This is a genomic window from Nocardioides plantarum, from assembly GCF_006346395.1.
In the GTDB taxonomy this organism is placed as follows: Bacteria; Actinomycetota; Actinomycetes; order Propionibacteriales; family Nocardioidaceae; genus Nocardioides; species Nocardioides plantarum.
Genome location: NZ_VDMS01000004.1, coordinates 278,559 through 335,583, shown reverse-complemented (window position 1 = coordinate 335,583; position 57,025 = coordinate 278,559). Strand labels below are relative to the sequence as shown.

The window sequence follows — 57,025 nt, the reverse complement described above, 5'->3', positions numbered from 1 at the left end:
GCGCAATCGAACGAGTCGGGTGCCGCGACCCGGCCCAACCCCTCCCGACTCGTTCGATCGAACGAGTCGGGTGCCGCGACCGGGCCCAACCCCGCCCCGACCCGTTCGATCGAACGAGTCGGGTGGTGCAGCGCCAGCACCCGGCCACCCCCCCCGGGAGTCAGCCGACGGTGAAGGTCTTGGTGTCCTCGAACGGGCCCGGGCCCTCGCCGTCCGACGGGTCGTCGGTCCGGGCCACGAACGTGTAGGTGCCGGCCTCGAGTCCGCTGATGTCGACCTCGGCCTCGAAGGGGTAGAGGCGGTCGCCGAACTGCTCGGCGGTCGTGAAGTCGGAGATCACCTCCTTGCCCGAGGAGTCGAGGACGGCGTACGGGACGGTGGCCTCGAACGAGCTGGCCACCCCCGACACGGCAAGCGTGCCGGACGCGGTGGCGCCCTCCTCGGGCGTCGTGACGCTGACCAGCGCGAGCACCTCGAGCTGGGCGGCGGCCTTGACGCCCTTGCCGGTCGGCTGGCCGTAGAGATCGGCGGAGCTGCCGTCGGACAGGACCGTCCGGACCGGGTCGCGGGTCTGTGCGGCGCCCTGCAGCGTGTAGACGAGCGACTGCACGGCCAGCCTGGCCTCCACGGACGACGTGCCCTTGCCGGCGGTGAGGGGGGAGTCGTCGCCCAGCGTGACGACGATCGCGCCGTCGCGCTGCTCGACCGACTCGACCGTCACCCCCTGCAGGAGCGTGCCGTAGTCGGGGTCGAGCGCGTCGCCGCCGACGAGAAGCGTGGCGGCCTCCTCGAGTGGGTCGTCGGACTCGACCCGGCGGAACTCGCGGTAGAGCCGCGGCCCCATCGGGGTGTCACCGGTGAAGTAGACCGGGACGACGACCGTGCCGGGCTCCGGCGCGTCGGTCTCGGTGGGGCTGGAGTCGGTCGAGGGCTCGGTCGGCGCGCTCGACGACCCGGTGCTCGCGGGGGTCGTGGGGCTCGGCGTGCTGCTCGAGGTGGCCGGGTCGGTCTGGGTCTCGCCCGACGTGGGGTCGGTGTCGTCGCCGCAGGCCGTCAGGCCGGCGAGGAGGGTTCCCGAGAGGGCGAGCACGGCGAGACCGTTCCTGGTGTTCATGGGTTCCATCCTGTCGGGGTGGTGCGGTCAGGTGACGGTGATCGAGCGCGTGTCGGTGGTGGGGCCCGCGCCCTCGCCGTCGGACGGGTCGGAGGTCGACGCCTCGAAGGTGTAGGTGCCGGGGGCCAGCGCGGAGACGTCGACGGTGGTCTCCCACGGGTGGAGCCGCCCGAAGCCCGACGCGGTCGCCGCTCCCGAGACGACGACCTCACCGCCACCGTCGACGACCCGCCACGGCACGGTGGCCTCGAAGGAGTCGGCGACCCCCCGCGCGGTGAAGGCCCCCGTCACCGCTCGGCCCTCGACCGGGTCGGAGATGTTGACGTCGGCCACGACGTCCGGGTCGCGGGTGAAGCCGTCGTCCGGCACCGGGACGCCGAGGACGGTCGGCCCGGTGAACCGGACACCGGCGTCGGTGCGCCCGGTCGCCTGGACGGTGTAGACGACCTGCTGGACCGCCAGCACCGCCTCCCGCTCCGACATCCCCTCCGGGCGCTCGGCCAGGCTCGCGGGGACCGTCACGGTCCACGAGCCGGCGAGACCGGTCCCCGTGAGGCTGACGTCGTCGAGGGCTCCCGGCCACAGGGTGCGGTAGTCGGGATCGTCGGCGCTCGCGGTGGTGGCCAGCGAGACGGTCTGCTCGGCGTCGGACCGACCGACCCGGTGGAACTCGCGGAACAACGCCGGCCCCTCGGGAGTGTCGCCCACGTAGTAGATCGCCCGCGGTCGCGACCCCGCCGGCGCCTCGGTCGGCGCGGTCGGCCCGGGGGACGGAGCCTCGAGTCGTGCGGGGTCGGACGACGTCTGGTCCGGCCTGGTCGTCGCAACGGCGGGGCCCACACCCCGGGTCGGCCCGTCACCGTCACCGGTCGCCACCACTGCGACCGCCACGACGACGGCCGCGGCGGCGAGCACGGCACCACCGGCGGCGTACCGGCCGCGCCGGGACGGCTCAGCCGTCCGGGCCTGGATCGCGGCGAGCCGGTCCACGGGCTCGACCCCGCAGACGGCGCCGTCGAGGACCGCTCGCACGAAGTCGCCGTCAGGGTCGCCGTCAGGGTCGCCACCGCGGTCCGGGGTGTTCACAGGTCGTCTCCTTCGAGCGGGGCGAGCAGCGTGCGGAGGGCGGCAGAGCCGCGGGAGGCGTGGGACTTGACCGCGCCACGGCTGATCCCGAGAGCGTCGGCGATGTCGGCCTCGGACAGGTCGAGGTAGTAGCGCAGGGCGAGCACCTCGCGCTGGCGCTGGGGGAGGGCGCGCATCGCGTCGAGGACCGTCTCGCGCCGGTCGCGGGCCAGGGCCGGCGCCTCGGCCGACGGCAGCGGCTCGGGGGCGCGGTCGCGGGCGGCGTGCCGGTCGACGACGCCACGGTGGCGCAGCACCGAGCGCGACCGGTTGACCACGGCCTGGCGCAGGTAGGCCAACGCCTTGTCAGGGTCGCGCAGCCGCCGCCAGCGTCCGTGCAGGGCGACGAACGCGTCCTGCACGACCTCCTCGGCAGTGCCGACGTCGCGCACCAGCAGGACCGAGAGCCGGACGAGCCGACGCCAGTGGGCGGCGTACAGGGCCTCGACGGCGGCGTCGGCGTCCCAGGACGACGGCTCGGTCACCGCGGTCCTCCGCTCGATCGCATGGGTGGTCACGCTAGTGGGACGCGCGGCGACGGCCCGGGGTTTACCGTGGCGGCGTGGCTGACTGTCTCTTCTGCGCGATCGTGTCCGGTGACGTCCCTGCGGAGGTCGTGCACACGACCGAGCGCACCCTCGCCTTCCGCGACCTCAACCCCCAGGCGCCGCTCCACGTGCTGGTCGTGCCTCGCGACCACCACGCCAACGCCGCCGACCTCGCCGCGGGCGACCCGGAGGCCTCGGCCGAGCTGGTCCGCACCGCGGCCGCGGTCGCCGCCGCCGAGGGGTACGCCGACGACTACCGCCTGGTGTTCAACACCGGGGCCGGCGCGGGCCAGACGGTGTTCCACACCCACCTGCACGTGCTCGCCGGTCGCGACCTGGGCTGGCCGCCCGGCTGAGCAGCTGGATCAGACGAAGGCGTACCAGAGCCGCATCAGGGCGAACACGACCGGTAGCCCGAAGACCACCAGCAGCACCCAGGCGGTGAGGCGGTGCAGGGGCTTGGCGCCGTCGAGGCTGCCGGCGAAGTCGAGCAGCGCACCGTCGGGCACGTGCTGGGTCAGGCCCATCGTGCGGGCCTCCTCGGGCAGGTGCTGACCGTTGAACCAGAAGGGCGGGCTGTCGTCGTCGGGGGCGTAGTCCTCGTCGAACTCGTCGACCGGCTCGTCCCGCATGGACCCACCGTACGTCCCACCGTGGTGCCCGTGGTGCGCCTTCACCCGTGCGGGGCCGGATCTCGCGGGCGCCGGGCCGGCCGGTCGACGTACGATGGTCTCTCCTGCATCCGACGAAAGGCAGCCCACCCCGGGCACCCATGACTGACTCGAACCCCACCGGTGACCTCCAGACGCGCCACACGGTCGTGGTCCCCAACAGCATCGACATGGTCAGCCTGCTCGGCCCGGGAGACGAGTACCTCGGCATCATCGAGGGTGGCTTCCAGGCCGAGATCCACGTGCGCGGCAACCGCATCACCATGCGGGGCAACCCGGGCGAGGTCGCCCTCGCCGAGCGGCTCCTCGACGAGCTGGTCACGATCATCCGCACCGGTCAGGGCGTCACGTCCGAGACCGTCGAGCGCGCGATCGAGATGCTGCGCCAGGAGACCACCGAGCGCCCGGCCGACGTGCTGTCGATGAACATCCTCAGCAACCGGGGCCGCTCCATCCGGCCCAAGACGCTCAACCAGAAGCGCTACGTCGACTCGATCGACAAGAACACCATCACCTTCGGCATCGGACCCGCCGGCACCGGCAAGACCTACCTGGCGATGGCCAAGGCGGTGCAGGCGCTGCAGGCCAAGCAGATCAACCGGATCATCCTCACCCGCCCGGCCGTCGAGGCCGGCGAGAGCCTGGGCTACCTCCCCGGCACGCTGAGCGAGAAGATCGACCCCTACCTGCGCCCCCTGTACGACGCCCTGCACGACATGATCGATCCCGAGACGATCCCCAAGCTGCTCGCCGCCGGCACCATCGAGGTCGCCCCCCTGGCCTACATGAGGGGCCGCACGCTCAACGACAGCTTCATCATCCTCGACGAGGCGCAGAACACGACGCCCGAGCAGATGAAGATGTTCCTGACCCGCCTGGGCTTCGGCTCCAAGATCGTCGTCACCGGCGACATCACCCAGGTCGACCTGCCCCACAGCGTCAAGTCGGGCCTGCGGATCATCGAGGGCATCCTCGACGACGTCGACGACATCTCCTTCCAGCGGCTGACCGCCCAGGACGTCGTCCGACACCGTCTGGTCGGCAAGATCGTGGCGGCCTACGACGAGTTCGACAACCGCGGCGGCCTGGCCACCGCGCCCGAGCAGCGACGGTAGCGCCGATGACCATCGAGATCCTCGACGAGTCCGGCACCGGCATCGACGTCAAGCACCTGGCTCAGCTGAGCCGCTTCGTCATGGACTCCATGCGCGTCCACCCGCTGGCCGAGCTCTGCATCAAGGCCGTCGACGAGGCCACCATCACCGAGCTCAACGAGAAGTGGATGGACAAGGAGGGCCCGACCGACGTGCTGGCCTTCCCGATGGACGAGCTGCGTCCCGGCCTGGTCGACGAGGAGCCCGAGGAGGGCGTGCTCGGCGACATCATGCTGTGCCCGCAGATCGCCGAGCAGCAGGGTGCGACCGCCGGCCACGGCACCCTGGCCGAGATCGAGCTGCTCACGACTCACGGCATCCTCCACCTGCTGGGCTACGACCACGCCGAGCCCGAGGAGCACGCCGAGATGTTCGGCCTGCAGGACCGGCTGCTGGGGGAGTGGCGCAGCCGGTGACGGGCACCGTCGTCCTGCTGGCAGCGGCCGTGCTGGTCGTGCTCGCGGGCGTGTTCTCCGCCGTCGACGCCGCTCTCGGATCGTTCTCCAAGGCCCGCGCCCACGAGCTCGTCCACGACGAGCGCGCCGGCGCCAAGAGCCTGGTCGTGCTGCTCGAGGACGCTCCTCGTCACCTCAACACCGTGCTGCTGCTGCGCCTGCTGTGCGAGGTGGCCGCGATCGTGCTGGTGACCCTCGAGCTCGACCGGGCCATCGACGGGCCGCGGTGGGTGAGCGTGCTGGTCTCGATCGGCACGATGCTCGTCGTGTCGTTCGTGGTCATCGGGGTAGGGCCCCGCACCCTCGGCCGGCAGCACTCCGAGCAGGTGGCGCTGGCCTCGGCCGGCGTCCTGGTGCGGCTGACCAGCGTCCTCGGACCGCTGTCCGGCCTGCTCATCCTGCTCGGCAACGCGCTGACCCCCGGCAAGGGATTCAGGGAGGGGCCGTTCTCGTCCGAGACCGAGCTGCGCGAGCTCGTCGACTTCGCCGAGGCCTCGGCCGTCATCGAGGCCGACGAGCGCAAGATGATCCACTCGGTCTTCGAGCTCGGCGACACGACGGTGCGCGAGGTGATGGTGCCGCGCGGCGACGTGGTCTACATCGAGCACTACAAGAACCTGCGCCAGACCATGTCGCTGTTCCTGCGCAGCGGCTACTCCCGACTCCCGGTCATCGGCGACAACCTCGACGACATCCGCGGCTTCGCCTACCTCAAGGACATCGTGCGCCGCGACTTCGAGGCCCCCGACGTCGAGCTGACCCAGCAGGTCGAGGAGGTCATGCGCCCGGTCGCCTGGGTGCCGGAGTCCAAGCCGGTCGACGACCAGCTGCGCGAGATGCAGGCCGGACGCACCCACATCGCCGTCGTCGTCGACGAGTACGGCGGCACCGCCGGCTTGATCACCATCGAGGACCTCCTGGAGGAGATCGTCGGCGAGATCACCGACGAGTACGACCAGGACGAGATCGAGGTCGAGGCGCTCGCCGCCGCCGACGGCTTCCGGGTGTCGTCGCGCTACCCGATCGACGACCTCGACGAGCTGTTCGGCTTCGACGTCGAGGAGGAGGACGTCGACAGCGTCGGCGGGCTGATGGCCAAGCACCTGGGCCGGGTCCCGATCCCGGGCTCCTACGTCGAGGCGCACGGCCTGCGCTTCGAGGCCGAGGACACCGCCGGGCGCCGCAACAAGATCGGCACCGTCCTGATCCGGCGCGTCGCCGCCGAGCGGGCCGACGACGACAGCCGTACGGCGGCCGTCGACGCGTGACGTCGCCGTCGGCTGAGGTGCGAGCGCAGCGAGCCTCGAAGCCACGGCACCGTGCGTGCCGTCCGTACGCCGGCGCGGTGGCTTCGAGGCTCGGCCGTGGCCGGCCTCGCACCTCAGCCGACGTGTGGTCGAGCCTCCTAGGCTCGCGGCATGGACCTGCGTGCACTCCCGATCCCCGGCCTCCGCTCGATCCCCGGCCTGGCCCCGCGCGGCCCGCGCGCCGTGCTCGAGCTCGACCTGGGCCACGGCCTGCGGACCGGCCCGCCGCGACACCCGCTCGAGGCGCTGCGCGCCCGCCACGCCCCCTCGCTGCGTGCGGTCGGTGACGGACTGCGCCGGGCCGCCGCCGACGACGACGTGCTGGGGCTGCTGGTCCACGTCGGCACCTGCCCGCTGCCCCTGAGCGTGGCCGACGAGGTCGGGGCCATGATCGCCGACTTCTCCCAGGACAAGCCGTCGATCGCCTGGACCGCGACGTTCGGTGAGCTCACCAGCGGCCTGAACGGCTACCGACTGGCGGTCAATGCGCGGGAGATCTGGGTGCAGCCGTCGGGTGCGCTCGGGCTGACCGGCGTGCACCTCGGCATCACGCTGCTGCGCGGCGGACTCGAGAAGCTCGGCATCGACCCCGAGTTCGGGCAGCGCCACGAGTACAAGTCGGCCGCCGACCAGCTCGCCGCCACCGAGGTCAGCCAGGCCAACCGCGAGATGGTGCAGCGGATGGCCGACGCGATCGTCGACGACACCGTCGCGCGCGTCGCCTCCCGACGATCGCTCGACGCCGCCGACGTCCGCGCCGCCATGGCGAGAGCGCCGCTCTCGGCTGCTGACGCGCTCGAGGCGGGTCTGGTCGACCGCGTCGGCTACCGCGACGAGGTCTACGCCCACGCCCGCCGGACGTGGACCCCGGCGTGGGAGCCCACCTACGTGCACCGATGGGCGCAGGCCCAGCAGGGCAGCGCGTCCAGCCGGCTGGGTGCGCTCCACCAGCGCCACCGGCCGACGGTCGCGGTCGTCGACGTGACCGGCCCGATCGTGCTCGGTGCCGGCTCCGGTTCCCAGGCCGGCGCCGACCGGATCGGCGCCCGCCTGCGCGAGGTCGGCCGCGACGACGAGGTCAAGGCGGTCGTCCTGCGGGTCGACAGCCCTGGTGGGTCCTACGTCGCCAGCGACGCCATCCGTCGCGAGGTGCTGCGACTGCGCGAGTCCGGACGCCCGGTCGTCGCGACGATGGGCACGGCGGCCGCGTCCGGCGGCTACTTCGTCGCGATGCCGTGCGACGAGATCGTCGCCCAGCCCACCACGCTCACCGGCTCGATCGGCGTGCTCGCCGGAAAGATGGTCGTCGCGCGGCTGCTCGACCGGGTCGGGATCGTGACCGAGGCGATCGACGCCGGCCCACGCGCCGGGTTCCTCGCCCCGGGCCGGCCGTTCACCGACGACGAGTGGCAGGTGCTCGACGCCTGGCTCGACGAGGTCTACGCCGACTTCACCACCAAGGCCGCCGCCGACCGGGGTCTCGACCTGGCCGTCCTCGAGCCGTTGGCCCGCGGCCGCGTGTGGGTCGGCGTCGACGCCCACGAGCGCGGGCTGGTGGACCACCTCGGCGGCACCCGCCTGGCCCTCGAGCGAGCCTGCGGCCTGGCGGGCCTGGATCCCGACGACGTCCGGCTTCCGTCGCCCTCGTCGCTCGAGTGGCTGCAGCGGCTCCGCCCGGCCGAGTCGAGCGAGTCGCCGGCGGCCGCCGCGGTGGTGGTGCCGACGGGTCCCGAGGCGGTGCTCGAGCGACTGGCCGCCTCCGTCGGCATCGCCGTGCCCCACGGGGTGCTGTCGATGCCGCTCGGCCTCACCTCCCTAGGCTGATGCCATGACCGACCTGAGCGCCGACCTGAGCAGCGAGGACGCCAAGCTGGTGACCCTGGCCCGCGCGACCCGCGCCCGCACCCAGGCCGCCGAGGGTGCCGCGGTGCGGGACCACGACGGCCGTACCTACGCCGCCGCGACCGTCGACCTCGCGTCCCTGCAGCTGACCGCGGTGCAGGCCTGCGTCGCGATGGCCGTCGCCTCCGGCGCCCGGGGGCTGGCCGCGGCCGTCGTGCTCGGCGACGCGACCGAGCTGACCGCACCGGACCACGCCGTCCTCGAGGAGTACGCCGGCCCCGACGTCGTCGTGCACCTCGCCGACGCGCGCGGCAACATCGTCGCGTCCTGACCGATTCCCGGTCGGGCCTGTGACGTAGCCCGCGCGCTGCCGGCCACACCCGCGGGCGCGTGCGGGAGTAAGTTGCGCAGAGTGAGTGGATCGGGGAGCACGCAGGCCTGGCGTCGACACGAGGCGGCGGTGGCCCGGCTCGCGGCGTCGTACGACGCGATCCCGGCGGGTCAGCCGGTGCGGCTGGCCAAGCGCACCACCAACCTCTTCCGGGTGCGCGCCGCCAGCTCGGCGCCCGGCCTCGACGTCTCGGGCCTGACCGGCGTCATCGAGGTCGACCCCGACGCGCGCACCGCCGACGTGCAGGGCATGTGCACCTACGAGGACCTCGTCGACGCGACGCTGGTGCACGGGCTGATCCCGCTCGTCGTCCCCCAGCTGCGCACCATCACCCTCGGCGGCGCCGTCACCGGTCTCGGCATCGAGTCGACGAGCTTCCGCAACGGGCTGCCGCACGAGTCGGTGCTCGAGATGGACGTGTTCACCGGCGCCGGCGAGGTCGTCACCACCCGCCCCGGCGACGAGCTCTTCGACGCCTTTCCCAACTCCTACGGCTCCCTCGGCTACGCGACGCGGCTGCGCATCGAGCTCGAGGCGGTCCCGCCGTACGTCGCCCTGCGCCACGTCCGGTTCGACGACGCGGCCCTGCTCACCAAGACCATCGAGGCGATCGTCGCCAGCGGCGAGCACGACGGCGAGCGGGTCGACGGCCTCGACGGCGTCGCGTTCAGCCCCGACGAGCTCTACCTGACGCTGGCCCGCTGGACCGACGAGGTCGGCCCGACCAGCGACTACGCCGGCAGCAAGGTGTTCTTCCGCTCCCTGCAGGAGCGTGAGACCGACCTGCTCACGACGTACGACTACCTGTGGCGCTGGGACACCGACTGGTTCTGGTGCTCCGGTGCGTTCGGCGCGCAGAACCCCCGCATCCGCCGCCTCTGGCCGCGCCGCCTGCGGCGCAGCGACGTCTACATGAGGCTGCTCGGTCTCGACCGCCGCTTCGACATCGCCGACCGGCTCGACCGCCGCGCCGGCCGACCGCAGCGCGAGCGCGTCGTGCAGGACATCGAGGTACCGACCGCCCGGCTGCCCGAGTTCCTCGAGTGGTTCGACGCCGAGATCGGCATGCGCCCGGTGTGGCTCTGCCCGCTCGTCGCGCGGCGTTCCTGGCCGGCCTACCCGCTCGAGGCGGGGGAGCCCTACGTCAACGTCGGTTTCTGGGGCACCGTGCACGTCGGGCCCGAGGCCGTCGACGCCCCGCGCAACCGCGCCATCGAGGCCGAGGTGCACCGCCTCGGGGGCCACAAGTCCCTCTACTCCGAGTCGTTCTACGACCGCGAGACCTTCGACGCGCTCTACAACGGACCGCACGTCGCCGCCGTCAAGGCGACCTACGACCCGGACCAGCGCCTCACCGACCTCTACGACAAGACCGTCCGCAGAAAGTGAGCTCCACCGTGGCATCCACCCCCTCCTTCAAGATCGCCGACGTCGTCGCCGACCTCACCCGTGGCGGCATGCCGCTGCGCTTCACCGCCTACGACGGCAGCGCGGCCGGCCCCGAGGACGCCGAGATCGGCCTCGAGCTCGTCAACCAGCGCGGCCTGCAGTACCTCGTGACCGCGCCCGGCGACCTCGGGCTCGCGCGCGCCTACGTCGCCGGCGACCTCCTGGTGCACGGCGAGCACCCGGGCAACCCCTACGAGGTCATGCAGAAGCTCAAGGACCACACGAAGTTCCGGGCGCCCACGCCCGGCGAGCTGGTCACCATCGTGCGCGGGCTGGGCCTGTCCAACCTCAAGCCGCCGCCGCCGCCGCCGCAGGAGCACCTGCCGCGCTGGCGCCGGATGATGGAGGGCGTGCGCCACTCGATGAGCCGTGACGCCGAGGCCATCGCGCACCACTACGACGTCTCCAACGCCTTCTACCGCCACGTGCTGGGACCCTCCATGGCCTACACCTGCGCGGTCTACCCGACCGCCGAGGCCACCCTCGAGGAGGCGCAGGCCGAGAAGTTCGACCTCGTCGCCCGCAAGCTCGACCTGCAGCCCGGCCAGCGGCTGCTCGACGTGGGCTGCGGCTGGGGCGGCATGGTCATCCACGCCGCCCGCGAGTACGGCGTCAAGGCGCTCGGCGTGACGCTCAGCCGCCAGCAGGCCGAGTGGGCCAAGCAGGCGATCGACGACGCCGGCCTCGGCGACCTCGCCGAGGTCCGCCACCTCGACTACCGCGAGGTCCTGGAGTCCGACTTCGACGCGGTGTCCTCCATCGGCCTGACCGAGCACATCGGGATCGCCAACTACCCGTCCTACTTCGCGTTCCTGCGCGACAAGCTCAAGCCCGAGGGACGTCTGCTCAACCACAGCATCACCCGGCACACCAACAAGCCCACCCGCACCGGCGCGGTCATCGACCGCTACGTCTTCCCCGACGGCGAGCTCACCGGCTCGGGCCGGATGATCACCGAGGCCCAGGACGCCGGCCTCGAGGTCATGCACAGCGAGAACCTGCGCCACCACTACGCGATGACCCTGCGCGACTGGAACCGCAACCTGGTCGACAACTGGGACGAGTGCGTGGCCGAGGTCGGGCTCGGCACCGCGCGGGTCTGGGGGCTCTACATGGCCGCCTGCCGGGTCGGGTTCGAGCGCAACGAGGTGCAGCTGCACCAGGTCCTCGCCGTCCGCACGGCCGCCGACGGGTCCGACGGGTTCGCGCTGCGCCCGACCTGGGGTTCCTGACCCCGGGGCCCGGGCCACTACGGTTGACCGATGAGCACCAAGGCGGCGACCTACGAGGCAGTGGTGCTCTCGCGCACCCCGCTGGCTGCCCACCTGGTCAGGCTCGTGCTCGGCGGCCCCGGTCTGGCCGGGTTCACCAGCACCGGGATCCCCGACGAGTGGGTCGGGCTCGTGGTGCCGGGCCAGTTCCAGAGCCGCTACTACACGGTGCGCTTCTGGGACGGCGAGCGGCTGACGCTCGACGTGGTCGTCCACGACGTCGGGCTGGTCACCGAGTGGGCCGCCGGCGACTGCGTTGGTGACCCGGTGACGGTCACCGAGCCCAAGGGCTCCTTCGACATGCCGCCCGGCGCCTCCTGGCTGATGCTGGTCGGCGACCTGACGGCGCTGCCCGCGATCGCCCGGATCGTGGAGTCGGTCGTCGTACCCACGCGGGTCTGGGCCGAGGTGCCCGACGACATGTCCGACTACCTGCCCGGGGTCGAGGTCGACTTCCTCGGCCAGCCCGGCGACGGGGTGAGCCGGCTCGCCGACGTCGTCAGCGACCTGGTGTGGCCCGAGGGCGACGGCTACTTCTGGATGGCGGGGGAGTCCGCGCAGATGCGGGCGATCCGCAAGCACCTGATGCGCGAGCGCTCACTCCCGAGCACGGCGTACGACGTGATGGGCTACTGGCGCGCGGTCGCCGGCCGGCAGCCCCGCGCGGTCGATCCGGTACGACGAGCAGAGACGAGCACATGACCGAGACACCCCCACCGCTGCCCGCCCACCGGAGCGGGTTCGCCTCGTTCGTCGGGCGCCCCAACGCCGGCAAGTCGACGCTGACCAACGCGCTCGTCGGCAGCAAGGTCGTCATCACCAGCTCCAAGCCGCAGACCACCCGCACCGTCGTACGCGGCATCGTCCACCGGCCCGACGCCCAGCTGATCCTGGTCGACACCCCCGGCCTGCACCGGCCGCGCACCCTGCTCGGCGAGCGGCTCAACGACCTGGTCAAGACCACGCTGGCCGAGGTCGACGTCGTCGCGGTGTGCTTCCCGGCCAACGAGAAGATCGGCCCCGGCGACCGCTTCATCGTGCGCGAGATGGGCAAGGTCAAGCGCACCATCAAGGTCGCCATCGCCACCAAGACCGACCTGGCCACGCCCGAGCAGCTCGGCCAGCACCTGCTCGACATCGCGACCCTCGGCACCGAGACCGGCACCGACTGGGCCGAGATCGTCCCGGTCTCCGCCCAGGGCGGCGACCAGGTCCAGCTCCTCGCCGACCTCCTCGTCGGGCTGCTGCCCGAGGGGCCGCAGCTCTACCCCGACGGCGAGCTCAGCGACGCCCCCGAGGAGATCATCGTCGCCGAGCTGATCCGCGAGGCGGCGCTGGAGGGCGTGCGCGACGAGCTGCCCCACTCGATCGCCGTGGTCGTCGAGGAGATGAACCTGCGGGCCGACCGCGACGCCGACAAGCCGTTGCTCGACATCTACGCCAACCTCTACGTCGAGCGCGACTCCCAGAAGGGCATCATGATCGGCCACAAGGGGGCCCGCCTCAAGGACGTCGGCAGCCGGGCCCGCCAGCAGATCGAGGCGCTCCTCGGCACGCCCGTCTACCTCGACCTGCACATCAAGATCGCCAAGGACTGGCAGCGCGACCCGCGCCAGCTGCGCAAGCTCGGCTTCTGAGCCGGGCCGCACGAGCCATCGGGTCACGTCGACCGGGTCGCGGTCGTCGCCGACGCGTGCGGTGGCGAGGTCGAGGAGCACTACGTGTCGGTGCTCTACGTCGCCACTCGCACCTGAGGTCCGGGCGTGCCGGTGGCCCCGCGGTCCTGGTGGATGGCGGGGTGTGGGGCGGTCAGGGTCGTCGGCGGCGGTCGACGGTGTAGGTCGCACCGGTGGGGCTGGTCCATTGGTAGAGCCCGGGTTCGAGCATCTGGTAGGACCATCGGCCGTGGGTCTTGGCGCGGTGGTGCCTGCGGCAGAGCATGGCGAGGTTGTGCGCTGACGTCGGTCCGCCCAGGTCGAAGGGAACGATGTGGTCGAGGTCGACCTTGCGTCTCCCGCAGTCGGGGAACACGCACGTCCGGTCGCGCAGGTGGACCTGTTCGCGGATCGTCTCGGTGGGGCGGTAGGCCGTGGTGGTTGGGTCGGAGGCGAGGTCGATGACGGGCTTGACGGTGACCCTGGTGCCAGCGGCCTGGCACCAGTGCCGGATCTGCTCGACCAGGACCGGGGTCAGGGTGTTGTCCAGCACCGCTGAGGTGTCCTCGGCGGTGAGGTGGGCGTAGATCGTCACACCACGACCGGTGCCGCCGGTCTCGAGGTCCAACGCCAACTGGTGGCGGGCCATCTGACCCAGGGCCTGGGAACGGCGGACCTCGAGGGTCTCGGTGGAGCCGAGGTCGGCCAGCACCTGGGCGCCCCCGCGCAGGGCGGTCTCGAGGTCCAGGGCGTCGGCCAGATCGAGGGTGGCACGCACCTCCACGGTGCCGGTGGTGGTGGCATCGCGCAGGTCCACGCTGGCGTGGCGCTCCTCGGCTGCGGACTGGCGGCGACGTTCGGCCTCGGCGGGGTCGTAATGGGCTCGGGCGGCATCGACGGCGCGGTCGACCTGGGCCCAGGAGCAGGTGTGCAGGAACGGGCTGATGACCCGGTCAACGTGGGTCGCACCGGCGGGTGGCAGGGCGATGGTCTGCTCGGCGACCCGGAACGCCTTCCACAGCGAGACCTCGAGACCCACGACCCTCGCGTAGAGCCGTGGCAGCCGGTGGCGCAGCTCCAACGCCTTGCCGAGGTAGGCCAGCCCACCGTCGGTCGACATCCCCAACGACAGGGCCAGGTCCAGGGCAGCGAACTCACCGATCACCGGGCAACCCAGCCCGCCCAGGTGCAGGGCGGGCTCGACCATCGGGTCCAACAGCCCGGCGGTCTCGACCTCGTCGGCGGTGTTGGCCACCGCCCAGTCCAAGACGGCGGTCAGGGTCGCGACCTGGTCACGTGCCTCGGCCTGCCGGCGCGTGCGCACCGATTCCAGCAGCGGGTCGCTGCAACGGGTGCGGGTCGTGGTCGCCATGGGCCCATTCTACCACTTGGTTCGAACGTGTGTTCGAATCAAGGGAGGTTGTGGATATTGGACTTGGCGCGGGGTGTCCGCGCATGGCAAGGGCGCGGCGCAGCCCGCCCTTGTCTGCGTCATGAAGCATTCCGGGAGAGGCTCGCTGTCAAGGACGGCCGTAGGGCGCCGCGTAGCGGGCGCGCGACGCGCGATCCTTGACGGGGAGGCCCGGGATGCTAGGCGCGCGGACACCCCGACCCTGTTGAACCCGCGCCGTGAGAGCCCCGATCAGGCGAGACACCGGGCCAGTTGGCAGCGTCGGTTGCGGGGGTCTCGAGACGGCCGCGGGCGGCCTCCTCGACCACCGTCGGGTCGGCCCGGAAGTGTCGGTTGCGGGGGTCTCGAGACGGCCGCGGGCGGCCTCCTCGACCACCGTGGGGGCGGCCCGGCAGTGTCGGTTGCGGGGGTCTCGAGACGGCCGCGGGCGGCCTCCTCGACCACCGTGGGGTCGGCCTGGCAGTGTCGGTTGCGGGGGTCTCGAGACGGCCGCGGGCGGCCTCCTCGACCACCGTGTGGTCGGCCTGGCAGCCGTCGGTTGCCGTGGTCTCGAGACGGCCGCGGGCGGCTTCCTCGACCACCGTGACGGAGGGGCGGTCAGTCCGGTGCCCAGCACCGCACGAACGTCTGCCCGGCGGCCCACTCGTCGGCATCGGGACCCTCGTAGGCCCACTGGTAGTCGAGCGGGTCGTCGACCACGTCGACGGCCGCCTCCTCGCACCTGGAGCCGGTCCGGTCGACGGCCCGGGCGCCCGGGTAGCGGCTGCCCTCGAGCGTGAGCACCGAGAAGGCCCGCCACGTGTGGCGCGCGCTGCAGGGCACGCGCTCGAAGGCCGCGCTGTCGGGGCTGGCGGTGCCGCACATGCCGTAGCGGTCGCGACCCGCGTCGGTGTCGAGCACACCCTCGAGGGACCCGCGTACGTCGAGCAGGGACTCGGCCCCGGCGAGCGCGACGACGTCGCAGCGGTACCACGCGGCGCCCCGGCCGGACTGGGCCAGGCTCGGGGTGAACCACACCGACCGCAGCATGCTGAGCCGCCGGGCCTCGACGGTCCCGCCGACGGCCTTGCCGAGGGCGGCAGGGCAGCGCTCGGCGACGTCGTCCTGCACCCGCGCCGAGTCGACCGCCAGCAGGTGGCCGTCGACGACGTTGTCGATGGTGCCGACCTGGTAGGTCTGCGAGGTGTGGGCGCCGCGGCACGACGTCGACTTCGCGCCGCTGGTCGGGGACACCGCCTGACGGTAGGTCAGCCGGTAGCAGGATCCCCGCTTCGGCGCCGACACGGGCCGGGCCGTCGGAGGGGCCGTGGCCGTCGGGGTGGCCGTCGGGGTGGGGGTCGCCGTGGGGGCGGTGTCAGCCGGCGGGTCGTCGTCGCCCGAGCAGCCTGTCAGCAGCACGCCGATGAGCACGACGACGGCCAGCAGGGCTGCGAGCGGTTGCCTGCTCGTCTGCCTACTCATTCGTCTTGGCCCAGCACACCGACCGGCGGTTGCCGGCCTTCCACTCCGCCTCGTGGAACCACGTGAAGCCGAACTGGAACTGCGGTGGGTAGTCGAGGTAGGCCTGCACCGACTTCTTGCAGAAGTCGCGGGACTGCACCTCGGACAGGCGGTCACCCGGGTAGGGATCGGCAGCCTCGCCCAGCTTGATCGTCGTGACCGCGCGCCAGTCGTGCGGCTGCGTGCACGGGATCTTCGCCGAGTCGGCCACCGACGGGCCCTTCACGCACGCGACCCACCGGTCGTCCGGCCGGCCCGAGAGGATCCCGCGCGCGGTCCGGGGGAGCGAGACCAGCGCGGCGCTCTGCTCGCCGCCGCCGATGACGTCGCAGCGGTACCACCGCGCGCCGTCGTCCCAGGCCTTCTCGGAGGGCCGGAACCAGGCCCAGCTCAGGACCGTGCGCATCGACTGGCTGTCGTCGGCGCCGAGGAACTTGCGCAGCCCCGCGTCGCAGGTGTCGTAGGCGAACCGGCCGACCTCGGCGGAGTCGTACGCCGCGTCGCGCAGCTCGGCCGGCAGGTCGCCGACGGCGTACGTCTCGGCGGTGTGCTTGGAGCTGCAGCCGACGACCTTGGTGGCGTTGGTGGGGGCGGCGACGTCGTCGAGCTCGAGCCGGCGGCACGCCCCGAGCCGGGGAGCCTCCACCGCGTCGACCTGCGTCGGGTCGGCGCCCGGCGCCGGGCGCGGCGTCGGCTCGCTGCAAGCCGTGACCACGAGCAGCAGGGTCGCGAGCAGCGCGACCGCCGTCGCGATCCTGGAGCTGCGGGCCCGGTCTGCCATGGGGGCCGATGCTACCTGCGCGGTGGAGGGTCCCCGGCCCGGGATCGTGGGCCGGGGCGCCACCTCACCGCAGGCGCACCGTGTGGGTCACCTGGCGGCCGTCGCGGGCGACCACGACGACGCGTGCTCGGAGCGTGCGTCCCTTGGCCAGGGCGGAGGCCGCCCGTCCCCGCAGCAGCAGGCGGACGTCGTGGCGCCCGGTCCGCACCGTGACCGCGCCCGTCGACAGGACGTCACCACGGCGTACGGCGGTGCCGAGCACGTTGTCCAGGGCGACGACCCGCACCGTGAGTCGCTGGCTGGCGGCGGTCCGCACGGGGATGACCACGCGGGTGCGCGCACCCGTCCCGGCGACCCGCACCAGCGTGGCCACGGTGAACTTCGGCGCGGCCACCGGGCCGGACCCGGCGGTCGCCCGGAACGACGCCGACGCCGAGTCGTCCGCCGTCGTCGCGTCCGTGCTGCTGGTCGTGACCCAGGCGGTGTTGGTGATCGTCGACACGGCGAGGGCGGGGCCGGTGCGGACGTCGAGGCACAGCAGGCCGATCCGCGCCGTCAGCGGCCCGGAGGTCGGGTTGCTGAAGCGGAAGACGCGGGTCTTGGGCTGCGGGTCGTTGCCGAGCGGGACCAGCCCGGGGTCGACGTCGTACGACGCCACGATGCCCTTGGCCTGCTCGCCGCAGGTGAGCGTGGCCTGGGTGGTCCGGCCCGCGGGCACCGTCACGGTGTCGCTGAGCTGCACCAGACCCAGGTCGTGGGTGTGCCCGGCCGTGGTGTCGAGCGAGGTGGACAGGCACCGCATGTCCAGGGCGGCCGTGGCCGACTCGGGCACGTCGACCACGAACCGCCACCCCGGGCCGTTGGCCGGGTTGCGCCGGCTGGTGCGGACGACCCCGGCACCGGAGGTGAAGGTGAAGCCGGGTGCGACCGCCACCTGTCCGGCCCCGCAGGCGAGGTCGACGGTCCAGGTGCCGGCGGTCCAGGTGGTGGCCGTCGAGACGGGGTCCGAGACGAGCAGGGCGTGGGCGTGGCCGTCGTCGGTGGTGGTCCTGGAGGTGGTGCAGACGACCGTGACGTGGGCCTGGGCCTGGCCGGTGGTCGTGTTGTCGATCGTGCCGGTCCACCCGGTGCCGTCGGCGGTGGCGCTGCTGCGCAGGACCACGACGTCGGCGAACCCGCCCGTGCCCTGGTCGACCGCGTCGAGGCGCACGCTGCCGTCGGTGGCGACGTAGCCGGTGGGGCACGACGCGGTCGCGGTCGCCGTGCTGGCGGCCGGGGCAGCGAGGTTGCTCTCGACCTTGGTCACGTCGAGCTGGTGGCCCGCGCCACCGGAGGAGGCGGCGATGGGGTCGACCGTGGCGGTGATCGTCACGGTGCGGGTGGCGTCGGCCGCGAGCGAGCCGAGGTCGCAGCTGACGCCCTGCCCGGCGTGGGTGCAGGTGCCGCCGCCCGTGGCCGAGGCGCCGGCGTACGTCGTCCCAGCGGGCAGCGCGTCGGTGACCACGACGTCGCGCGCCGTGGCGGGTCCGGCGTTGCGGGCCGTGAGCGTGTAGGTGACGGTGTCGCCGGGCGCGGCCTGCGGGCGGTCGACGGTCTTGACGATCGAGAGACCGGCGTAGGCGAGGACCGGGACGACGACCGTGGCGGTGTTGTTGCTCGGGTCGGTGTCGCGCGGGTCCGCGACGGTCGCGGTCGCGGTGAGCGGGTCGACCGGGTTGCTGCCGACGGTGACGACGACGGCACGGGTCAGGCTCTCGCCCGGCTGCAGGTCACCGGCCGGCAGGGTGCACGTGACGGTGCGCGTGGCGGTGGCGTAGGAGCAGCCCGCCGGAGCGGAGACGAACGTGGTCCCGTCGGGGATGGCGACCGACAGGGTCGGGTGGGTCGGGGTGCCCGGCCCGGCGTTGGTCACCGTCGAGGTCAGGGTGAGCGTGTCGCCGGCGCCGACGCTGGTCGGCGTGGCCGTGACGGTCACGCCCAGGTCGACCGCGGTGACGATCGGGGTGCTCGTGGAGGCGGCGTTGTTGCTCAGGTCGGTCTCGGGCTCCGAGGAGCCGACGACGGCGTGGGTGTCGATCGTCGCCGCCGTGGTGGTGGCCGTGACCCGGGCCTCGACCAGGATCGGGGGTACGACGGCACCTGCGGCGACGGTGCCGAGGTCGCAGACCACGTCGTCCCCGTCCAGGGCGCACCGCGGGTCGAGGCTGGCGGCGTCGACGGCGAGGTCGTCCGGCACGGCGAAGCGCACCACGGTGTCGGCGGCGGGCGAGGTCCCGAGGTTGCGGACGTCGAGCTGCCACGTGGCGGTCTGCCCGGCGGTGAGCACCGCGGGGTCGCCCTGGATGCTGCTGGTCACGGCGAGGTCGACCGGGCGCACCTGCACCGCCGCCGTCGCCGAGTCGTTGCCCGGGGTGGGGTCGGTCTGGTCGGCGAGCACCGTCGCGGTGTTGGTGAGCGTGCGTCCGGCGGTGCCGACGTCGGGGCGCGTGGTGACCAGCACCGACGTGCTGGCGCCCTGGGCGAGCGGTCCGACCGCACAGGTGACCGTCGAGGCGCTGGGGGAGCTGACGCACCCCGAGTCGGCGGACACGAAGGTCATCCCGGCCGGGAGCGTGTCGACGACGGTGGACCCGGTCGACCGCGAGGGGCCGTGGTTGGTGACGGTCAACGTGTAGGTGACGTCGCCCCCGACGGCCACCGACGTCGCGCTCGGCGTCTTGGTCAGCGACAGGTCGGTGATCGCCACGGTCGGCACGCTGTCGACGGTGCTGTTGTTGTCGTCGGGGGAGTCGCCGCCGCCGGCCACGGTCGCGGTGTTGGCCACGGTGGCGGGGGCGGTGTCGGTGACGAGCACGGTCAGGCTGATCGACGGGTACGCCGCCCCGGCGGCCAGCACGTCGCTGCGCGTGCAGGTCACCGTGGCGGTGCCGCTGCAGGTCCAGCCGGAGCCGGTGGCCGAGACGAAGGTGAGGCCGGCGGGCAGCGTGTCGGAGACCGACACCTGACCCTGGGTCGCGACCGGCCCGACGTTGCTCACGCCGAGGGTGAAGGCGGCTTGGGCGCCCTGTACGAACGTGCCGCTGTGGGTCTTGGTGACCGCGAGGTCGGGAGCCGCGACGGTCACGTCGGCGGTCGAGACGGTGGTGAGCGCGGTGCCCAGCGACTGCGAGTTGTAGCTCGCCGTCGCGGTGTTGCGCACGACCGTGCCACCCGGGACCGCCGGGCTGGGTCCGTCGACGACGACGTCGAAGACGAGCGTGTAGCTCGCGTTGGGGGAGATCATGCCGCCCGCCGTCGCACTGGCTCCCGTGCCGAGGCGGGCGACCACGCGGTCGTTGGCGGCGTCGTACTCGGCCGTGTCGTCGCCGGCGGCGTCGGTGCGGGACGTGGCCGACCCGCCGGGCTGGGTCACCCGGATGCTGCCCGGGACGTAGGAGGTGTCGGCCGGCAGCGGGTCGCGCAGCACGAAGCCGGCGGCCCCGTCCTGGCCGGAGTTGGTGCCCGAGACGGTGTAGCGCAGCCGGTCGCCCTGCTCGACCCGGCCGCCGTTGACGTCGACGACCGACTTGGTCTGGTTGATCCGCGGTGCGTAGAGGTCGGTGGCGATCGTCACGACGCCGGGCGCGTAGACGTCACCCGAGGTCGTCAGGCCGATGGTCGCGCTGGTCGCGCCGTTGGCGATGTAGGAGTTGCCGACCGTCAGCATCGACTGCTCGAAGCCCAGGTTGTTGGGATAGCTCGGCGAGCCGGCGGCGCGGAGCACGCCGTTGCGGCTGCTGCGCGAGTCGAAGAAGTTGGTGGCCGGGTGCTGCGCGTCGCTCAGCGCGATGCCGTTGAGCGTGGCGGTGTCACCGACGAGACCGGTGTCGCCCTCGTAGGTGACGAAGCCGAGGGTCGAGGTGACCGCACCGGCCGGGGGCGTCTGGAAGCCCGAGACCGAGATGGATCCCGACGCGGAGCCGTTGATGGACTTGAGCCCGTCGAAGACCGTCAGGTTGCGGGCCGGCATCGAGGTGTCGCGGTAGGCGACCACGAGCGACCAGCCGCCGAGCCGGTCCGCGCCCGTGCCCGTCTGCAGGTTGGCGACCGTGTAGGTGCCCTTCCCGGCGGTGCGGACGCGCGTGGTCACGTCGACGAATCCCTGGTAGATCACGGAGCCGTCGTCGAGGGTCGTGGCGTTGAGGTTCGCGTAGCTCGAGTCGCCGGGCGCCTTGAAGCGGATCGAGCCGCGGGCGGAGGCGTTGGGGGCGGCGCTGCCGCTGGCGCCGGCCGTGACCTCTCCGCCCCAGTAGAGCCCGGCGAACAGCACGGTCGCTCCGGTGGGCAGGTCGAGCGTGGACTGGCTGGAGTTGAACGTGCTGGAGTCGCCGTCGACGTCGACGTAGACCATCGCGTAGTTGTTGTTGTTGAGCGCGCTGTCGGCCACGGCGGTCGGGCCCGATGTGCGCGCGGCCGTGCACCCCGGGGCGGACGCCTGGCAGGTCATCACGGTGTTGCCGACGATGTCGATGTCACCGGTGTCGTTGGCGGCGTAGCGGACGCCGAAGTTGCGGTCGGCCGCAGCGGCCGGTGACGTCGGCACCAGCGCGAGCAGCGTGGCGACCAGTGACAGCGTGATGACGACTCGATGGCGCGCGATCGAGCCCATTCCCCCCAGAAACGGCATGGCAGGAGTGTGCGGCGAGCGGCGGCGGATGTCCGGCAGTCGTGCGACTCGTTCCGGGGATGTGGATCCCCCGGGGGTCAACCGTGGATCTCTCGGCGTCGCCGTGGCACTCGAGTGGGTCGGCCGTGGGTGTGGGCAGGTCCGTCGCGGGGCTCCGTCGCGACCCGGAGCCGCGCCGCGTCGCTCGTGACCTCACCCCGAAGTAGACACCTCGGTCCGGATCCAATCCCCGGACGGTCGGCACCACGAACCACCGCCCGTAAGCAACAACCCCCTCCGACGTGAAAGGAGTTCTCATGAACTCCACGACCCGCAAGCGCACCACCAAGACCCTCGCCTCGATCGCCGGCCTGGCCCTCCTGGCCGTGCCCCTCGCCGCGTGTGGCAGCGAGGACGACAACGACTCGGGCAGCAGCTCCAGCAGCTCGAGCAGCTCCAGCAGCACCGCCAGTGTGCCGGAGCCGGTCGCCTCGATCGGCGACCTGAGCACCGACGGCGGCACCACCGCGGTCAAGCTAGACCCCGACACCCTCAAGGCCCTCGAGGGTCTCAAGGTCACGCCCGGCGTGTCCGGCACCGCCAAGCTCGAGGACGGCTCGATCATCTTCCCGATCACCGGCGGCAACGTGACGGTCTTCAAGAAGGACGCCGTCCCGCGCTACGTCGTCGGTCAGGTCCAGCACGAGGGCTCCGGCCTGACGCTGACCGCTGGCTCCACCGAGGTCACTGTCGGCAACTTCAACGTCGACCCCACCGTCTCGATCGTCTACGGGGACGTCATGGCCGGCAGCAAGGTCGTCGCCAGCAGCATCCCCGTCCTGCGCCTGGACGGTCGGACCCTGCAGACCCCGACGTTCGACAACGGCGAGGCCGTGCTCCAGGGCTCCGGCGTCTTCCTGACCGCCGGTGCGGCCGACCTGCTGAACCAGACGTTCGGCACCGACGCGTTGACCGACCAGACCAAGATCGGCGTCGCCACGATCACCGCCAAGATCCCGGCCTGATCACCGATCACCTGCTGATCACCCGCCGGTCACTCGCTGACCGAGGCTGATCGCGCTCCGAGCCTGGCCGCACCGACGCCTTCGTCGGTGCGGCCGGGCTCTGCTGCGTCCCGGGTACGGCGTCCCACCATCCGGCACGCGGCACCGCCGGCGCCGCGGACCTCGGGCTATGGTGGGCACGTCATGATGCGTCGACTTCTTCTTCGCTGCCGCAGCGAGGCTCCCGCCACCTAGGCCGCCGTCCTCCTCGCTGCGGAGAGAGTGCTGCGCCGGCACCCGCCCAGCCACCCAGCAGGAGAAGCACATGACCACCACGCCGAACCCCTCGACCGAGCACCCGACCGGCTCGCAGCAGTCCAGTGGCATGCCCCACGGACGCTACGAGCCGTTCATCCCGATCGACCTCGTCGACCGCACCTGGCCGACCAAGCGCATCGAGAAGGCTCCGCGCTGGTGTGCCGTCGACCTGCGCGACGGCAACCAGGCCCTCATCGATCCGATGAGCCCCGCCCGCAAGCTCGAGATGTTCACGCTGCTGGTCAAGATGGGCTACAAGGAGATCGAGGTCGGGTTCCCGAGTGCGAGCCAGACCGACTTCGACTTCGTGCGCCAGCTCATCGACGACGACCTCATCCCCGACGACGTCGTGATCCAGGTGCTGACCCAGGCGCGCGAGGAGCTCATCGAGCGCACCTACGAGGCCATCCGGGGCGCCAAGCAGGCCATCGTCCACCTCTACAACTCCACCTCGACGTTGCAGCGTCGGGTGGTCTTCGGCCTCGACGAGGACGGCATCGCCGACATCGCGGTCCAGGGCGCGCGGCTGTGCCGGAAGTACGAGGAGGGCGTCCCCGAGACCCGGGTCTTCTACGAGTACAGCCCCGAGTCCTACACCGGCACCGAGCTCGAGTTCGCCGTCCGCGTCTGCAACGAGGTGCTCGAGGTCTTCGAGCCGAGCGCCGAGAAGCCGGTCATCATCAACCTGCCGGCGACCGTCGAGATGACCACGCCCAACGTCTACGCCGACTCCATCGAGTGGATGCACCGTCACCTCGCCCACCGCGAGCACGTCGTGCTGTCGCTGCACCCCCACAACGACCGGGGCACCGCCGTCGCCGCGGCCGAGCTCGGCTACCTGGCCGGCGCCGACCGCATCGAGGGCTGCCTGTTCGGCAACGGCGAGCGCACCGGCAACGTCTGCCTGGTGACGCTCGGTCTCAACCTGTTCACCCAGGGCATCGACCCCGAGATCGACTTCTCCGACATCGACGACGTACGCCGCACCGTCGAGTACTGCAACCAGCTGCCGGTCCACGAGCGGCACCCCTACGGCGGTGACCTCGTCTACACCGCGTTCTCCGGCAGCCACCAGGACGCGATCAAGAAGGGCTTCGAGGCCCTCGAGCGCGACGCGGCCGCTGCGGGACACGGCGTCGACGAGCACCCGTGGGCGGTGCCCTACCTGCCGATCGACCCCAAGGACGTCGGCCGGTCCTACGAGGCCGTCATCCGCGTCAACAGCCAGTCCGGCAAGGGCGGCGTCGCCTACATCCTCAAGACCGAGCACAAGCTCGACCTGCCGCGGCGTGCTCAGATCGAGTTCAGCCGGGTCATCCAGCAGCACACCGACGCCGAGGGCGGCGAGGTCACCCCCGCCGAGATCTGGGCCGCGTTCCGCGCCGAGTACCTCGACCGCGAGACCCCGCTGCGGCTCGACTCCGTCCACACCAGCTCGGCGGCCGGGGAGAAGGACGCCCTCACCGTCGGGGTGTTCGTCGACGGAGAGCTGCGCAGCCTCGAGGGAGTCGGCAACGGACCGCTGTCGGCCTTCTGCGACGCCATCAACGGGCTCCCGCAGGACTACGACGTCCGGGTCCTCGACTACAGCGAGCACGCGCTCAGCGCCGGCGGCGACGCGATCGCGGCGGCGTACGTCGAGTGCGCGGTCGGCGACCACGTCGTGTGGGGCGTGGGGCTCGACGCCAACATCGTCACCGCCTCGCTCAAGGCCGTGATCAGTGCGGTCAACCGGGTCGGCTGAGCGACCCGCCCGACCGCTGCCCTAGGGTCCACTGCGTGTTGGTCTCCGAGCGCATCGGCCAGTTCTTCCTCGAGAGCGGCTCGGGGCGCGACCGACTCGAGTACACCGAGTACGGCGGCGGCGACCAGTGGGTCGTGCTCGTCCACGCCCAGCTGATGGCTCGACGCATGCACCGGCCGCTGGCGCGGGCCCTGGCGGCGCAGGGCGTGCACGTGGTCACCCTCGACCTGCTCGGGCACGGCCGGTCCGACCGTCCCGCCGACCCGTTGGTCTACTCGGTGACGGCCTTCGGTGAGCAGGTCCTGGCGCTGCTCGACCACCTCGGCGCCGCCGAGGCCGTCGTCGGTGGCACGTCGCTGGGGGCCAACGTGTCGCTCGAGGTCGCCGCCCTCGCGCCCGACCGGGTCCGGGGCCTGGTCCTGGAGATGCCGGTCCTCGACAACGCCGTCGAGGCCGGCATCGTCGCGTTCGCGCCGCTGATGTTCGCCGCTCGGTTCGCGCCGCTCGCCGTCAGCGGCGTGCGCCGGATCACCAAGGCCGTGCCCCGCGGGGTCGTCCCCTTCTGGGCCGGCGTCGTGCTCGACACCGGCAACCAGCAGGCCGGTTCGATGGCCGCCGTCATCCACGGCATCTTCTTCGGCCGGATCGCGCCGTCGTCGGCCGCGCGTCGAGCGATGACCATGCCCGCGCTGGTCGTCGGTCACCCCGCCGACCCGATCCACCCCGCCGCGGACGCCGCGATGCTGGCCGACGAGATGCCCGGGGCGACGTTCGTGACCGCCCACAGCATCCTCGAGTGGCGGGTGCGGCCCGAGCGGCTCGACCAGGCGGCGGTCGAGTTCGTCCTCGGGTGCTGGAAGCGACCGGCCCGCCGTCGCGCGCGTCGTACGGGGGGCGCGACCAGGGAGCAGGGATGATGGGCGCATGCCCGTCTACCGCGACGAGGCGGTCGTGCTGCGCACCCACAAGCTGGGGGAGGCCGACCGCATCATCACCCTGCTGACCCGGCACCACGGCCGGGTCCGCGCCGTGGCCAAGGGCGTGCGTCGTACGACCTCGAAGTTCGGCTCGCGGCTCGAGCCCTTCACCCACGTCGACCTCCAGCTGGCCGAGGGCCGCAACCTCGACATCGTCACCCAGGCCGAGACCCGCTCGCTCTTCCACGCCGGCATGGGCAGCGACTACGACCGCTACACCTCGGGCACCGCGATGCTCGAGACCGCCGAGCGCCTCGTGACCGAGGAGAAGGAGCCCTCGCTCCAGCAGTTCCTGCTGCTCGTGGGCGGCCTGCGCGCACTGTCGGACGCCGACCGGCGGCCCCTGCAGGTGCTCGACTCCTACATCCTGCGCTCGCTCTCCGTCGCCGGCTACGCCCCGACCTTCACCCACTGCGCCCACTGCGGCATCGAGGGCCCGCACCGATGGTTCAACCCCTCGATGGGCGGCGTCCTCTGCGTCACCTGCCGCCTCCCGGGCTCCGCCGCTCCGGCCCCCGAGACGCTGCTGGTGCTCGGCGCGCTCCTCGCTGGCGACTGGGCCGTCGTCCACGCCGCCGACGAACGGCACCTGCGCGAGGCCAGCTCGCTGGTCGCCGCGTTCCTGACCTGGCACCTCGAGCGGCAGCTGCGCTCCTGGGCCCACATCACGCGCTGACGCGACAGCAGCCGTCGCCTGGGCGCGGGATCATCCAGCCCGGCGCGTCAGGGTCAGCCGCGTGGGGGCGACCACCCACCCGACCCCGGCGCACAGCAGCGGTACGCCGAGCACGAGCAGTCCCAGTGGCGCCCATGGGACCGGCGTGCCGGGGGTGCCGACCACCTGGAGCAGGGAGGCGCCGCCGGCCAGGCCCAGCAGCAGGCCGAGGCCGGAGCCGAGCCCGCCGACGTAGAGCGCGTGCCCGGCCGAGGTCGCGCGGCGCAACCACGGCGGGGCGCCGACGGCGGCCAGGGTCGCAGCGTCCTCGCGGGCCTCGGCGGCCGACAGGGCGACGATCAGCCCGACCACAAGGCCGGTCACGACCAGCACTCCGAGCGCCCCGGCCAGCACCAGTGCACCTTGGTCCACCCTGTCGTAGCTCTCGAGCCCGGTGAAGGCCGAGATGCCGTGGAGCGAGAGCCGCTCGGAGTCCTCGGCGTGCAGGCCGTCGGGGCCGGCCACCCACCACGCGTCGGGGTTGACGCGCAGGGTGGTGGCGCCGAGGTCGGCTGCGGTCTTCACGGAGATCCAGGCTGCTGCGTCGGTCGCCCAGGACGTGTCCACGTGGACCTGGACAGCAGGCAGGCTCAGGTCGCGCTGTCCGTGTCCGGCGTGCATCGTGAGTCGTCCCGAGGGTGCGGAGGCGACCGTGAGGGCCGAGCCCTCGGCGAACGCGGCGCGGGCCTTGTCGGACACCCCGGCCCGGGCCAGCAGTGCGTCGTCGACGACCCAGACGGGCTCGCCCCCCGGGCCGACCAGGTCGCGCCACCGTCGGACAGGCGTCCACGTCATCAGCAGCTCCTCGGCGCCGACGACGTCGTGCAGGGTGCGACTGAGCGCGGCGATGCTCGGGGCGTCGACCCCCTGCCCCTCGGCCAGGGAGATCACGCCGACACCGTCGGGCAGCCCGCTCCCGGTGTCCGACTCGGGGATCGAGTCGGCGGCCGAGACACCCATCCCGGCGAAGACCGCGCCCATGGTCACGATGCCGACGGCGAGCACCGCGGCCGTCGTACGGCCCCGGTTGCGGGTGGCGTCGCGGGTGGCCAGGCGCCAGGGGAGCCAGCCGCGCGTGCTGGTCCGGCCGGCGGCCGAGATCAGCCACGGCAGGGCCAGCGTCGTGCCGACGAGGACGACCAGGGCGCACAGCCCGCCGAAGACGACGGGAACGAGGGATGCCGCGGGAGCCACGGTGCCGGGATCGACCGCGCTGCCGTCGGGGGCGGCGGCCGCCGGCGGGGTGGCGAAGGTGCGGGCGATCCACGAGCCGCAGACCACGAGCCCCAGCAGCCCCGCGCCGACGAGGCCCAGACCGGGGTTGCGGAACCGGTGGCGGTGCCCGGACGCGACCGCGACGTGCCCGTCGAGGGCCTGGACCGCGGTCATCCGACCGATGCCCCACGCCGGGATCGCGGCGGCGAGCACCGCGCTGACCACGCCGAGGACCGCGACGACCAGGATGGTGCCGACCGAGAACGAGTAGTCGTAGTAGGTCGTCGATCCCAGCCGTCCCAGCGTCCCGCGGCCCCAGCCGAGGACCGCCAGCCCGCCGCCGGTACCGAGCACGGCGGCCAGGACGCCCACCCAGAGTCCCTGCGCCAGGACGGTACGGCGGACGTCGGCCGGGGAGGCCCCGGTGGTGATGAGCAGGCCCAGGGTGCGGGCCTGGCGTCGCGCGCCGACGGCGAACGCGGCGCCCACCAGCACGAGCACCTCGGTCAAGCCAATCCCGAGGACCACGGCGCCCGCGGCAACCGCAGCCGGATCCGCGGGGGTGGGAGTCGGGGCGGACTGACCCCAGGCGCGCGGGTGCTCCGCGGCGTCGCGCATCCACGACGAGATCCCGTGGGCAGCCAGGTCGTCGTGCAGCTCGATCGCCTCGGCGGTCGACAGGTCGGGCAGGTCGACGAGGTACCTGGGCATCCACGGACCACCGGCGTAGGCGTCACGGGTGACGCCCTCGAGGACGGAGGTGCCGGGCGGCAGCACAAACGAGCGGGGGTCGTGGATGGTCGTGTCGACGACGGGGTCGATGATCCCGACGACCCGCAGCGCGGTGCCGTCCGCGAGAGCCACGCTGGCGTCATCGGCCGGCTCCGCCCCGTCGAGGAGACCGAGCTCGTCGGCCACCAGCCGGGGGATGGCGACCTCGTCGGGTGCCGACGGCGCACGGCCCGCCACGAGCGGATCGGTGGTGCCGTGGACCAACGGGTCGTCGAGGTCGGCGATGGTGGCGACGAAGGTGCCGCCGGTGGCGAGCTGGAACTGCACCTCACCGGTCTGCGTCACGCGTGAACCGGGTGGCAGGAGGCTCGCGAGGTCGACGGCTCCGGGGGCGCGTCGCTCGGCGCGTGCGGCTCCTCGGGGCTCGTCGTAGATGGCGTAGCGGCCCTGGTCCTGGAGCGTCGAGGTCACGGTCGGCCAGGGGGTCACGGTGATCTTGGCGTCGGCGGACCCGTAGTCGGTCTGGAGGGAGTTGGCGGAGTAGAAGTCCTCGGTCAGCTCCAGCGTCGAGGCGACCACGGCGGCCGTGATCGGCAGCGCCACCAGGAGCGTGAGGACCGCGGTGCGGATGCGGTGGGCGAGGAGGTCGCGCCAGGCGATCCGCAGTGCGGGACGCCAGCGGTTGATCCGCTTCACGACTCAGACCTCCGCGAGCAGCGACTCGGGCCCAGCCGACTGGCCGGTGTCGTCGACTGCGGCACCGTCGCGCAGGAAGACGACCCGGTCGGCCCAGGCCGCGTGGCCGGCGTCGTGGGTCACCAGGAGGGCCGCGACCCCGCGAGCGCAACGCTCACGGAGCAGACGCATCACCTGCTCCCCGGTGCCCGAGTCGAGGGCGCCGGTCGGCTCGTCGGCCAGGATGAGGGTGCGCTCGCCGACCACCGCACGGGCGATCGCGACCCGCTGCTGCTGCCCGCCGGACATGTCCTGAGGCAGCCGGTCGGCCAGGTCGGCCAGGCCGACGTCGGCCAGCGCCTCGCAGGCGTGGCCGCGCGCGACCCGGGCGCGCACGCCGTCCAGCTCGAGGGGGAGCGCGACGTTCTCGGCCGCCGTGAGCGACGGGATGAGGTTGAAGTCCTGGAACACGTAGCCGACCTTGTGCCGTCGCAGCCTGGCCAGGTCGCGCGGTGCCAGGTCGCCGAGCTCGACCCCGTCGACGAGCACCTGCCCGGCCGTCGCGCGGTCGAGGCCACCGGCGAGGTTGAGCAGGGTCGACTTGCCGGACCCGCTGGGCCCCATCACCGCCACCAGCTCGCCGACAGCGACGTGGATGGTCAGACCGCGCAGCGCGTGGACGGCGGCGTTGCCGGTGCCGTGGATGCGGTCGACGTCGACCAGGGAGAGGGCGTTCATCGGGCGGTCTCCTTCGTGGGGGCGGGGACGGTGGTGGGGCGGGAAGCGGTCGCGGGGCGGACTCGGGTGAGGGTCAGCTCGCAGTGGTCGAGCCACCGCAGCTCGGCCTCGGCCATGAAGCGCAGGTTGTCGAGCACGAGGGTCCACGCGAGGTCGTCGCCCTCACCGTCACGCTTCAGGCGGGTCAGCTCCTGGAGCCGCTGCATGGTCGAGGTGCGCTGGGCCTGCACCACGGAGCGGACGTCGAGGTCCGGTGTCGCGGCGGCCAGGGCGAGCTTGATCGCGAGCTCGTCGCGGGGCCGGTCGCCGAGCGTGATCGGTCGGGTCCACCAGGTGCGCACGGTCTCCCGGCCGAGGTCGGTGAGCTGGTAGCGCTGGCGGCCCTCCCCGTCGACGTCCAGGGCGCTCACCTGTCCGTCGCGCTCGAGCCGGGCCAGCGTCGAGTAGACCTGGCCGATGTTGAGCGGCCAGGTGGACCCGGTGGTGTGCTCGAACTCGGCACGCAGCTGGTAGCCGTACATGGGGCCACGGTCGAGGAGGGCCAGGAGGCCGTGCGGGATGCTCATGGATACGGAGTATGCATACCGCGTACGCACATCGCAAGGACCGGACATCTTGGCGCGTCGGCATCGACCGGGTGCCCCGTGGGTGGGAGCGGGGAGGACGGCGTCTCTCGAGGAGCGCGGGCGTCAGGCGGCGAAGGTGTCGATCGCCAGGGTCAGGTCGTCCCCGGTGTGGTCGCGTTGCAGGTCGCTGAGGATCCGTGCTGCCGCGGGCAGGCTCGCCGAGTCGGCGGCCAGCACGACGCCGACGAGGTGGGCTGCGGGGACGAGCAGGAGCGCAGCGCGGTAGCCGGGCAGCCGACCGTTGAGGTACAGCTGACCGGACGGACCGAGGGCCCATCCCAGGCCGTACCTCATCGGGTCTCCCGCCCGGGTGCGCGCGGTCCGCGTCGGCTCCAGGAGGTCCGGCTCGTCGAGGAGGTGCTCACCGAACGACAGCACGTCCTCCACCGTCGAGCACAGGCCGCCGCTGGGTCGCCGGCCGCGAGGGTAGGCCGTGCCTGCGACCCGTCGTCCCCGGTCGTCGCCGGGCGTGAGGTCCGGCGGGACGGCGAACGACGTGCTGGCGAGCCCCCACGGCCTCAGGACCAGGCTCTCCACCGCCTCCTCGAAGGGCTCGCCCGTCAGGGTCGCGACCAGCGCACCGGCCAGGAAGTAGTTGCCGTTGTAGTACTCCCAGCGCAGTCCGGGCGAACGGATGCTGCCGGCTCGGACGACGAGCCGGGCGGCGTCGAGGGCGACTCCGTCGTGGTCCCCGAGGCGGGCGATGTCGTCCCCGGAGACGGTCGGTGCGAGCCCCGAGGTCTGCGCCAGCACCTCGGCGATGGTGAGGTCGCGATCAGCAGCCCAGTCCGCCCTCAGCCCGGGCAGCACGTCGAGCACCGGCGCGTCCAGACCGATGCCGGCACGCTGCGTCGCCCGGAGGACGGCAACGGCGGTGAGGGGCTTGGTCAGTGACGCGACTCGAAAGGACGACGCGGTGGTGGCGCGGCCGATGCCCACGGACTCCCTGACCCTGTCCACACTCGTGCCGACGACCGCGTGCCCCGCCGCTGCGCGAAGCGGGGCGACGTCCACTCGCTCCAACCCGGCCACGTCAGGAGCCTATCGACGGTGTGCTCGAGTCCCCGACGTGCTGGAGGCGAGACGTCAGACCGCGACCGGTCCGAGGACGGCGTGCGGGGCCTTCGTCGCGTGAGCCCAGTAGCGGTCGCCCCACGACCAGTGCCACCACTCGGTGGGGTAGTTGATCAGGCCGGCCCCACTCATCGCCCGGTGCAGCTCGAGGCGTAGGAGCCGTGCCTCGTGCCCAATGCCGGGGTGGTGGGTGTAGCAGCGTCCGTCCGACGCCTCGGGCGAGGCGTCGATCGGGCACCCCAGGTCGAGAACCTGTCCGTCGTTAGTCGTCAGCAGCACGTCGACGGCTGCTCCGGCCGTGTGCGGGGCGATCTCCGGAGGAGACACGAAGCGGCTGGCGAGTCGGTGTGCCTCGACCTCGGTGAGGCCGGGTCGCTCGGTGCGCAGGCGTGCGGCGTAGCGCTCGAAGTAGAAGCGCTGCAGGGCAGGCGGACGCCAGCCCTCGTTGAGGGCGAGCACGAGGTCGTCGGGGAGTGCGGCCGCTGCGTCGACGAGTCGGTCGAGCACGGGCTGCCGCAGGTGACGGGCGTCGGTCGTCTCGCCGGTGAACGCGATGAGTCCGTCGGTGTCGACCAACGCAGCGTCCGAATCGGCGACCGGGATCGACACCACGGCGGGATCGGACATCAGCACCACGTCGTCCCAGGTCATCCGGGAGACGCTAGCTCCGCCACGGGGGTCGGCCACGGTCGGGGTCGGCCGCCGCTCGGTCCTGGCCGTGGTCGCGTTCCTCGGCGTGACCCACCGCGCGTGGCAGACGTGCGGGACCGGTCGCACTGACCTGCACGCCGACGACCGGACGCCACACGGTTGCCTAGGGTGGGGCTGTGAAGCGTGCCGTACGTCCCCCCACCCCGCACCCGTCCGGGGCTCGACCGCCGGCGATCCCGGCGCAGTTCGTGCCGAAGCACGTCGCGATCGTGATGGACGGCAACGGGCGCTGGGCCAAGGAGCGTGGGCTGCCGCGGACCCGAGGGCACGAGGCGGGGGAGTCCTCGCTGTTCGACGTGGTCGAGGGGGCGATCGAGATCGGCGTCAAGGCCGTCTCGGCCTACGCGTTCTCGACCGAGAACTGGACGAGGTCTCCTGAGGAGGTCAAGTTCCTCATGGGCTTCAACCGCGACGTCATTCGTCGGCGGCGCGACGAGATGCACGAGCTCGGGGTCCGGGTGCGATGGGCCGGACGCGCGCCCCGGCTGTGGAAGTCGGTGATCAAGGAGCTCCAGGTCGCCGAGGAGCTCACCCGCGACAACGACGTGCTCACGCTGACGATGTGCGTCAACTACGGCGGTCGCGCCGAGCTCGCTGACGCCGCCCGCTCCATCGCGCGCGAGGTCGCGGCCGGCAGGCTCAACCCCGACAAGGTCGACGAGAAGACCTTCGCCAAGCACCTCTACGTGCCCGAGCAGGCCGAGGCCGACCTCGTGTGGCGGACCTCCGGCGAGCAGCGCCTGTCCAACTTCGTGCTGTGGCAGGCGGCGTACGCCGAGATGGTCTTCACCGACATCCTGTGGCCCGACGTCGATCGGCTCGCGCTGTGGCGGGCGATCGAGATCTACGCCGAGCGCGACCGGCGCTACGGCCGGGCCTGACGGTCAGTCGTCGAGGTCCTGTCGAGGAGTACGTCGGCTGAGGTGCGAGGAGCCCCGGCGACGAGCCTCGAAGCCACCGCAGCCGACCTCTCGACCGCACGGCGCCCCGTGATCCACGGATCGCTGGGCGCCCGGGCCCCACGCGGAGCCGACCGCACGGCGCATGTCACGGGGGTGCGGCCGCCGTGCCGGTGCGGCCCGCAAGGCTGGGCCGGCGGCAGCCTGGCCAGGCGGCGCGGGTCGGCGGCACGAGCCGTGCGCCCGTGACAGATCGACTCAGTGCTCGTCGTAGTGCTCGTCGTGCGCGGCGTGCCGGTGCCCGTCGTGGACGTAGTCGACGTGGTCGTCGTGGGGTACGGCGACGTGGCCGCACTCGGGCCCGTGGTCGTGGTCGTGCACCTCGTGGTCGTCGCTCACCTCGTGTCCGAGCGGCTCGTCGACGTACGGCGTCTGCAGGCGACTGCGGTGCCGCAGCCACGCTGCGACGGGCCAGGTCACGGCGAAGCCCAGCAGCGACAGCAGGACGATCGTGGGGCCGGGTGCGACCTGGGCGCGGTAGGACGCGAACGCCGCGACCACCAGGCCGCCGACCGAGGCGAGCGCGCCGAGGAGCATCGCCGCGCCGATGGTCGTGCGGAACGAGCGCGACAGCTGCTGCGAGGTCGCGACTGGCACCACCATCAGCGCGGAGACGAGCAGCAGGCCGACCGTGCGCATGGCGACGGTGACGCTGACGGCCGCGAGCACGGCGACGAGCAGGTTGTAGGACCGCACGCGGAGTCCGGCCACCATCGCGAACTCGGCGTCCTGCGCGACGGCGAAGAGCTGGGGAGCCAGCCCGACGCACACGGCGATCACGATCGCGGCCAGCACCATCGTGACGACGACGTCGCCGGCCGAGATCGTGGTGATCGAGCCGAAGAGGTACTGCTGGAGGCGCGCTGCGCTCTGGTTGCCCAGGCCCGTGACCAGGACGCCGCCGGCCAGCCCGCCGTAGAACAGCAGCGCGAGCGCCACGTCGCCGTTGGTGTGGCCGCGCTCGCGGATCAGCTCGATCGCGACCGCGCCGAGGACCGCGACGACCACGGCCGTCCAGGTCGGCGACCACCCGGTCAGCAGCCCGATCGCGACCCCGGTCACCGCGACGTGCCCGATGCCGTCGCCCATCAGCGCGAGCCGGCGCTGCACCAGGTAGGTGCCGACGGCCGGCGCGGCCAGGCCGGTGAAGAGCGCGGCCAGCAGGGCCCGCTGCATGAACGGCAGGCTGAACAGCTCGGCGGGGCTCATCGTGGGGTGGTCATCGGTCGCGCTCCAGGGGAGAGGCCACGTGGGGCACGTGGTCGTGGCGGCGTACGGCGTGGGCGTGGCCGCAGTCCGGACCGTGCGGCTCGCCGTCGGGTACGACGACCGGCGGGCCGTCGTGGGAGATGCGGCCGTCGCGCATGACGACCGTCCGGTCGACCAGCGGGGCCAGGGGGCCGAGCTCGTGGGCGACCAGGACGACGGTCGTGCCGCGCGACTTCAGGGCGCCGAGCGCGTCGGCGAGCACGTGCTGGTGGTGCAGGTCGACGCCGGCGGTGGGCTCGTCGAGGAGGAACAGCTCGGGGTCACCGGCCAGGGCGCGTGCGATGAGCACCCGCTGCTGCTGCCCGCCCGACAGCGTGCCGACGCCGTCGCGGGCCCGGTCGCCGAGCCCGACGAGGGCGATGGCCTCGTCGACGGCGCTGCGGTCGGCGGCGGACAGGGGGCGCAGCAGGCGACGTCGGGTGAGGCGGCCGGAGCTGACGACCTCGCGCACCGACGCGGGCACGCCGGACGCCGCGCCGCTGCGCTGGGGCACGAACCCGATGCGCCGCCAGGCGTCGAACGAGGCGAGGGGGGTGCCGAAGAGCCGCAGCTCGCCGCGGGTCAGCGGCCGCAGCCCGACCAGGGCTCGCACCAGGGTGGACTTGCCGGAGCCGTTGGCACCGAGCAGTGCGACGAACTGGCCGTGGGGGACGGTCAGGTCGATGCCGCGCAGGACCGGACGCCCGCCGATCGCGACGGCCCCGTCGGTCAGCTCGATCGGGTGGTCGGGGGCGGAGGTCAGCGACATCCGTCGGCCTTGCGCAGGGCGGCGAGGTTGCCGCGCATCAGGGTCAGGTAGTCGTCGTCGGCGGTCTCGTCGGTCAGGCCCTCGATCGGGTCGAGCACCGCGGTGGCGACCCCCATGTCGTCGGCGAGCGAGCGGGTGAGCCGCGGGCTGGCGAGACGCTCGGAGAAGACGGTCGTGAGCCCCTCGTCGTCGATGAGCTGCTGCAGGTCGGCGAGCGTGGCGGGGGTCGGCTCGGCGTCGGGCGTGAGCCCGGCCACCGGGGCCACCTCGATGCCGTAGCGCCCCAGGTAGCCGAAGGCGTCGTGCGAGACCACGATCGTGTGGCGCTCGCAGTCGGCCAGGCCGGAGGAGAAGGCCCGGTCGAGCCCCTCGAGGTCGGTGCGCAGCGCGGCGGCGTTGGCGGCGAAGTCGTCGGCGTGGGCGGGGTCGATGTCGGCGAGGTCGTCGGCGAGGTGGTCGCCCAGGTCGGCCATCTTGAGCGGGTCGAGCCAGAAGTGCGGGTCGAGCTCGCCGTCGTGGTCGTGGCCGTCGTCCTCGGAGTGCGCCTCGTCGCCGTGGTCGTCGCCGTGCTCGTCGCCGTGGTCGTCGAACGGCTCCAACCCGACCACCGCGGCCGCGTCGACGACCTCGCCGGCTGCGTTCTGGGCGACGGCGTCGTCGACGGCCGGCTGCAGGCCCTGCTCGTGGACGACGAGGTCGGCCCGGGCGATCTCGGCGGTCTCGCGGATCGTCAGCTCGAGATCGTGGGGCTCGGTGCCCGGGGTGGTCAGGTTGCTGACCGTCGCGTGGTCGCCGGCGACGCGCTCGGCGACCCAGGCGAGGGGATAGAACGCCGCGGCGACCTGGGTGCCCTCGGTGTCGTCACCGAACGCGCTGCAGCCCGAGAGCGCGAGCGCCCCGGCGAGCAGGAACGGGATGTGACGCATGAGAATCATTCTCACCGCGCCCGAGACCCATTGCCAACTCGGGGGTCACCAGTGGATGCCCTTGAACACCTTGGCGAGCATGATCTGCTCGCTCTCGCGGGTGCCGCCCGCAGCGGGCTGGCCCTTGGCCGCGGCCGAGTCCGGGAACACGTGGTAGGCCATGTTGAGCACCCGGAACGCCAGCTTGGGCGCCACGGTGTGCGCCACCGCGCCGACGTTGCCGAGCGGGGTGTTGATCTCGTGGGGCTTGTCGACCATCGCGGTGATCACCGAGTCGGCCGCCTGCGCCGGCGAGATGGTGGGGAACTTGTCGTAGATCTTGGTCGGGGCGATCATCGGCGTCCGCACCAGCGGCATGTGGATGTTGGTGAAGGTGACGCCGTTGCCGACCACCTCGGAGGCGACGACGGTGCTCCAGGAGTCGAGCGCGGCCTTCGAGGCGACGTACGCCGAGAAGCGCGGCGGGTTGGTCTGCACGCCGATGGAGGAGATGTTGACGATGTGGCCCGACCTCTGGGCCTCCATCGCGGGAAGCAGGCCCATGATCAGCCGGATCGCCCCGAAGTAGTTGAGCTGCATGGTGCGCTCGAAGTCGTGGAACCGGTCGTGGCTGAGCCGCAGCGAGCGCCGGATGGACCGGCCGGCGTTGTTGATCACGAAGTCGATCGAGGGCAGCTCGGCCGTGACCTGCTCGCAGAGCCGGTCGATGGACTCGAGGTCGGACAGGTCGCACGCGAACACGTGGGCGGTGCCGCCACGCATCTCGATGACCGACCGGGTCTCCTCGAGCTTGTCCTTGCCGCGGGCCACGAGGACGGGGATGCCACCGGCCTGGGCGACCTTGAGCGCGGTGACCTGGCCGATGCCCGAGGACGCACCGGTGATCAGCACGTGCTTGCCGGCCAGCGCCGCTCGGATCTTGGCGTTGTTGCCGGTCGCTTGGTCCAGGTGCTCCTCCCAGTAGCCCCACAGCGAGCGGGCATAGCTCTCGAGGTCGGGTACGGCGATGCCCGAGCCGGCCAGGGCCTGCTCGGTGCGCGTGGAGTCGAAGACCGCGGTGAAGCCGGTATGGGCGAGCACCTCGGCGGGGATGCCGACGCGGCCCAGCGTCTGGTCGAGCACGAGCTGCGCCGGGCGCAGCTTGACCACTGCCTGCAGCAGGCTGGCCGCGCGCAAGGGGGCCGGCACGGGCAGCCGCGACGCCGGCGTCGCGAACTGGGGGGCGCCGGCGGCCTTGCAGAACAGGTTGATCATCTCGACCGTCGACTGCGGCTCGGGGTTGACCAGGTGGAAGGCCTCGCCGTCGCGGTCGGGCAGGTGGGCCAGGTGGTCCATGGCCTTGGCGACGTAGTCGACCGGGACCACGTTGGTCTGGCCCAGGTCGACACCGACCAGCGGCAGCCAGGCCGGCAGCCGGTCGCGCAGCAGCTTCATGACCGGGAAGAAGTAGTAGGGCCCGTCGACCTTGTCCATGGCGCCGGTCTCGGAGTGACCCACGACGATGGCGGGGCGGTAGACCCGCCACGGGACGGTGCTCTCCTCGCGCACGATCCGCTCGGACTCGTACTTGGTGCGGTGGTAGGGCGAGGGCAGGTGCTGGCCCTCGGCGAACATCGTCTCGTCGAAGCGCCCCTTGAGCTCGCCTGCGGCGGCCACCGACGACACCTGGTGGAACCGACCGGCCTCGAGGGCGCCGGCCAGCTCGACGGCGTGGCGGGTGCCGCCGACGTTCATCGTCTCGTTGGTCGCATCGTCGGCGGTCATGTCGTAGATCGCGGCGAGGTGGAAGAAGTGCTCGATGCCACCGCGGTGCTCGGCCACCCACTCCTCGTCGACGCCGAGCCCCGGCTGCCCCAGGTCGCCCACGACGGGGACGACCCGGTCCGAGCCCCACCGGCGCATCAGCAGCTCGAGCCGACCGATCGAGCCGGCCCGGCACAGCACGAAGATCTCGCCCTCGCGGTGGTCGACGAGCTCCTGCACGAGGTGTCGACCGATGAACCCTGTGGCGCCGGTCACGAAGTAGGCCATGGGCGGACACTACTGCGTGGTGTTGGCCCGCGGGAGGCGTCAGTACGGGGCCCGGCCGGTCGGCTGCTGCGGTGATTTCGACGCGCCCGTTCCGGCTTCGTTCCTCAGCCGGAGGGCTTGCTCAACCTGCGCGACCTGCGTGACTCAGCTCGTTCCTCGCTGAGTCACTGGTCGCTCGGCCCGAACATGATCTCGTCCCAGCTCGGGACCGATGCGCGGCCCTTCTTCTTCTGCACCGTACGCCGGCCGGCCGGCTCGTCGGGCTCGCTCGGCTCGGGGGCGGGCTCGGTGGTGAGGACGGGGTCGGGCTCCTCGGCGGCGGCGTCGGCCGCCTCGTCGCGCAGCGCAGGGTCGTCGGAGGCGGGGGAGGCGTCGAGGAACGCCTCGACCGGGTCGTCGTACGACTCCTCGGTGGTCACGTCGGGCGTCAGGCCGACCGTCAGGTCGGCCGGTGCGTCGGCGACCAGCTCGATGGCGTCGTCACCCAGGGGCAGCTCGTCCTGGGGGATGGAGGTCAGCCGGCGCTCGCGCACCGAGCTGAGGTCGTCGCGGGCCGGCGCGGGGGAGGCGACGATCTCGCCGACCAGCCAGCGGGCGTCGGCGTCGTCGAGCACGACGTAGTTGCCGGGGACGTCGAAGGTGAGGTGGGCGGTGCCGGTGCGCACGGGCAGGGCGTAGCCGGCGGTCAGGGCCCAGCGCCCGTCCTCGCGCTTCCAGGCGTCCCACTCGACGCCGTCGGGGTCGAGGTTGAGCGAGCGCAGGTGGGACTCGACGGCCTCGCCCAGGGTGCGGCCGCCCTGGGGGCTCTCGCCGGCGGAGCGGCGCACGTTGGAGCGCTGGGCGCGTTCGGCGACGTGGGCGCGCTCGGCGAGCACGGGGGCGACGAACGCCATGATCTTGTCGACGCTGGTCTGGGCGGCCTGGGCGACCTGCTCGGCGGTCTCACCCGACCTGATCCGAGCCTGGATGTCTTTGGGGCGCAGGACACTAGTCATGGGGATCTCCAACTGACCGAGGCGTGAGGCATCGCCGCGAAGCGCGGCTCGCAGGCTGGGCGTGACGGCGAGGGTGAAGGTGCCACCGCGCTCGTCGACGAGCAGGAGCCGGGTGCGGTCGTCGCTCACGCCCGCCAGGCTCAGCCCCAGCTCGTGGGGGATCGCGGGCTCGGCGTCCGCGGGGGTGGAGCGACGCGACAGAGCGGGGTCGACCGGCTCCACGACCTGCTCGGCCCTCTCCATCTCGTCCCCACCTCCTGCGCTGCTGCGTTCCGATCGACCCTACGCCAGCGCGACCTCGATGACCGGACGGCGCGCCCTACCCCTGGCCCTCCTCTGACTACTCTGACGTGGTGTCCGGCACCCTCGTCACGCTCGACCTCGTCGGCATCTTCGTCTTCGCGATCTCGGGCGCGCTGGTGGCGGTCCGCATGGACCTCGACGTGTTCGGCGTGCTCGTCCTCGCCGGGACGACCGGCCTGGGTGGCGGGTTCCTGCGCGACGTCCTGATCGGGGCCACGCCGCCCGCGGCGCTGGCCGACTGGCGCTACCTGGTGGTCCCCGTGGTCGCGGGACTCGTCACCTTCTGGTTCCACGGCGTGCTCGGCCGGATGGAGCGCCGGGTGTCGGTCTTCGACGCCTTCGGCCTGTCGGTGTTCTGCGTCGCGGGCGCGCTGAAGGCGCTCGACTACGGCCTCGGCCCGCTCCCGGCGGCGCTGATGGGCATGGTCACCGGCATCGGCGGCGGCATGGTCCGCGACCTGCTCGCCGGCCGGGTGCCGGTGGTGTTCCGTGGCGAGCTCTACGCGACCCCGGCCCTCGCCGGAGCGGCGGTCGCCGTCGTCGGGGAGCGCACCGACCTCCCGGTCGCCGTCGTGGCCGTCGCCGGCGCGGCGGTCTGTCTCTCCTGGCGGCTGCTCGCGATCTGGCGCGGCTGGCAGGCACCCAAGCCGACGGGCTCGGCCGCCGTCTGACCGTGGCTGACCGTGGCGCGCCCGCGGACCGCCCGTCAGACCTGCTCGACCGAGCACCACCACGTCGTACGACCACCGACGGTGCCGCGCGCCATCTCGGCGCCGCACCTCGGGCAGTGCTCGCCGCGACGGCGGTGCGCGATCACCTCGCCGGTGTGCACGCCGCCCTTCGCGATCGCCGACCTCGTGGCGCTGCGCAGCGACCGGTGCAGCGCGGTCAGGTCGTCGGGGTCGAGCGTGTCGACGCGACGGCGCGGGTCGATGCGGGCCTGCCAGAGCGTCTGGTCGGCCAGCAGGTTGCCGACGCCGGCGAGCACCGACTGGTCGAGCAGGCGGGCCTTGACCGGCGCGGTGCCCCGGCTCATCCGCTCACGGAACTCCGCGAGGCCGACCTCGCCCGCGTCCGGCCCGAGCCGGTCGAGGTCGGGGTCGAGCACGGCCCGCGACAGTCGACGCTTGTCGAACAGCCGCAGCACCGCGCCGTCCTCGAAGGCGATCGTGAACCGGTCCCACTCCGCCTTGGGCTCCGCGCCGCCCCGACGGATCGGGTCGCCGCCCTCGACCACCGTGCCGTCGGCCTCGGTGACGAAGATCCGCCCGGCCATGCCGAGGTGCAGACCGAGCGAGGGGCCCGAGCCCGACGTGGACACCCACATGGTCTTGCCGCGTCGGTGGGCCGAGGTCAGCTCGCGCCCGACCAGCGCGTCCCGGATCTCGCCCGGCGCGTGCGGTCGGCAGACGTAGCTGTCGCGGTCGTCGACGTCGGCGATGGTGCGGCCCAGCGCCGCCCGCTCGATCGCGGTGCGGGCGGTCTCGACCTCGGGCAGCTCGGGCACCGGGTCATCATGCTGGTCGTACGACGCCGGGTCGCTCACCCCTCGGGGCAGCGGGCACCCGCACCACCAGCGTCGCGACCAGCGCGAGCACGCCACCGCCGACCGAGACGAGGTAGGCCGGCGAGGCGCCGGCGGAGTCGATGACGAGACCGGCGAGGGCGGCACCCGGGGCGACCCCCGCGACGATGCCGGTCTGCACGAACGCCATCCCCTCGGTCAGGCGCGAGGCGGGCACGGTCCGCTCGGCGAGCGACATCGTGGCGATCAGCGTCGGCGCGATCGCGAACCCGGCGACGAACAGCACCACGCCCATCAACCAGGTCTGGTCGATCAGGCACAGCGGCACCATCGCCACGGCCATCGCCGCGGCGCCGATCCGCAGCCGCGACAGGACCGTACGACGCCAGCTGACGGCACCGGTGAGGAAGCCGGCGATCAGGCTGCCGGCGGCCCAGAGGGCGAGCAGCACCCCCGAGAGGGCCTTCGCGTCGCGCTCCTCGGCGAACGCGACGGTGGTGACCTCGGCGGCCCCGAAGAGCGTCCCGAGCGCCAGGGACGCGACGGCCAGGGGCAGCACGGTCTCCCACGGCATCCGGGCCCGGTCGCGGCGATCGGCGAGCGGCGGGTGCGGCGGTGGCTCGGTGGCGCGCTGGGCGCTGAAGGCCAGCGTGCCGCTCACGCCCGCGACCAGGGCCGCGGTCAGCCCGGCCACCGGGTGCACGGCCGTCGCCAGGACGGTGACCAGGATCGGGCCGACCATGTAGACGGTCTCGTCGGCCACGGCCTCCAGCGCGAAGGCCGTCTGCCGGTCGCCGACGTCGGTGAGCACGTGCGCCCACCGTGACCGCACGCACGCACCGACCGAGGGCAGGGACGCCCCGGCCACCGCCGCGAGGGCGTAGGTCGCCACCAGCGGCCAGCCGGACTCCACCGACCACATCAACCCGGCGAGGGCGACGCCCCAGACCGTGATCACGACCGCCAGCACCCGCGACTGTCCCAGCCGGTCGATCCAGCGGGCCTGCAGGATCGCGCAGCCGGCGTTGGCCAGCAGCGCGACCGCCGAGACCGATCCGGCCAGGCCGTAGGAGCCCGACTCGGCCTCGACCAGGAGCACGATGCCGAGGCCGACCATGGCGATGGGCAGGCGGGCGAACAGCCCGGTCGCGGAGAAGAGGGCCGTCCCGGGTCGCTCCAGGATGCGGCGGTAGGTGGCAAGCATCTCCGCGGAGCATAGGGCGCGCGCCGTCTCGGACCACGCCGGGACCGCACGGGTGAGGAACCGGCGGCCCGGCTCCCTACGATGGCGAGGTGTTGCCACCCGATATCGCGCCGTACGACGCCCTGCTCCTGGTCTCCTTCGGCGGTCCCGAGGGCCCCGACGACGTGGTGCCGTTCCTCGAGAACGTCACCCGCGGCCGGGGGATCCCCCGTGAGCGGCTCGAGGAGGTCGGCCAGCACTACTACCTGTTCGGCGGCCGCTCGCCGATCAACGACCAGAACCGTGCGTTCCTGGACGCCCTGCGCGTCGATCTCGACGAGCACGGCATCGACCTGCCCGTCTACTGGGGCAACCGCAACTGGGACCCCTACCTGCGTGACACGCTCGCGCAGATGGCGGCCGACGGCGTACGCCGGGTGGCCTGCTTCGTGACCAGCGCCTACTCGTCGTGGTCGAGCTGCCGGCAGTACCGCGAGAACCTCTTCGACGCCGTCGACGCGCTGCCCGGCGGGGTCGACGGCCCCGACACGCCGCGCCTCGACAAGCTGCGTCACTACTTCAACCACCCCGGCTTCGTGACGCCCGTCGTCGACGCGACGGTCGCTGCCCTGGCCGAGCTGCCCGACGACGCGCGGATCGCCTTCGTCACCCACTCGATCCCCACGGCGATGAGCGAGGGCAGCGGGCCGCCGGAGGCCGACGGCACCTACGTCACCCAGCACCTCGACGTCGCGCAGGTCGTCGTCGACGCGGTCGCCGAGCAGACCGGCCGCCGCCACGAGCACGCGCTGGTCTACTGCTCGCGCTCCGGCTCACCGCAGACCCCGTGGCTCGAGCCCGACGTCAACGACCACCTCGAGGCCCTCGCGGCCGAGGGCGCGTCCGGCGTCGTCGTCGTCCCCGTCGGCTTCGTCTCCGACCACATGGAGGTCATCTACGACCTCGACACCGAGGCCAAGGAGACCGCCGAGCGCCTCGGCCTGCCGTTCCGTCGTGCGGCCACGCCGGGCGACGACCCGCGCTTCGTCGCCGTCGTCCGCGACCTGCTGCTCGAGCGGGCCGCCGTGGAGCGCGGCGAGGAGGTGGCGCGCGCCGCCGAGGGGTCCTTCGGGGCGTGCTGGGACCGCTGCCCGGTCGGGTGCTGCCCCAACCCGCGGGCCGCGCGTCCCGCGCTGACCGGCGTCCCGGAGTGAGCGACCCGGCCGCGCCGGCCACTCCGACCCACGGGCCGGTCGACGGGCCGGTCGACGGGCCGGTCGACGGGCCGGCCTCCGAGCTGGCCGACCTGGCCGTCGAGGTGGCCCGTGCCGCGGCCGCCCTGGTGCGCGAGCGCGCCCTCGGCACGATCACCGTGGCCGACACCAAGACCAGCGCGATCGACGTCGTCACCCAGGCCGACCGCGACACCGAGGCGCTGGTCCGCCAGCTGATCCTGGCCCGCCGTCCCGACGACGCGATCCTCGGCGAGGAGGGCGACGACGTCGTCGGCACCTCCGGGGTCCGCTGGGTCGTCGACCCGATCGACGGCACGGTCAACTTCCTCTACGGCATCCCGCAGTACGCCGTCTCCCTGGCCGCCGAGGTCGACGGCGAGGTCGTCGCGGGGGTGGTCGTCGACGTCGCCAAGCAGGTCGAGTACGTCGCCCGCCCCGGTGCCGACGGGACGACCGTCGCGCTGCGCGACGGCGTCCCGATCCGGGTGGGCCCGGAGCGCCCGCTGGGGCAGCGCCTGATCGGCACCGGCTTCTCCTACGTCACCGAGGTCAAGGTCGTCCAGGTCGCCGCCGTCGGCCGCCTGCTGCCCCGCATCCGCGACGTACGCCGCCTCGGATCGTGCGCCCTCGACCTGTGCCACGTGGCCGAGGGACGGCTCGACGGCTACGTCGAGGAGGGCGTCAACCTGTGGGACCACGCGGCCGGGGGACTCATCGCCCGGGCGGCCGGAGCGCACACCGAGACCGGCCCCGGAGCGGGGGGTCTGACCCTCCTGCTGTGCGCTCCCTCACACGGTGTCGACGACCTGCGTCAGGCCACGGTGGAGGCCGGTTTCTGGGCGGAATAGCCCGTCGGGACGCGGCGTTCTCAGCAGCGTCCACGGTCCGGTGTTCCGAGATTTGGATAGATGGTGCATGATTCGCCGCGCCGGGACCGGGGGCGGCATCACAGGGACCACGAACGGGCCCATGAAGGTGGAGGGGAGCGAGCGACGCGATGGCTACTGACTACGACGCACCGCGCAAGAACGAGGAAGACCAGTCCGAGGAGAGCATCGAAGAGCTCAAGGCGCGACGGCACGACAAGAACTCCGGCAAGGTCGACGAGGACGAGACGGAGGCCGCCGAGGCCTTCGAGCTCCCCGGAGCCGACCTCTCCCACGAGGAGCTGGCGGTCGAGGTGAAGCCCAAGCAGGAGGACGAGTTCACCTGCATGAGCTGTTTCCTCGTGCATCACCGCAGCCAGCTGGCCGACGAGAAGAAGCTCATCTGCCGCGACTGCATCTGACTTCGTAGCAATACGCACGACCCGCCGTCATCGACGGCGGGTCGTGGTCATTTCCGTGACGGTCGTCGGACGGTCGTCGAGCCGGGCGAGCGCAGCGAGTCCGAGTCGAGACGCCCGCAGCCGGTCTCGCTAGTCCACGACGGGGTCGGGCTGGGCGCGTCGGCTGCGGGGGTCTCGACGCGACCGTTGCGAGCTCGTTCCTCGCTCGCAGGTCTTGCTCGACCTTCGCCCGCGACGGCACACCGCTCGTCCCTCGCGGTGTGCCTGCGGGCTCGCCGAGCTACTTGCCGTCCTTGCCGAGGCCGGGTGGGAGCCGACCGGTCGAGCGGGCGTAGTAGGACGCGGCCCGGCGCTGGGCGAGCATCCGGGCCAGGCCGACGAAGGCGCCGCTGAAGACGGCCCAGGCGACGGCCTCGCGCAGCTGGACGTCGGGGTCGGCCGGGTTCTCCGGAGGCGGCTTGCGCGTCGCGGTCTTCCAGCTGGCGTTGAGGCCCTTCTTGGCCACGGCTGCGGCACCGAGCGCCGAGACGAGCGAGAAGACCGACCAGATCTTGGAGCTGTCAGTGGCGCCGGAGGCGTCTTTCTTGGCCATGGCCCGACCCTATAGCGCCCGGGGTCAGCCCGTCAGCGCGCCGGGTCCGCCCGGGTCAGACGGTCGGACGCTGGGTCAGCTCTGCCACGGCACCGGCGAGGGCATCGGGGTGTCGCGTGCTCACCAACCAGTACGGCGCCGGGTCGGCCGGGTCGGTGATCTCGACCCGCACGGCGCGCGACAGGTAGGGCCGCAGCAGCAGGAACGCGCGTGCGTCGGCGTCGACGCCGGCCGCGCGGCGGGCCGCGTCGGCGTCGAGGGCCTCGACGGCGCCCAGGTGGTGCGCCTCGATCCGGGCACGACCCACCCGCAGGGTGCCGTCGCCGACGACGATGCGGGTGCTGCCGTAGCCGCGCAGCAGCAGCGTCAGCAGGCCGAGCGCGACGGCGGTGACCGCCCAGGCGACGACACCCGGGACGGCCACGATCAGCGCCAGCCAGAGCGACGCGACGAGCATCGAGCCCTGGACCCACCAACGCAGCGGGACGCCGAGCCTCTCGTCGTACGCCGTCGCCACGGGTCCAGGGTCCCATCCGGGCCGGGCCGACCGACCGACGGGTCGCACGGGCCGCCCGGGTCGTAGGGTCCGTGCGTGCCCGACCTCGAGATCCAGGTGCTCCGCCTCGACCGTGACCTCCCGCTGCCGGCGTACGCCCACCCCGGCGACGCCGGTGCCGACCTGCTCACCACGGTCGACCTGACGCTGGCGCCGGGGGAGCGGATCCTCGTGCCGACGGGCGTGGCGCTGGCGCTCCCCGACGGGTTCGTGGCCCTGGTGCATCCCCGGTCGGGTCTCGCGGCCCGGCACGGGCTGTCGATCGTCAACACCCCCGGCACCGTCGATGCCGGCTACCGCGGCGAGATCAAGGTGCTCCTGGTCAACCACGACCCCCGGGAGCCGATCGAGCTGCGCCGCGGCGACCGGATCGCACAGCTGGTGGTGCAGCGCGTCGAGCGTGCCGCGTTCGTCGAGGTCGACCGACTGCCCGACAGCGCACGGGGAGGCGGGGGCTACGGTTCTACCGGTGGGTTCGCTGCCGCGACGCGCCCTGATGAGCCCGCCTGATGATCCCGCCCGGCCAGAAGCCCCCGTCCCAGGAGTGACCTCGTGAAGTTCCGCCGCAAGTCCGCCGACGACACGGCATCGGAGGCCCTCGCCGAGGAGGCTGCCGCCGCCGGCGCAGCCGACGCGGTCCAGGGTCCCTTCGACGCCGACGACATCCCCGACGACGGCGCCGAGCGCGTCGACCTCGGGTCGCTGCTCATCGTCCCGCCCGCCGACCGCGAGCTGCGCATGCAGGTCGACGAGGCCTCCGGCAACGTGCAGTCGGTCATGCTGGCGGGCCCCGACGGGGCCGTCGAGATCCGTGCCTTCGCGGCCCCGCGTCACGGTGACCTGTGGAGCGAGGTGCGACCCAAGATCGCCGCCGACATGGCCCAGCGCGGCGGTACCGCCAGCGAGCGCGACGGGCGCTTCGGCCCCGAGCTGGTCTGCGAGATCCAGGTCCAGCGCCCCGAGGGCAACGCGGTGCAGCACTCCCGCATCGTCGGCATCAACGGCTCGCGCTGGCTGCTGCGCGCCACCTTCCTCGGCGCCCCCGCCCGCGACGCCGACGGCGCCGATGCGTGGGAGGACCTGCTCACCTCGATCGCCGTACGCCGGGGCAGCAACCCCATGATGGTGGGCGAGCCGCTGCCGTTGGTGCTGCCCGAGAGCGCTCGCCGCGTCGAGGGCTGACGCACCGAGATGGCCGAGAAGAGCCGGCTGCGGCGCACCATCAGCAAGTGGGCCAACCCCGACGACACCTACGCCCGCGACATGCGGGCGACCTACGTCGGCTCCGGCAAGGTCTCGATCGCCGAGGCCCCCGACCGTGAGCTGGTCACGCTGCGCGGGACCATCCGCACGGTGACCGTGCGCCCGCGCGGCGGCGTACCCGCCCTCGAGGCGGAGCTCTACGACGGCTCCGGGGTGCTCACGATCGTCTGGCTGGGGCGCCGCCGGATCGCCGGCATCGACCCGGGCCGCTCGGTCCAGGTGCGCGCCCGCATCGGCGTCCACGACGGCCACCGGATCATCTACAACCCGCGCTACGAGCTGATCTCCGGATGAGCGAGCCGGTGGAGAAGCCCGCGGCGACGGTGGAGACCGTCGAGGCGATGGTGCGCGCCCAGATGTCCAAGGCGCTGGGCGGCAGGCGCGGCATGATCGAGGCCGCGATCCCCGGCCTGCTGTTCACCGCGATCTGGCTGCCGACCAAGGACCTCCGCCTCGCCCTGATCGTCAGCCTGGCGTCGGCCGGGGTCGCGCTGGCGCTGCGGCTGCTGCAGCGCTCGACCTTGCAGTACGTCCTCAACGCGGTCTTCTCCATCGGCATCGGCTACCTGTTCGTGCGCCTCGCCGCCCGAGGGGGCGGCTCGGAGGACGACCAGGCCCTCGCGTTCTTCCTGCCCGGCATCCTCTACAGCCTCGCCTACACGATCCTGCTGTTCGGCTCCGTCGTGGCGCGCTGGCCCGCGCTCGGGTTCATGCTCGGCAGCGTCACCGGCGACCCCACCGCCTGGCACGACGAGCCCCAGGTCGTGCGACTCTGCGGCCGCCTGACCCTCCTCCTCGGTGCCCCCGGCGCCGTCGGAGTCCTGCTGCAGGGGCCGGTCTGGCTGCTGGGCTACCAGGACGTCATCGGCACCGGCACCGCCGTCGCCGTCATCGCCGGCCTGCGCTACGGCCTGGGCTGGCCGCTGCGTATCGCGTCCTGGTCGGCCATGGTCTGGCTGCTCGCCCGCAACGCGACACCGCTCGAGTCCGCGGCGCCCGACGCACCCGCCTGACCCACCCGCCTGACCCACCCCCACGTCGGTCGAGGTGCGAAGGCCGCCAGGCCTGAGCCTCGAGACCCCCGCAGCGTCCTACGGTCTCCAGCTGCGTCCTCTCGCCACCGGTCTCTCGGCGTTCGGGCCTGGCGGCGGTGAGCTGGCGACCTCTCCGGGACGGACTTGGGTCGCTGTCTCACCGCTCGCGGATCGGGCGGTGAGCTGGCGACCAACTCGTGTCGGGCTTCGGTCGCCAGGTCACCGCCCGGGCGTGGAGTCGCCTCGACCGGCGTGGGCCAGCCACCTCGACCGGCGTACGACGTCAGCTCGGGTGGCTGGAGGGCGCGAGCATCCGCTCGAGCTCGTCCTCGCCGTCGGCGCTGACCACGAACAGCAGCTCGTCGCCGGACTCGACCGGCTGCTCGGGGTCGGGGACGTAGACCTGACCGTCGCGCAGGATGGTGACCAGAGCGCAGTTCTCGGGGAACGGGATCAGGCCGGTGGGCTTCCCGACGTACGGCGAGTCGGCGGGCAGGGTCATCTCGACCAGGTTGGCGTTGCCCTGGCGGAAGGTGAACAGGCGTACGAGGTCACCGACGGTGACGGCCTCCTCGACCAGCGCCGACATGATGCGGGGGGTGGAGACGTTGACGTCGACGCCCCACGCCTCGGTGAACAGCCACTCGTTGTTGGGGTGGTTGACCCGGGCCACGGTGCGGGGGACGCCGAACTCGGTCTTGGCCAGCAGCGAGGTGACCAGGTTGACCTTGTCGTCGCCGGTGGCGGCGATGACGACGTCGCACTTGTCGAGCCGGGCCTCCTCGAGCGAGGACATCTCGCAGGAGTCGGCGAGCAGCCACTCGGCGTCGGGGACGCGCTCGGGCATCACCGAGCGCGGGCTCTTGTCGATCAGCAGCACCTCGTGGCCGTTGCCGATCAGCTCGCGGGCGATCGAGCGGCCCACGGCACCGGCTCCGGCGATGGCGACCCTCATGACGTCCTCACTGCTGGCTCATCCGTGCTGCTCCTCGGGACCGTTCTTGATCACGTCGAACGCGTGCCCGGCGTCGGCCTCGCGCATCACCAGGTGGAGCAGGTCGTTCTCCTGGATGACGGTCTGGCGGTCGGGCAGCATGCCCTCGCCGAGGCGGTCGATCCAGGCGATCCGGGCGCCGGTCTGCGACTGCAGGTCGACCGTGCGCTGCCCCACCCACACCTCGGGCACGGGGACGTGGTCGACCCGGATCGCGCCGCTGGGGTCGCGGAAGTCGGGCTCGGCCCCGGCCGGCAGGATGCGGCGCAGCACCTGGTCGGCGGTCCACTTGACCGTCGCGACGGTGGTGATGCCGAGGCGCTGGTAGACCTCGGCGCGGCCGGGGTCGTAGATCCGGGCGACGACCTGCTGGATGCCGAACTGCTCGCGCGCGACACGCGCGGCGATGATGTTGGAGTTGTCACCGCTCGAGACCGCCGCGAAGGCGTCGGCGCGCTTGATGCCGGCCTTCTCGAGGACCTGCTGGTCGAAGCCGTAGCCGGTGACCTTGTCGCCGTTGAACCCCGGCCCCAGGCGCCGGAACGCGTCGGGCTCGCTGTCGATGACGGCGACGGTGTGGTTGCGGTCCTCGAGACTGCGCGCCAGGGTCGAGCCGACCCGGCCACAACCCATGATCACGACATGCACGACGTCACCCTAGTGGGGAAGGCGTACTGACGGTCGGCCACCAGTACCCTTTCGGCTCGTGGGTGTCGGCGATGTCTCGAAGCGGATCCTGCTGGGACGCAAGCTTCGTAGCGCGCAGCTCGGCGAGACGCTGCTGCCCAAGCGCATCGCGCTGCCGATCTTCGCCAGTGACGCCCTGTCGTCGGTTGCCTACGCCCCCGACGAGGTCTTCATCATGCTCGGCCTGGCCGGGGCGTCGGCCTACGTCTACTCGTGGAAGATCGGCATCGCGGTGGCGGTGGTGATGATCGCGGTCATCGCGTCCTACCGCCAGACGGTCCACGCCTACCCGAGCGGCGGCGGCGACTACGAGGTCGCCACCGTCAACCTCGGCAAGGCCGCCGGTACGACGGTCGCGAGCGCCCTCCTGGCCGACTACATCCTCACCGTCGCGGTCTCGATCTCCTCCGCCGCGCAGTACGCCTCGGCGGCCATCGCCCCGCTGCAGGGGCATGAGGCGCTGTTCGGCTCGGCGATGGTGGTCCTGCTGGCGTCGATGAACCTGCGGGGCATCCGCGAGTCGGGGGGCTTCTTCGCCGTCCCGACCTACGCGTTCATGCTCGCCATCCTCGGCATGTGCGCCTTCGGCTTCGTCCAGCTCGCGATGGGAACCCTGCCCGAGGTCGAGAGCGCCCACCTGACGATCGAGGCGGCGCCCGGCTACGAGCAGCCCCTGACGACCATCGGGCTGATGTTCCTGCTGGCCCGGGCCTTCTCGTCGGGCTGTGCGGCGCTGACCGGGGTCGAGGCGATCTCCAACGGCGTGCCCGCCTTCCAGCGCCCCAAGAGCAAGAACGCCGCGACGACGCTGTTCCTGCTCGGCCTCATCGCCATCTCGATGATCCTCAGCGTGATCGTGCTGGCCCGCCAGATGGGCCTGCGCTACGTCGACCCCAACGACCACGAGCGGCTGCTGATCAACGGCGCGCCGGTGGGCGACGACTACGAGCAGCACGCGGTGATCGCCCAGATCGCGCGCGCCGTGTTCACCGACTTCAGCCCGGGCTTCTACTTCGTCATCACCGTCACCGGGATCATCCTGGTGCTGGCCGCCAACACCGCGTTCAACGGCTTCCCGGTGCTCGGCTCGATCCTGGCCAAGGACGGCTACGCCCCCCGGGCGCTCGGCTCGCGCGGCGACCGCCTCGCCTACTCCAACGGCATCCTCTTCCTGGCCGTCATGGCGATCATCCTGATCGTCGCCTTCGACGCCGAGACCACCAAGCTGATCCAGCTCTACGTCGTCGGGGTGTTCGTCTCCTTCAACCTCAGCCAGCTCGGCATGATCCGGCACTGGACCCGCCACCTGGCCGCCGAGCGCGACCCCGGCGAACGGCGCCGGATGCAGCGCTCGCGCGCCATCAACGCGATCGGCCTGTCCTTCACCGCGGTCGTCCTGGTCGTCGTGCTGGTCACCAAGTTCCTGGCCGGCGCGTGGATCACGATCATCGCGATGTTCTTGTTCTTCGCCCTGATGCGGGGCATCAAGGGCCACTACGACAAGGTCGCGCTCGAGCTCGAGGTCGACGCCGGCGACAACGTGATGCCGACCCGGGTGCACGCCATCGTGCTGGTCTCCAAGGTCCACAAGCCGACGCTGCGGGCGCTCGCGTTCGCCAAGGCCTCGCGTCCCAACGTGCTCGAGGCCGTCTACGTCGCGACCGACGCCAAGGACACCAACCGGCTGGTCGACGACTGGGAGCGCCGCAACCTCGGCGTGCCCCTCAAGCTGCTCCACTCGCCCTACCGCGAGCTGGTCAACCCGATCGTCGCCTACGCCACCGAGATCCGCCGGGCCAACCCGCGCGGCGTCGTGGCCGTCTACATCCCCGAGTACGTCGTCGGGCGCTGGTGGGAGCAGCTGCTCCACAACCAGACGGCCCTGCGGCTCAAGGGCCGGCTGCTGTTCACCCCCGGCGTCATGGTCACCTCCGTGCCCTACCAGCTGCGGTCCTCCCAAATCGCCGTCGAGCGCGAGGAGCGCGACACCTTCCGCGTCCGTGCCGGCGACCTGCGGCGCGGCCAGGTCGACGAGCGCCCGTCGCCACGCTCGCGCGGTCGGCGCAAGTGACGCGCTCCGGCGGACGGCGGCCCCCACGCACCGCCCGCGCCCGGACCCCGCGCGGGGAGTCCCGGGTCGGTACCCGCTTCGAGGTCGAGGTCGGGCCGATCGCCCACGGCGGGTTCTGCGTCGCGCGCCACGAGGGCCGGGCGGTCTTCGTGCGGCACGCGCTGCCGGGCGAGCAGGTGGTCGTCGTGGTCACCGAGGGCACCGAGGGCGACCGCTTCTGGCGGGCCGACGCCGTCGAGGTGCTGGTCCCCTCCGCGCACCGCGTCGTCCCGCCGTGCCCGTACGCCGGCCCCGACGCCTGCGGTGGCTGCGACCTCCAGCACGTCGCCGTACCCCACCAGCGCGAGCTCAAGGCCGCGGTCGTCGCCGAGCAGCTGCGTCGGCTCGCCGGGCTCGACCTGGCGGTGACGGTCGAGGCCGTGCCGGGGGACACCCCGCCGGGCAGCGGCCTCGGCTGGCGGACCCGGCAGCGCTACGCGCACCTGCCCGACGGGCGGCAGGCGATGCGCAAGCACCGCTCGCACGACCTGGTCCCGGTCGACCACTGCCTGCTCGAGTCGCCCGACCCGGCCGCCCACCTCGTGCGCGACGTCTCCTTCGACGTGGCTGGCGACGGGTTCTGGCAGGTGCACCCGGGGGCGCCCGCGATCCTGGTCGAGGCCGTGCTCGCCGGGCTCGACCCGCGGCCGGGGGAGTCGGCGCTCGACCTCTACGCCGGCGTCGGGCTGTTCGCGCGGTTCCTGGCCGACCGGGTCGGTGACGCGCGCCGCGTCACGATGGTCGAGGGCGACCGGGCGGCGTCCGGCCACGCCGCCGCCAACGTGCCCGGCGCCCCCGCCCTGGCCGGCGATGTCGCCACGGTCCTGGGCCGCCTGCCGGTCGAGCCGGTCGACCTCGTCGTCCTCGACCCGCCGCGCGAGGGCGCCAAGCGGGCGGTCGTCGAGCAGGTCGTGGCGCGCACCCCGCGGGCCGTGGCCTACGTCGCCTGCGACCCCGCGGCGCTGGCCCGCGACGTCGCGACCTTCGCCGAGCACGGCTACGCGCTGGCCTCGCTGCGTGCGTTCGACCTGTTCCCGATGACCCACCATGTGGAGTGCGTTGCGCACCTTGTGAAGAGCGACTCTGACCTGCGGTGATGCGATCGGGCTCGTGAGCACAAGCCTCAAGAGCGGGTCGTCGGGCTCACTTCGGGCTCGGCTTGGCAATCCCGACCAGCCTCCCACAATCCTTTAAACCCTTATAGGGTTGTGTGTATGGGAGCAGTCAGCGTCGCACAGGCCGCGGAGCGGCTGGGCGTCAGCGTGCCCCGAATCCACCAACGCATCGCGGACGGCTCGCTGGTTGCCGAGCGGATCGGGTCCCAGTGGGTGGTCGACGAGCGTTCCCTCCTGCATGTCCAAGAGCGCAGCAAAGCGGGTCGCCCGCATTCGGCGCGTTCCGCATGGGCGGTCATCGCGGCGTCCGAGGACGACCGTGACCGGATGGGGGTCAGCGGGCCTGCGATGTCGGCACGGGCGCGGATGCAGTTGAAGCGCTTGCTCGAGGTGGCCGCGGAGCCCGTCGCCGATGAGGAAGTCGTCAGGCACCTTGCGGTGTTGCTCCGGTCGGTGTTCCGCAACCGGGCCCAGCGTCGACTGCTCCGTGCGGCGCCGGCCGATCTTGTTGAGCTCAGGGTCGATGACCGCTGGGCCATGCTCGTCGACCTGGGGGCGAGCGGCATCGCCTCGCCCGACGTCGAGGCGTACCTCGGCGAATCGGATGTGGATGGGGTCGTGAGGGACTACCTGTTGGTCGAGGCTGACAGGGATGCGAACGTCGTGCTGCACGTCCTCCCAGACGCGCAGTACCCGTATCCGGCCTCACGTCTTCGGCTCGCGGCGGACCTCGCCGAGCATCGCGGGCCGAGGGAGGAGGCTAGGGCAGCCGAGCTGCTGCACGAGCTGGCCGTCGAGTGGAAGGCACGCGAGCGATGATCGTCCTGCCGCCCATGCCGCCCGAGCAGACCGCCTCGTGGGTCGGGCTCCTCGACCTCCACGAGCGGCTTGCCGGGGGCTGGACGCTGATCGGCGGCCAGGTCGTCCACTTGCACTGCGCTGAGCGGGAGCAGTTCCCGGTGCGTCCGACGAACGACGCCGACACAGTCATCGACGTACGGGCCGACCCGGCGATGCTCGCCACCTTCACCGAAACGCTGACCGACCTCGGGTTCAGATCAGCAGGCATCTCGGTGGAGGGTCTCCAACATCGCTGGGTTCGTGGCGAGGCCTCGATCGACGTACTCCTGCCGGACGGGATCGGCGAGCGCGCGAGCCTCCGCACTGGAGTCACGGGAAGTCCCACCCTCCCCACCGCCGGTGGGACGCAAGCTCTGCAGCGCAGCGAGACCGTTGCGGTGACCGTGGCCGGCCGCGAAGGATCGGTAGTCCGCCCCAATCTCGTTGGTGCGCTCGTCGGCAAGGCGGCCGCTCTCAGCAACGCGGGCGACCCCGGCCTCGGTCGCCACCGGCGCGACTTCGTCATCCTTGCCGGTCTGCTCACGGCCCGCGACTTCCGACGCGAGGAATTCACGAAGAAGGACCGCCAGCGGCTGCGGGCGATGGTCGCAGCAGTCCGAAGGGACCGCGCGCTCCTGCTCGACGTTCCGAATGCCGGGCCCTCGCTCGATCGGCTCGTGACGGCGGGGGAGTTGTAGCTATCCGCCCGGTGTCGTCACCGCACGCACCCCTGTCTGAGGATCAGACACCTAGCTGGGGGCTCGTGGAGCCGGCAACCACGTTTACGCCTCGGACCTGCGACCTTCGGACCTCACTGACGGGAGGGCTCGGAATGGGCTCGTCTTCATTCGCGACTGACCGCAATGGCGTGCCGATGCCCACAGATCTGTCGAACAGCGCTTCTGCAGGTCGGAGGGGGCGGCCAGTGGTGTGCAGCCCACCGTGAAGGATCTCACTCACGCTCGGGCCCTCCGACCTGTTCCCGATGACCCACCACGTCGAGTGCGTGGCGTTGTTGGAGAAGCAGCGGGCCTGACCTGCGGCGGAGCGGTGCGCGACGAGACCGCCGTCCGGGTTGGCGACGACGTCTCGCGGACAGGAGCATCCCTCTCGTCGCCCGCATGGTGCGAGGACTACCGTCACTCCCACGCACCGAGAGAGGGGAACTCCATGCCGTCGCACGCAGAGACCGTCGGGGGCCCGCAGCTGCCCCAGGAGCGCCGGATCGTCACAACGATCCCCGGCCCTGAGTCGCAGGCGCTGCAGGCGCGCAAGGTCGCCAGCGTCGCGCAGGGCGTCGGCACGACGCTTCCCGTCTACGTCGTGGCCGCAGGCGGCGGGGTCGTCGTCGACGTCGACGGCAACTCGCTCATCGACTTCGGCTCGGGCATCGCGGTCACCACGGTCGGCAACAGCAACCCACGCGTCGCCGCGGCGGTCGCCGAGCAGGTCGCCGCCTTCACCCACACCTGCTTCATGATCACCCCCTACGAGGGCTACGTGCGGGTGGCCGAGGCCCTCAACCGCATCACCCCCGGCGACTTCGAGAAGAAGTCGGTCCTCTTCAACTCCGGTGCGGAGGCGGTCGAGAACGCCGTCAAGATCGCTCGGCAGTTCACTAAGCGCCAGGCGGTGGTGGTCGTCGACCACGCCTACCACGGACGCACCAACCTGACGATGGCGATGACCGCCAAGTCGATGCCGTACAAGAGCGGCTTCGGTCCCTTCGCGGGCGAGGTCTACCGCGCGACCGCGTCGTACCCCTTCCGCGACGGCGAGACCGACGGCGTCGCCGCTGCGAGGCGCACGATCGACGAGATCGAGAAGCAGGTCGGCGCCGACAACCTCGCGGCGTTCGTGGTCGAGCCGATCCTGGGCGAGGGCGGCTTCGTGGTGCCCGCCCGCGGCTTCCTGCCCACCATCGTCGAGTGGTGCCGCGCCCACGGCGTCGTCTTCGTGGCCGACGAGGTGCAGTCGGGCTTCGCGCGCACCGGCGCGATGTTCGCGATGGAGCACGAGGGGGTCGCCCCCGACCTCATCACCACCGCCAAGGGCATCGCCGGCGGACTGCCGCTGAGCGCCGTGACCGGTCGCGCGGAGATCATGGACGCGCCGCACGTCGGCGGTCTCGGGGGGACCTACGGCGGCAACCCGGTTGCCTGCGCCGCCGCCCTCGCGGTCATCGAGAGCATCGAGGAGGACGGCCTGATCGAGCGGGCGCAGGTGATCGAGCGGGTCATGGTCGAGCGCCTCACCGCGATCCAGGCCAAGGACCCGCGCATCGGCGACCTCCGCGGTCGCGGTGCGATGCTCGCCGTCGAGCTCGTCACCGACGGCACCACGCCCGATCCCGACCTGACCAGGGCGGTGGCATCGGCGGCTCACCAGCAGGGCCTGATCGTGCTGACCTGCGGCACCTATGGCAACGTCCTGCGCTTCCTGCCGCCGCTGTCGATGCCCGACCACCTGCTCGCCGAGGGCCTCGACATCCTGGAGTCGGTGTTCGCGTCGGTCTAGTGGCGCCCACTTTGCGGTCTCGAGCGACGTCTTCTCGCCGGAGGTCTCGTGGTGTCCGGGTCGGGCGGCGGCGCGCCTAGCAGACCCTGAGGCCATGTGGGCGGTGAGTGAGCCACCGCTTTGGGGACTGGCGGTACCGGGTTCGGTGGTTGGCTCACCGCTGTCCGGGCTGAGCCGATCGGGCGGTGGGTGAGCCACCGTTCAGGCGTCCCGGGTCGGTGGGTTCGGTGGCTGGCACACCGCCCGGCGGCCGGGCTCGGCGACCGGAGTGATTCGCGTGAACATGGTGCGTGGGAATTGCTCCGGTCCCTCGATCCGCGCTCCCGACGTACCAGGTACGTCGGGAGCGCGGATCGAGCGCGTCGAAAGGCTCGGATCAGGCGCGCGGACACCCCGACCCCGTGAGACCTGCGCAGGGGAAGCCCCGATCCGACGGCACCTCGGTGGAGTCGACGTGTCGGCTGCGGGGGTCTCGAGGCTCAGGCCTAGCGGCCTTCGCACCTCGACCGACGTGTGGCCCGCACCTCGACCGCCGTGAGCTTGGTCGGGTCGCGTGTCGGCTGCGGGGGTCTCGAGGCTCAGGCCTAGCGGCCTTCGCACCTCGACCGACGTGTGGCCCGCACCTCGACCGCCGTGAGCTTGGTCGGGTCGCGTGTCGGCTGCGGTGGCCTCGAGGCTCGGGCCTTGCGGCCTGCGCACCTCAGTGGCAGGTGCACTCCCCGTCGACGCAGCAGGAACCGCTCGCCCTCGGGGAGGGCGGCACGTCGAGCGAGGGGTTCTCGTCGAAGAAGCCGAAGGGCTTCAGCCACCACGCGACCGTGTCGGCCGGCATCACCGGCCAGTCCTCGGGTCGGGGGACGTGGTGGATGCCGAAGACGTACCAGAGCACGACGTCGGCGTCCTCGAGCGGCTCGTCGTCGGCGACCCAGTCGCTGATGCCGCGCACGTCGGTGGTGGACTGCGTCGGGTAGGCGCCCGCCGGCCAGCGCTCCTCGGGATGGTTGGCC

Annotated in this window: 53 protein-coding genes (1 of these 53 running past the window's edge); 28 read left to right on the top strand and 25 right to left on the bottom strand. The window is 72.5% G+C overall.

All coding sequences use genetic code 11. The annotated features are described in order from the left end of the window. Window positions 1–160 precede the first annotated feature (160 nt). From FJQ56_RS17820 to FJQ56_RS17810, 3 genes are read right to left on the bottom strand one after another with little or no spacing between them, the layout of a single operon-like run. Window positions 161–1,114, bottom strand: coding sequence for a Gmad2 immunoglobulin-like domain-containing protein (locus tag FJQ56_RS17820; RefSeq protein ID WP_140010931.1), 954 nt, complete (start codon window positions 1,112–1,114; stop codon window positions 161–163). Between the two features lie 27 nt (window positions 1,115–1,141). Then, window positions 1,142–2,200, bottom strand: a complete 1,059-nt coding sequence (locus tag FJQ56_RS17815; protein ID WP_140010930.1) for a Gmad2 immunoglobulin-like domain-containing protein — start codon at window positions 2,198–2,200, stop codon at window positions 1,142–1,144. Continuing rightward, entirely contained in the window at window positions 2,197–2,724 is a 528-nt protein-coding gene (locus tag FJQ56_RS17810; RefSeq protein WP_211351146.1) for a SigE family RNA polymerase sigma factor, read from the bottom strand. Before FJQ56_RS17810 ends, FJQ56_RS17815 begins: the two co-directional genes overlap by 4 nt. Before the next feature lie 77 nt (window positions 2,725–2,801). Here FJQ56_RS17810 and FJQ56_RS17805 point away from each other — a divergent pair, with 77 nt between their 5' ends. Next, window positions 2,802–3,143 (top strand): HIT domain-containing protein, encoded by a 342-nt coding sequence (locus FJQ56_RS17805; protein WP_140010928.1) that lies wholly within the window; start codon window positions 2,802–2,804, stop codon window positions 3,141–3,143. A 9-nt stretch (window positions 3,144–3,152) separates the two neighbouring features. Here FJQ56_RS17805 and FJQ56_RS17800 read toward each other — a convergent pair whose 3' ends face one another. After that, window positions 3,153–3,419, bottom strand: coding sequence for a hypothetical protein (locus FJQ56_RS17800; protein ID WP_140010927.1), 267 nt, complete (start codon window positions 3,417–3,419; stop codon window positions 3,153–3,155). A gap of 140 nt (window positions 3,420–3,559) precedes the next feature. On the opposite strand from FJQ56_RS17800, the gene FJQ56_RS17795 reads away from it, so the two are divergent. The 9 genes from FJQ56_RS17795 to era all read left to right on the top strand — a co-directional run bounded on the left by FJQ56_RS17795 (window position 3,560) and on the right by era (window position 12,964). Next, a complete protein-coding gene (locus FJQ56_RS17795; protein WP_140010926.1) occupies window positions 3,560–4,573 on the top strand; it encodes a PhoH family protein in 1,014 nt (337 codons plus the stop codon). A 5-nt stretch (window positions 4,574–4,578) separates the two neighbouring features. Beyond that, on the top strand, window positions 4,579–5,028 hold the full coding sequence (ybeY, locus tag FJQ56_RS17790) for an rRNA maturation RNase YbeY (protein ID WP_140010925.1): 450 nt from the start codon (window positions 4,579–4,581) through the stop codon (window positions 5,026–5,028). Further along, window positions 5,025–6,335 carry a hemolysin family protein gene (locus FJQ56_RS17785; protein WP_140010924.1) on the top strand — a complete coding sequence of 437 codons (1,311 nt, stop codon included), beginning with the start codon at window positions 5,025–5,027 and terminating at the stop codon, window positions 6,333–6,335. Before ybeY ends, FJQ56_RS17785 begins: the two co-directional genes overlap by 4 nt. 150 nt (window positions 6,336–6,485) lie before the next feature. After that, a complete protein-coding gene (gene sppA, locus FJQ56_RS17780; RefSeq protein ID WP_140010923.1) occupies window positions 6,486–8,198 on the top strand; it encodes a signal peptide peptidase SppA in 1,713 nt (570 codons plus the stop codon). Window positions 8,199–8,202: 4 nt separating this feature from the next. Continuing rightward, complete coding sequence (locus tag FJQ56_RS17775; RefSeq protein ID WP_140010922.1) at window positions 8,203–8,547, top strand: cytidine/deoxycytidylate deaminase family protein; 345 nt, start codon at window positions 8,203–8,205, stop codon at window positions 8,545–8,547. Between the two features lie 81 nt (window positions 8,548–8,628). Then, entirely contained in the window at window positions 8,629–9,996 is a 1,368-nt protein-coding gene (locus FJQ56_RS17770; RefSeq protein ID WP_140010921.1) for an FAD-binding oxidoreductase, read from the top strand. A gap of 8 nt (window positions 9,997–10,004) precedes the next feature. Next, a complete protein-coding gene (locus FJQ56_RS17765) occupies window positions 10,005–11,288 on the top strand; it encodes a class I SAM-dependent methyltransferase (RefSeq protein ID WP_342776484.1) in 1,284 nt (427 codons plus the stop codon). Window positions 11,289–11,318: 30 nt separating this feature from the next. Further along, window positions 11,319–12,029: a siderophore-interacting protein gene (locus FJQ56_RS17760; RefSeq protein WP_140010920.1), complete on the top strand. Its 711-nt coding sequence runs from the start codon at window positions 11,319–11,321 to the stop codon at window positions 12,027–12,029. After that, the gene (gene era, locus FJQ56_RS17755; protein WP_140010919.1) at window positions 12,026–12,964 is read left to right on the top strand and encodes a GTPase Era; all 939 of its coding nucleotides are present in this window, start codon (window positions 12,026–12,028) and stop codon (window positions 12,962–12,964) included. The genes FJQ56_RS17760 and era overlap by 4 nt, the downstream gene beginning before the upstream one ends. A 172-nt stretch (window positions 12,965–13,136) precedes the next feature. Here the strand turns inward: era and FJQ56_RS17750 are convergent, their stop codons facing one another. The 4 genes from FJQ56_RS17750 to FJQ56_RS17735 all read right to left on the bottom strand — a co-directional run bounded on the left by FJQ56_RS17750 (window position 13,137) and on the right by FJQ56_RS17735 (window position 21,340). Beyond that, window positions 13,137–14,354 (bottom strand): HNH endonuclease signature motif containing protein, encoded by a 1,218-nt coding sequence (locus FJQ56_RS17750; RefSeq protein WP_140010918.1) that lies wholly within the window; start codon window positions 14,352–14,354, stop codon window positions 13,137–13,139. Between the two features lie 636 nt (window positions 14,355–14,990). Beyond that, a complete protein-coding gene (locus FJQ56_RS17745) occupies window positions 14,991–15,854 on the bottom strand; it encodes a septum formation family protein (protein WP_140010917.1) in 864 nt (287 codons plus the stop codon). Beyond that, window positions 15,847–16,674, bottom strand: a complete 828-nt coding sequence (locus tag FJQ56_RS17740; RefSeq protein WP_140010916.1) for a septum formation family protein — start codon at window positions 16,672–16,674, stop codon at window positions 15,847–15,849. Before FJQ56_RS17740 ends, FJQ56_RS17745 begins: the two co-directional genes overlap by 8 nt. Window positions 16,675–16,738: 64 nt before the next feature. Next, window positions 16,739–21,340: a DUF11 domain-containing protein gene (locus FJQ56_RS17735; RefSeq protein ID WP_140010915.1), complete on the bottom strand. Its 4,602-nt coding sequence runs from the start codon at window positions 21,338–21,340 to the stop codon at window positions 16,739–16,741. A gap of 296 nt (window positions 21,341–21,636) precedes the next feature. Here FJQ56_RS17735 and FJQ56_RS17730 point away from each other — a divergent pair, with 296 nt between their 5' ends. The 4 genes from FJQ56_RS17730 (at window position 21,637) to recO (ending at window position 26,038) form a co-directional block, all read left to right on the top strand. Then, window positions 21,637–22,344 carry a hypothetical protein gene (locus FJQ56_RS17730; RefSeq protein ID WP_140010914.1) on the top strand — a complete coding sequence of 236 codons (708 nt, stop codon included), beginning with the start codon at window positions 21,637–21,639 and terminating at the stop codon, window positions 22,342–22,344. Window positions 22,345–22,648: 304 nt separating this feature from the next. Beyond that, window positions 22,649–24,385: a 2-isopropylmalate synthase gene (gene leuA / locus FJQ56_RS17725; protein WP_246084230.1), complete on the top strand. Its 1,737-nt coding sequence runs from the start codon at window positions 22,649–22,651 to the stop codon at window positions 24,383–24,385. A 35-nt stretch (window positions 24,386–24,420) separates the two neighbouring features. After that, window positions 24,421–25,302, top strand: a complete 882-nt coding sequence (locus tag FJQ56_RS17720) for an alpha/beta fold hydrolase (protein ID WP_246084229.1) — start codon at window positions 24,421–24,423, stop codon at window positions 25,300–25,302. Window positions 25,303–25,309: 7 nt separating this feature from the next. Then, window positions 25,310–26,038: a DNA repair protein RecO gene (recO, locus tag FJQ56_RS17715; protein ID WP_140010913.1), complete on the top strand. Its 729-nt coding sequence runs from the start codon at window positions 25,310–25,312 to the stop codon at window positions 26,036–26,038. 30 nt (window positions 26,039–26,068) lie between these two features. Here recO and FJQ56_RS17710 read toward each other — a convergent pair whose 3' ends face one another. From FJQ56_RS17710 to FJQ56_RS17690, 5 genes are all read right to left on the bottom strand, one after another. Next, window positions 26,069–28,720: an ABC transporter permease gene (locus tag FJQ56_RS17710; RefSeq protein ID WP_140010912.1), complete on the bottom strand. Its 2,652-nt coding sequence runs from the start codon at window positions 28,718–28,720 to the stop codon at window positions 26,069–26,071. 3 nt (window positions 28,721–28,723) lie between these two features. Next, window positions 28,724–29,437, bottom strand: a complete 714-nt coding sequence (locus tag FJQ56_RS17705) for an ABC transporter ATP-binding protein (RefSeq protein WP_140010911.1) — start codon at window positions 29,435–29,437, stop codon at window positions 28,724–28,726. Next, entirely contained in the window at window positions 29,434–30,003 is a 570-nt protein-coding gene (locus tag FJQ56_RS17700; protein WP_140010910.1) for a PadR family transcriptional regulator, read from the bottom strand. The genes FJQ56_RS17705 and FJQ56_RS17700 overlap by 4 nt, the downstream gene beginning before the upstream one ends. Before the next feature lie 123 nt (window positions 30,004–30,126). Continuing rightward, a complete protein-coding gene (locus FJQ56_RS17695; RefSeq protein WP_281284699.1) occupies window positions 30,127–31,077 on the bottom strand; it encodes a serine hydrolase domain-containing protein in 951 nt (316 codons plus the stop codon). Between the two features lie 72 nt (window positions 31,078–31,149). Continuing rightward, window positions 31,150–31,788, bottom strand: a complete 639-nt coding sequence (locus tag FJQ56_RS17690; protein WP_140010908.1) for a M15 family metallopeptidase — start codon at window positions 31,786–31,788, stop codon at window positions 31,150–31,152. 176 nt (window positions 31,789–31,964) lie between these two features. Here FJQ56_RS17690 and FJQ56_RS17685 point away from each other — a divergent pair, with 176 nt between their 5' ends. Then, window positions 31,965–32,729, top strand: a complete 765-nt coding sequence (locus FJQ56_RS17685; RefSeq protein ID WP_140010907.1) for an isoprenyl transferase — start codon at window positions 31,965–31,967, stop codon at window positions 32,727–32,729. 276 nt (window positions 32,730–33,005) lie between these two features. On the opposite strand, the gene FJQ56_RS17680 is transcribed toward FJQ56_RS17685, so the two are convergent. From FJQ56_RS17680 to sepH, 5 genes are all read right to left on the bottom strand, one after another. Then, window positions 33,006–34,016 (bottom strand): metal ABC transporter permease, encoded by a 1,011-nt coding sequence (locus FJQ56_RS17680; protein ID WP_140010906.1) that lies wholly within the window; start codon window positions 34,014–34,016, stop codon window positions 33,006–33,008. Window positions 34,017–34,026: 10 nt separating this feature from the next. Beyond that, window positions 34,027–34,824, bottom strand: a complete 798-nt coding sequence (locus tag FJQ56_RS17675; RefSeq protein WP_140010905.1) for a metal ABC transporter ATP-binding protein — start codon at window positions 34,822–34,824, stop codon at window positions 34,027–34,029. Continuing rightward, on the bottom strand, window positions 34,815–35,750 hold the full coding sequence (locus tag FJQ56_RS17670) for a metal ABC transporter substrate-binding protein (RefSeq protein ID WP_140010904.1): 936 nt from the start codon (window positions 35,748–35,750) through the stop codon (window positions 34,815–34,817). The genes FJQ56_RS17675 and FJQ56_RS17670 overlap by 10 nt, the downstream gene beginning before the upstream one ends. Window positions 35,751–35,795: 45 nt before the next feature. Then, window positions 35,796–37,781 carry an SDR family oxidoreductase gene (locus FJQ56_RS17665; protein WP_140010903.1) on the bottom strand — a complete coding sequence of 662 codons (1,986 nt, stop codon included), beginning with the start codon at window positions 37,779–37,781 and terminating at the stop codon, window positions 35,796–35,798. A 164-nt stretch (window positions 37,782–37,945) separates the two neighbouring features. Then, entirely contained in the window at window positions 37,946–39,019 is a 1,074-nt protein-coding gene (sepH, locus tag FJQ56_RS17660) for a septation protein SepH (RefSeq protein ID WP_140010902.1), read from the bottom strand. 110 nt (window positions 39,020–39,129) lie between these two features. Here sepH and FJQ56_RS17655 point away from each other — a divergent pair, with 110 nt between their 5' ends. Continuing rightward, entirely contained in the window at window positions 39,130–39,750 is a 621-nt protein-coding gene (locus FJQ56_RS17655; protein WP_140010901.1) for a trimeric intracellular cation channel family protein, read from the top strand. 35 nt (window positions 39,751–39,785) lie between these two features. On the opposite strand, the gene FJQ56_RS17650 is transcribed toward FJQ56_RS17655, so the two are convergent. Further along, entirely contained in the window at window positions 39,786–40,586 is an 801-nt protein-coding gene (locus FJQ56_RS17650) for an Fpg/Nei family DNA glycosylase (protein WP_140010900.1), read from the bottom strand. A 7-nt stretch (window positions 40,587–40,593) separates the two neighbouring features. Beyond that, window positions 40,594–41,808, bottom strand: a complete 1,215-nt coding sequence (locus FJQ56_RS17645) for an MFS transporter (protein ID WP_140010899.1) — start codon at window positions 41,806–41,808, stop codon at window positions 40,594–40,596. Window positions 41,809–41,900: 92 nt separating this feature from the next. Here FJQ56_RS17645 and FJQ56_RS17640 point away from each other — a divergent pair, with 92 nt between their 5' ends. The 3 genes from FJQ56_RS17640 to FJQ56_RS17630 all read left to right on the top strand — a co-directional run bounded on the left by FJQ56_RS17640 (window position 41,901) and on the right by FJQ56_RS17630 (window position 44,310). After that, window positions 41,901–43,001: a ferrochelatase gene (locus tag FJQ56_RS17640; protein ID WP_140011089.1), complete on the top strand. Its 1,101-nt coding sequence runs from the start codon at window positions 41,901–41,903 to the stop codon at window positions 42,999–43,001. Continuing rightward, window positions 42,998–43,870, top strand: a complete 873-nt coding sequence (locus FJQ56_RS17635; protein WP_140010898.1) for an inositol monophosphatase family protein — start codon at window positions 42,998–43,000, stop codon at window positions 43,868–43,870. The genes FJQ56_RS17640 and FJQ56_RS17635 overlap by 4 nt, the downstream gene beginning before the upstream one ends. 149 nt (window positions 43,871–44,019) lie before the next feature. After that, a complete protein-coding gene (locus FJQ56_RS17630; RefSeq protein ID WP_140010897.1) occupies window positions 44,020–44,310 on the top strand; it encodes a DUF4193 domain-containing protein in 291 nt (96 codons plus the stop codon). A 280-nt stretch (window positions 44,311–44,590) separates the two neighbouring features. On the opposite strand, the gene FJQ56_RS17625 is transcribed toward FJQ56_RS17630, so the two are convergent. Beyond that, a complete protein-coding gene (locus FJQ56_RS17625; RefSeq protein ID WP_140010896.1) occupies window positions 44,591–44,902 on the bottom strand; it encodes a DUF4235 domain-containing protein in 312 nt (103 codons plus the stop codon). 55 nt (window positions 44,903–44,957) lie between these two features. Beyond that, complete coding sequence (locus FJQ56_RS17620) at window positions 44,958–45,419, bottom strand: DUF3093 domain-containing protein (protein ID WP_140010895.1); 462 nt, start codon at window positions 45,417–45,419, stop codon at window positions 44,958–44,960. Between the two features lie 75 nt (window positions 45,420–45,494). Between FJQ56_RS17620 and dut the strand changes: the two genes are divergently transcribed. From dut to FJQ56_RS17600, 4 genes are read left to right on the top strand one after another with little or no spacing between them, the layout of a single operon-like run. After that, a complete protein-coding gene (dut, locus tag FJQ56_RS17615) occupies window positions 45,495–45,968 on the top strand; it encodes a dUTP diphosphatase (protein WP_140010894.1) in 474 nt (157 codons plus the stop codon). A 42-nt stretch (window positions 45,969–46,010) separates the two neighbouring features. After that, window positions 46,011–46,640 (top strand): DUF3710 domain-containing protein, encoded by a 630-nt coding sequence (locus FJQ56_RS17610; RefSeq protein ID WP_140010893.1) that lies wholly within the window; start codon window positions 46,011–46,013, stop codon window positions 46,638–46,640. Between the two features lie 9 nt (window positions 46,641–46,649). Further along, window positions 46,650–47,015, top strand: coding sequence for an OB-fold nucleic acid binding domain-containing protein (locus FJQ56_RS17605; RefSeq protein ID WP_140010892.1), 366 nt, complete (start codon window positions 46,650–46,652; stop codon window positions 47,013–47,015). Then, window positions 47,012–47,734, top strand: a complete 723-nt coding sequence (locus tag FJQ56_RS17600) for a DUF3159 domain-containing protein (protein ID WP_140010891.1) — start codon at window positions 47,012–47,014, stop codon at window positions 47,732–47,734. The genes FJQ56_RS17605 and FJQ56_RS17600 overlap by 4 nt, the downstream gene beginning before the upstream one ends. Window positions 47,735–48,038: 304 nt before the next feature. On the opposite strand, the gene FJQ56_RS17595 is transcribed toward FJQ56_RS17600, so the two are convergent. Further along, window positions 48,039–48,710: a potassium channel family protein gene (locus tag FJQ56_RS17595; RefSeq protein WP_140010890.1), complete on the bottom strand. Its 672-nt coding sequence runs from the start codon at window positions 48,708–48,710 to the stop codon at window positions 48,039–48,041. A gap of 18 nt (window positions 48,711–48,728) precedes the next feature. Then, entirely contained in the window at window positions 48,729–49,397 is a 669-nt protein-coding gene (locus FJQ56_RS17590; protein ID WP_140010889.1) for a potassium channel family protein, read from the bottom strand. A 58-nt stretch (window positions 49,398–49,455) separates the two neighbouring features. Between FJQ56_RS17590 and FJQ56_RS17585 the strand changes: the two genes are divergently transcribed. The 5 genes from FJQ56_RS17585 to gabT all read left to right on the top strand — a co-directional run bounded on the left by FJQ56_RS17585 (window position 49,456) and on the right by gabT (window position 56,018). Next, entirely contained in the window at window positions 49,456–51,507 is a 2,052-nt protein-coding gene (locus FJQ56_RS17585) for an APC family permease (RefSeq protein WP_140010888.1), read from the top strand. After that, window positions 51,504–52,643, top strand: a complete 1,140-nt coding sequence (locus tag FJQ56_RS17580) for a class I SAM-dependent RNA methyltransferase (RefSeq protein WP_140010887.1) — start codon at window positions 51,504–51,506, stop codon at window positions 52,641–52,643. The genes FJQ56_RS17585 and FJQ56_RS17580 overlap by 4 nt, the downstream gene beginning before the upstream one ends. Before the next feature lie 117 nt (window positions 52,644–52,760). Continuing rightward, window positions 52,761–53,480, top strand: coding sequence for a helix-turn-helix domain-containing protein (locus FJQ56_RS17575; protein WP_140010886.1), 720 nt, complete (start codon window positions 52,761–52,763; stop codon window positions 53,478–53,480). Next, entirely contained in the window at window positions 53,477–54,199 is a 723-nt protein-coding gene (locus FJQ56_RS17570; protein ID WP_140010885.1) for a hypothetical protein, read from the top strand. The genes FJQ56_RS17575 and FJQ56_RS17570 overlap by 4 nt, the downstream gene beginning before the upstream one ends. 472 nt (window positions 54,200–54,671) lie before the next feature. Further along, on the top strand, window positions 54,672–56,018 hold the full coding sequence (gene gabT / locus FJQ56_RS17565) for a 4-aminobutyrate--2-oxoglutarate transaminase (protein WP_140010884.1): 1,347 nt from the start codon (window positions 54,672–54,674) through the stop codon (window positions 56,016–56,018). A gap of 700 nt (window positions 56,019–56,718) precedes the next feature. Here gabT and FJQ56_RS17560 read toward each other — a convergent pair. Continuing rightward, on the bottom strand, window positions 56,719–57,025 hold the final stretch of the coding sequence (locus FJQ56_RS17560) for a primary-amine oxidase (protein ID WP_140010883.1). Its footprint extends 1,625 nt past the window's final position; 307 of the gene's 1,932 nt are visible here — the last part of the coding sequence; the start codon falls outside the window, past its right edge; it ends in the stop codon at window positions 56,719–56,721.

Coding starts and splice junctions, on each gene's coding strand:
- ybeY (WP_140010925.1), top strand. CDS start 4,579: ATGACCATCGAGATCCTCGACGAGTCCGGCACCGGCATCGACGTCAAG.
- recO (WP_140010913.1), top strand. CDS start 25,310: ATGCCCGTCTACCGCGACGAGGCGGTCGTGCTGCGCACCCACAAGCTG.
- FJQ56_RS17680 (WP_140010906.1), bottom strand. CDS start 34,016: ATGAGCCCCGCCGAGCTGTTCAGCCTGCCGTTCATGCAGCGGGCCCTG.
- FJQ56_RS17800 (WP_140010927.1), bottom strand. CDS start 3,419: ATGCGGGACGAGCCGGTCGACGAGTTCGACGAGGACTACGCCCCCGAC.
- FJQ56_RS17735 (WP_140010915.1), bottom strand. CDS start 21,340: ATGCCGTTTCTGGGGGGAATGGGCTCGATCGCGCGCCATCGAGTCGTC.
- FJQ56_RS17750 (WP_140010918.1), bottom strand. CDS start 14,354: ATGGCGACCACGACCCGCACCCGTTGCAGCGACCCGCTGCTGGAATCG.
- FJQ56_RS17645 (WP_140010899.1), bottom strand. CDS start 41,808: ATGCTTGCCACCTACCGCCGCATCCTGGAGCGACCCGGGACGGCCCTC.
- FJQ56_RS17630 (WP_140010897.1), top strand. CDS start 44,020: ATGGCTACTGACTACGACGCACCGCGCAAGAACGAGGAAGACCAGTCC.
- FJQ56_RS17700 (WP_140010910.1), bottom strand. CDS start 30,003: ATGAGCATCCCGCACGGCCTCCTGGCCCTCCTCGACCGTGGCCCCATG.
- FJQ56_RS17575 (WP_140010886.1), top strand. CDS start 52,761: ATGGGAGCAGTCAGCGTCGCACAGGCCGCGGAGCGGCTGGGCGTCAGC.
- FJQ56_RS17605 (WP_140010892.1), top strand. CDS start 46,650: ATGGCCGAGAAGAGCCGGCTGCGGCGCACCATCAGCAAGTGGGCCAAC.
- sepH (WP_140010902.1), bottom strand. CDS start 39,019: ATGGAGAGGGCCGAGCAGGTCGTGGAGCCGGTCGACCCCGCTCTGTCG.
- FJQ56_RS17690 (WP_140010908.1), bottom strand. CDS start 31,788: ATGACCTGGGACGACGTGGTGCTGATGTCCGATCCCGCCGTGGTGTCG.
- era (WP_140010919.1), top strand. CDS start 12,026: ATGACCGAGACACCCCCACCGCTGCCCGCCCACCGGAGCGGGTTCGCC.
- FJQ56_RS17570 (WP_140010885.1), top strand. CDS start 53,477: ATGATCGTCCTGCCGCCCATGCCGCCCGAGCAGACCGCCTCGTGGGTC.
- FJQ56_RS17665 (WP_140010903.1), bottom strand. CDS start 37,781: ATGGCCTACTTCGTGACCGGCGCCACAGGGTTCATCGGTCGACACCTC.
- FJQ56_RS17705 (WP_140010911.1), bottom strand. CDS start 29,437: ATGAACGCCCTCTCCCTGGTCGACGTCGACCGCATCCACGGCACCGGC.
- FJQ56_RS17740 (WP_140010916.1), bottom strand. CDS start 16,674: ATGGCAGACCGGGCCCGCAGCTCCAGGATCGCGACGGCGGTCGCGCTG.
- FJQ56_RS17775 (WP_140010922.1), top strand. CDS start 8,203: ATGACCGACCTGAGCGCCGACCTGAGCAGCGAGGACGCCAAGCTGGTG.
- leuA (WP_246084230.1), top strand. CDS start 22,649: ATGACCACCACGCCGAACCCCTCGACCGAGCACCCGACCGGCTCGCAG.
- FJQ56_RS17600 (WP_140010891.1), top strand. CDS start 47,012: ATGAGCGAGCCGGTGGAGAAGCCCGCGGCGACGGTGGAGACCGTCGAG.
- sppA (WP_140010923.1), top strand. CDS start 6,486: ATGGACCTGCGTGCACTCCCGATCCCCGGCCTCCGCTCGATCCCCGGC.
- FJQ56_RS17670 (WP_140010904.1), bottom strand. CDS start 35,750: ATGCGTCACATCCCGTTCCTGCTCGCCGGGGCGCTCGCGCTCTCGGGC.
- FJQ56_RS17820 (WP_140010931.1), bottom strand. CDS start 1,114: ATGAACACCAGGAACGGTCTCGCCGTGCTCGCCCTCTCGGGAACCCTC.
- FJQ56_RS17675 (WP_140010905.1), bottom strand. CDS start 34,824: ATGTCGCTGACCTCCGCCCCCGACCACCCGATCGAGCTGACCGACGGG.
- FJQ56_RS17760 (WP_140010920.1), top strand. CDS start 11,319: ATGAGCACCAAGGCGGCGACCTACGAGGCAGTGGTGCTCTCGCGCACC.
- FJQ56_RS17730 (WP_140010914.1), top strand. CDS start 21,637: ATGAACTCCACGACCCGCAAGCGCACCACCAAGACCCTCGCCTCGATC.
- FJQ56_RS17595 (WP_140010890.1), bottom strand. CDS start 48,710: ATGAGGGTCGCCATCGCCGGAGCCGGTGCCGTGGGCCGCTCGATCGCC.
- FJQ56_RS17625 (WP_140010896.1), bottom strand. CDS start 44,902: ATGGCCAAGAAAGACGCCTCCGGCGCCACTGACAGCTCCAAGATCTGG.
- FJQ56_RS17795 (WP_140010926.1), top strand. CDS start 3,560: ATGACTGACTCGAACCCCACCGGTGACCTCCAGACGCGCCACACGGTC.
- FJQ56_RS17745 (WP_140010917.1), bottom strand. CDS start 15,854: ATGAGTAGGCAGACGAGCAGGCAACCGCTCGCAGCCCTGCTGGCCGTC.
- gabT (WP_140010884.1), top strand. CDS start 54,672: ATGCCGTCGCACGCAGAGACCGTCGGGGGCCCGCAGCTGCCCCAGGAG.